General features: G+C 44.8%; 59 protein-coding genes, 1 pseudogene and 3 other annotated features (2 of these 63 running past the window's edge). Of the genes and pseudogenes, 20 read left to right on the top strand and 40 right to left on the bottom strand.

From position 1 onward, the window contains the following. The 7 genes in view from albA to albG are tightly spaced (at most 12 nt apart) and all read left to right on the top strand, a layout consistent with a single transcriptional unit that may run on beyond the window. Positions 1-191, top strand: the final stretch of a protein-coding gene (gene albA, locus BGM23_RS02940) for a subtilosin maturase AlbA (protein WP_024573031.1). It extends 1,156 nt beyond the left edge of the window; only the last 191 of its 1,347 coding nucleotides appear in the window; its start codon lies off the left edge, out of view; the stop codon is at positions 189-191. A gap of 12 nt (positions 192-203) precedes the next feature. Beyond that, positions 204-365: an antilisterial bacteriocin subtilosin biosynthesis protein AlbB gene (gene albB, locus BGM23_RS02935; RefSeq protein WP_003222006.1), complete on the top strand. Its 162-nt coding sequence runs from the start codon at positions 204-206 to the stop codon at positions 363-365. Beyond that, a complete protein-coding gene (locus tag BGM23_RS02930; protein WP_003227564.1) occupies positions 362-1,081 on the top strand; it encodes an ABC transporter ATP-binding protein in 720 nt (239 codons plus the stop codon). Before albB ends, BGM23_RS02930 begins: the two co-directional genes overlap by 4 nt. Further along, positions 1,074-2,384 carry an antilisterial bacteriocin subtilosin biosynthesis protein AlbD gene (gene albD, locus BGM23_RS02925; protein ID WP_029726077.1) on the top strand — a complete coding sequence of 437 codons (1,311 nt, stop codon included), beginning with the start codon at positions 1,074-1,076 and terminating at the stop codon, positions 2,382-2,384. Before BGM23_RS02930 ends, albD begins: the two co-directional genes overlap by 8 nt. Then, entirely contained in the window at positions 2,374-3,534 is a 1,161-nt protein-coding gene (gene albE, locus BGM23_RS02920) for an antilisterial bacteriocin subtilosin biosynthesis protein AlbE (protein ID WP_082359941.1), read from the top strand. Before albD ends, albE begins: the two co-directional genes overlap by 11 nt. Positions 3,535-3,538: 4 nt before the next feature. Further along, positions 3,539-4,819 (top strand): M16 family metallopeptidase, encoded by a 1,281-nt coding sequence (locus tag BGM23_RS02915; RefSeq protein WP_046664000.1) that lies wholly within the window; start codon positions 3,539-3,541, stop codon positions 4,817-4,819. Next, a complete protein-coding gene (gene albG / locus BGM23_RS02910) occupies positions 4,816-5,517 on the top strand; it encodes an antilisterial bacteriocin subtilosin biosynthesis protein AlbG (protein WP_003227556.1) in 702 nt (233 codons plus the stop codon). The genes BGM23_RS02915 and albG overlap by 4 nt, the downstream gene beginning before the upstream one ends. Before the next feature lie 5 nt (positions 5,518-5,522). On the opposite strand, the pseudogene BGM23_RS02905 reads toward albG, so the two are convergent. The 3 genes and pseudogenes from BGM23_RS02905 to BGM23_RS22365 form a co-directional block, all read right to left on the bottom strand. Further along, positions 5,523-6,896, bottom strand: a pseudogene (locus BGM23_RS02905) (YncE family protein). Between the two features lie 38 nt (positions 6,897-6,934). Further along, complete coding sequence (locus BGM23_RS02900; protein ID WP_046664001.1) at positions 6,935-8,290, bottom strand: YncE family protein; 1,356 nt, start codon at positions 8,288-8,290, stop codon at positions 6,935-6,937. Then, positions 8,287-8,487: a hypothetical protein gene (locus BGM23_RS22365; RefSeq protein WP_029726081.1), complete on the bottom strand. Its 201-nt coding sequence runs from the start codon at positions 8,485-8,487 to the stop codon at positions 8,287-8,289. The genes BGM23_RS02900 and BGM23_RS22365 overlap by 4 nt, the downstream gene beginning before the upstream one ends. 32 nt (positions 8,488-8,519) lie before the next feature. On the opposite strand from BGM23_RS22365, the gene rapF reads away from it, so the two are divergent. From rapF to BGM23_RS02855, 8 genes are all read left to right on the top strand, one after another. Next, the gene (gene rapF, locus BGM23_RS02890) at positions 8,520-9,665 is read left to right on the top strand and encodes a response regulator aspartate phosphatase RapF (RefSeq protein WP_015714890.1); all 1,146 of its coding nucleotides are present in this window, start codon (positions 8,520-8,522) and stop codon (positions 9,663-9,665) included. After that, a complete protein-coding gene (phrF, locus tag BGM23_RS02885) occupies positions 9,649-9,768 on the top strand; it encodes a phosphatase RapF inhibitor PhrF (RefSeq protein WP_009968329.1) in 120 nt (39 codons plus the stop codon). The genes rapF and phrF overlap by 17 nt, the downstream gene beginning before the upstream one ends. Before the next feature lie 256 nt (positions 9,769-10,024). Next, entirely contained in the window at positions 10,025-10,504 is a 480-nt protein-coding gene (locus BGM23_RS02880; RefSeq protein ID WP_015714892.1) for a hypothetical protein, read from the top strand. A gap of 148 nt (positions 10,505-10,652) precedes the next feature. Then, on the top strand, positions 10,653-11,441 hold the full coding sequence (locus BGM23_RS02875; protein WP_015714893.1) for a membrane protein: 789 nt from the start codon (positions 10,653-10,655) through the stop codon (positions 11,439-11,441). After that, positions 11,428-12,102 carry a hypothetical protein gene (locus BGM23_RS02870; protein ID WP_015714894.1) on the top strand — a complete coding sequence of 225 codons (675 nt, stop codon included), beginning with the start codon at positions 11,428-11,430 and terminating at the stop codon, positions 12,100-12,102. Before BGM23_RS02875 ends, BGM23_RS02870 begins: the two co-directional genes overlap by 14 nt. Before the next feature lie 9 nt (positions 12,103-12,111). Continuing rightward, positions 12,112-12,909 carry a hypothetical protein gene (locus BGM23_RS02865; RefSeq protein ID WP_231573542.1) on the top strand — a complete coding sequence of 266 codons (798 nt, stop codon included), beginning with the start codon at positions 12,112-12,114 and terminating at the stop codon, positions 12,907-12,909. A gap of 2 nt (positions 12,910-12,911) precedes the next feature. After that, positions 12,912-13,559: an ABC transporter ATP-binding protein gene (locus tag BGM23_RS02860; protein ID WP_015714896.1), complete on the top strand. Its 648-nt coding sequence runs from the start codon at positions 12,912-12,914 to the stop codon at positions 13,557-13,559. Further along, a complete protein-coding gene (locus BGM23_RS02855) occupies positions 13,552-14,112 on the top strand; it encodes a hypothetical protein (RefSeq protein WP_029726083.1) in 561 nt (186 codons plus the stop codon). The genes BGM23_RS02860 and BGM23_RS02855 overlap by 8 nt, the downstream gene beginning before the upstream one ends. Before the next feature lie 48 nt (positions 14,113-14,160). On the opposite strand, the gene speB is transcribed toward BGM23_RS02855, so the two are convergent. Then, complete coding sequence (gene speB, locus BGM23_RS02850) at positions 14,161-15,033, bottom strand: agmatinase (protein WP_003227545.1); 873 nt, start codon at positions 15,031-15,033, stop codon at positions 14,161-14,163. 60 nt (positions 15,034-15,093) lie between these two features. Continuing rightward, positions 15,094-15,924, bottom strand: coding sequence for a spermidine synthase (gene speE, locus BGM23_RS02845; RefSeq protein ID WP_003227543.1), 831 nt, complete (start codon positions 15,922-15,924; stop codon positions 15,094-15,096). A gap of 201 nt (positions 15,925-16,125) precedes the next feature. On the opposite strand from speE, the gene BGM23_RS02840 reads away from it, so the two are divergent. Further along, positions 16,126-18,201: a transglycosylase domain-containing protein gene (locus BGM23_RS02840; RefSeq protein ID WP_046664002.1), complete on the top strand. Its 2,076-nt coding sequence runs from the start codon at positions 16,126-16,128 to the stop codon at positions 18,199-18,201. Between the two features lie 292 nt (positions 18,202-18,493). Here BGM23_RS02840 and BGM23_RS02835 read toward each other — a convergent pair whose 3' ends face one another. Then, positions 18,494-19,012 carry a YwhD family protein gene (locus tag BGM23_RS02835; RefSeq protein WP_015250981.1) on the bottom strand — a complete coding sequence of 173 codons (519 nt, stop codon included), beginning with the start codon at positions 19,010-19,012 and terminating at the stop codon, positions 18,494-18,496. Positions 19,013-19,025: 13 nt separating this feature from the next. Beyond that, on the bottom strand, positions 19,026-19,685 hold the full coding sequence (locus BGM23_RS02830) for a site-2 protease family protein (protein WP_003243167.1): 660 nt from the start codon (positions 19,683-19,685) through the stop codon (positions 19,026-19,028). A 108-nt stretch (positions 19,686-19,793) separates the two neighbouring features. On the opposite strand from BGM23_RS02830, the gene BGM23_RS02825 reads away from it, so the two are divergent. Continuing rightward, positions 19,794-19,982: a 2-hydroxymuconate tautomerase gene (locus BGM23_RS02825; RefSeq protein ID WP_003222038.1), complete on the top strand. Its 189-nt coding sequence runs from the start codon at positions 19,794-19,796 to the stop codon at positions 19,980-19,982. Between the two features lie 42 nt (positions 19,983-20,024). On the opposite strand, the gene BGM23_RS02820 is transcribed toward BGM23_RS02825, so the two are convergent. The 7 genes from BGM23_RS02820 to BGM23_RS02785 all read right to left on the bottom strand — a co-directional run bounded on the left by BGM23_RS02820 (position 20,025) and on the right by BGM23_RS02785 (position 27,531). After that, positions 20,025-20,444, bottom strand: a complete 420-nt coding sequence (locus BGM23_RS02820) for a MarR family transcriptional regulator (RefSeq protein ID WP_003227535.1) — start codon at positions 20,442-20,444, stop codon at positions 20,025-20,027. Between the two features lie 119 nt (positions 20,445-20,563). After that, positions 20,564-22,480, bottom strand: a complete 1,917-nt coding sequence (gene thrS / locus BGM23_RS02815) for a threonine--tRNA ligase (RefSeq protein ID WP_046664003.1) — start codon at positions 22,478-22,480, stop codon at positions 20,564-20,566. A 53-nt stretch (positions 22,481-22,533) separates the two neighbouring features. Next, positions 22,534-22,755 (bottom strand) — a binding site (T-box leader). A gap of 31 nt (positions 22,756-22,786) precedes the next feature. Continuing rightward, positions 22,787-23,008: a binding site (T-box leader), on the bottom strand. Between the two features lie 33 nt (positions 23,009-23,041). Continuing rightward, positions 23,042-23,270, bottom strand: a binding site (T-box leader). 46 nt (positions 23,271-23,316) lie between these two features. Then, positions 23,317-24,726 (bottom strand): MFS transporter, encoded by a 1,410-nt coding sequence (locus BGM23_RS02805; protein WP_046664004.1) that lies wholly within the window; start codon positions 24,724-24,726, stop codon positions 23,317-23,319. Beyond that, a complete protein-coding gene (locus BGM23_RS02800; RefSeq protein WP_046664005.1) occupies positions 24,726-25,196 on the bottom strand; it encodes an Rrf2 family transcriptional regulator in 471 nt (156 codons plus the stop codon). The genes BGM23_RS02805 and BGM23_RS02800 overlap by 1 nt, the downstream gene beginning before the upstream one ends. Positions 25,197-25,307: 111 nt before the next feature. Next, positions 25,308-25,808 carry a YwgA family protein gene (locus BGM23_RS02795; RefSeq protein ID WP_003227524.1) on the bottom strand — a complete coding sequence of 167 codons (501 nt, stop codon included), beginning with the start codon at positions 25,806-25,808 and terminating at the stop codon, positions 25,308-25,310. 35 nt (positions 25,809-25,843) lie between these two features. Then, entirely contained in the window at positions 25,844-27,145 is a 1,302-nt protein-coding gene (locus tag BGM23_RS02790; RefSeq protein ID WP_024571616.1) for an HD domain-containing protein, read from the bottom strand. 161 nt (positions 27,146-27,306) lie between these two features. Continuing rightward, positions 27,307-27,531, bottom strand: a complete 225-nt coding sequence (locus tag BGM23_RS02785) for a YuzB family protein (RefSeq protein WP_003222050.1) — start codon at positions 27,529-27,531, stop codon at positions 27,307-27,309. Positions 27,532-27,745: 214 nt separating this feature from the next. Between BGM23_RS02785 and rsfA the strand changes: the two genes are divergently transcribed. Next, positions 27,746-28,522, top strand: coding sequence for a prespore-specific transcription regulator RsfA (gene rsfA, locus BGM23_RS02780; protein WP_029726231.1), 777 nt, complete (start codon positions 27,746-27,748; stop codon positions 28,520-28,522). Between the two features lie 143 nt (positions 28,523-28,665). On the opposite strand, the gene BGM23_RS02775 is transcribed toward rsfA, so the two are convergent. The 4 genes from BGM23_RS02775 to pta form a co-directional block, all read right to left on the bottom strand. Next, entirely contained in the window at positions 28,666-29,556 is an 891-nt protein-coding gene (locus tag BGM23_RS02775) for a carboxylate/amino acid/amine transporter (RefSeq protein WP_029726230.1), read from the bottom strand. 167 nt (positions 29,557-29,723) lie between these two features. Beyond that, positions 29,724-30,569, bottom strand: a complete 846-nt coding sequence (gene ywfL / locus BGM23_RS02770) for an octanoyl-[GcvH]:protein N-octanoyltransferase (protein ID WP_003227511.1) — start codon at positions 30,567-30,569, stop codon at positions 29,724-29,726. A 48-nt stretch (positions 30,570-30,617) separates the two neighbouring features. Continuing rightward, positions 30,618-31,517, bottom strand: a complete 900-nt coding sequence (gene cysL / locus BGM23_RS02765; protein ID WP_029726229.1) for a cysJI operon transcriptional regulator CysL — start codon at positions 31,515-31,517, stop codon at positions 30,618-30,620. A gap of 146 nt (positions 31,518-31,663) precedes the next feature. Continuing rightward, positions 31,664-32,635, bottom strand: coding sequence for a phosphate acetyltransferase (pta, locus tag BGM23_RS02760; protein ID WP_003235941.1), 972 nt, complete (start codon positions 32,633-32,635; stop codon positions 31,664-31,666). A 269-nt stretch (positions 32,636-32,904) separates the two neighbouring features. Here pta and hemQ point away from each other — a divergent pair, with 269 nt between their 5' ends. Both hemQ and bacG read left to right on the top strand, forming a co-directional pair. Continuing rightward, positions 32,905-33,669 carry a hydrogen peroxide-dependent heme synthase gene (gene hemQ / locus BGM23_RS02755; protein WP_003242896.1) on the top strand — a complete coding sequence of 255 codons (765 nt, stop codon included), beginning with the start codon at positions 32,905-32,907 and terminating at the stop codon, positions 33,667-33,669. 131 nt (positions 33,670-33,800) lie between these two features. Then, on the top strand, positions 33,801-34,580 hold the full coding sequence (bacG, locus tag BGM23_RS02750; protein ID WP_029726228.1) for an NADPH-dependent reductase BacG: 780 nt from the start codon (positions 33,801-33,803) through the stop codon (positions 34,578-34,580). Between the two features lie 14 nt (positions 34,581-34,594). Here the strand turns inward: bacG and bacF are convergent, their stop codons facing one another. The 22 genes from bacF to BGM23_RS02640 form a co-directional block, all read right to left on the bottom strand. After that, a complete protein-coding gene (gene bacF, locus BGM23_RS02745) occupies positions 34,595-35,794 on the bottom strand; it encodes a transaminase BacF (RefSeq protein ID WP_029726227.1) in 1,200 nt (399 codons plus the stop codon). After that, positions 35,795-36,979: a bacilysin exporter BacE gene (gene bacE / locus BGM23_RS02740; RefSeq protein WP_029726226.1), complete on the bottom strand. Its 1,185-nt coding sequence runs from the start codon at positions 36,977-36,979 to the stop codon at positions 35,795-35,797. After that, a complete protein-coding gene (gene bacD, locus BGM23_RS02735; RefSeq protein ID WP_015250972.1) occupies positions 36,976-38,394 on the bottom strand; it encodes an alanine--anticapsin ligase in 1,419 nt (472 codons plus the stop codon). Before bacD ends, bacE begins: the two co-directional genes overlap by 4 nt. Positions 38,395-38,412: 18 nt before the next feature. Beyond that, positions 38,413-39,174: a dihydroanticapsin 7-dehydrogenase gene (gene bacC, locus BGM23_RS02730; protein WP_029726225.1), complete on the bottom strand. Its 762-nt coding sequence runs from the start codon at positions 39,172-39,174 to the stop codon at positions 38,413-38,415. A 2-nt stretch (positions 39,175-39,176) separates the two neighbouring features. Continuing rightward, positions 39,177-39,884, bottom strand: a complete 708-nt coding sequence (gene bacB, locus BGM23_RS02725; protein ID WP_003244300.1) for a 3-((4R)-4-hydroxycyclohexa-1,5-dien-1-yl)-2-oxopropanoate isomerase — start codon at positions 39,882-39,884, stop codon at positions 39,177-39,179. Beyond that, positions 39,874-40,488, bottom strand: a complete 615-nt coding sequence (bacA, locus tag BGM23_RS02720; protein WP_009968341.1) for a prephenate decarboxylase — start codon at positions 40,486-40,488, stop codon at positions 39,874-39,876. The genes bacB and bacA overlap by 11 nt, the downstream gene beginning before the upstream one ends. Positions 40,489-40,639: 151 nt before the next feature. Beyond that, entirely contained in the window at positions 40,640-41,878 is a 1,239-nt protein-coding gene (locus BGM23_RS02715) for an MFS transporter (protein ID WP_003242790.1), read from the bottom strand. Between the two features lie 209 nt (positions 41,879-42,087). Further along, positions 42,088-43,500, bottom strand: coding sequence for an amino acid permease (locus BGM23_RS02710; RefSeq protein WP_029726224.1), 1,413 nt, complete (start codon positions 43,498-43,500; stop codon positions 42,088-42,090). After that, positions 43,500-45,200, bottom strand: a complete 1,701-nt coding sequence (locus BGM23_RS02705; protein WP_046664006.1) for a M20 family metallopeptidase — start codon at positions 45,198-45,200, stop codon at positions 43,500-43,502. The genes BGM23_RS02710 and BGM23_RS02705 overlap by 1 nt, the downstream gene beginning before the upstream one ends. A gap of 73 nt (positions 45,201-45,273) precedes the next feature. Then, on the bottom strand, positions 45,274-46,821 hold the full coding sequence (gene pruA, locus BGM23_RS02700) for an L-glutamate gamma-semialdehyde dehydrogenase (protein WP_029726222.1): 1,548 nt from the start codon (positions 46,819-46,821) through the stop codon (positions 45,274-45,276). A 226-nt stretch (positions 46,822-47,047) separates the two neighbouring features. Beyond that, positions 47,048-48,322, bottom strand: coding sequence for a glutamate dehydrogenase (gene rocG, locus BGM23_RS02695; RefSeq protein ID WP_003227482.1), 1,275 nt, complete (start codon positions 48,320-48,322; stop codon positions 47,048-47,050). A gap of 175 nt (positions 48,323-48,497) precedes the next feature. Continuing rightward, positions 48,498-48,962 (bottom strand): biofilm surface layer hydrophobin BslB, encoded by a 465-nt coding sequence (bslB, locus tag BGM23_RS02690; RefSeq protein WP_029726220.1) that lies wholly within the window; start codon positions 48,960-48,962, stop codon positions 48,498-48,500. 323 nt (positions 48,963-49,285) lie between these two features. After that, entirely contained in the window at positions 49,286-49,741 is a 456-nt protein-coding gene (locus BGM23_RS02685) for a dTDP-4-dehydrorhamnose 3,5-epimerase family protein (protein ID WP_003242881.1), read from the bottom strand. Further along, entirely contained in the window at positions 49,734-50,585 is an 852-nt protein-coding gene (gene rfbD / locus BGM23_RS02680; RefSeq protein WP_015250965.1) for a dTDP-4-dehydrorhamnose reductase, read from the bottom strand. The genes BGM23_RS02685 and rfbD overlap by 8 nt, the downstream gene beginning before the upstream one ends. Before the next feature lie 13 nt (positions 50,586-50,598). Continuing rightward, complete coding sequence (gene rfbB / locus BGM23_RS02675) at positions 50,599-51,546, bottom strand: dTDP-glucose 4,6-dehydratase (RefSeq protein WP_029726219.1); 948 nt, start codon at positions 51,544-51,546, stop codon at positions 50,599-50,601. Beyond that, positions 51,546-52,286 (bottom strand): sugar phosphate nucleotidyltransferase, encoded by a 741-nt coding sequence (locus BGM23_RS02670; protein WP_014478328.1) that lies wholly within the window; start codon positions 52,284-52,286, stop codon positions 51,546-51,548. Before BGM23_RS02670 ends, rfbB begins: the two co-directional genes overlap by 1 nt. A 24-nt stretch (positions 52,287-52,310) precedes the next feature. Then, a complete protein-coding gene (locus BGM23_RS02665; RefSeq protein WP_029726217.1) occupies positions 52,311-53,330 on the bottom strand; it encodes a PseG/SpsG family protein in 1,020 nt (339 codons plus the stop codon). 2 nt (positions 53,331-53,332) lie between these two features. Then, on the bottom strand, positions 53,333-54,055 hold the full coding sequence (locus tag BGM23_RS02660) for a glycosyltransferase family protein (RefSeq protein ID WP_029726216.1): 723 nt from the start codon (positions 54,053-54,055) through the stop codon (positions 53,333-53,335). Beyond that, on the bottom strand, positions 54,048-55,169 hold the full coding sequence (locus BGM23_RS02655) for an N-acetylneuraminate synthase family protein (RefSeq protein ID WP_029726215.1): 1,122 nt from the start codon (positions 55,167-55,169) through the stop codon (positions 54,048-54,050). The genes BGM23_RS02660 and BGM23_RS02655 overlap by 8 nt, the downstream gene beginning before the upstream one ends. Further along, entirely contained in the window at positions 55,169-56,038 is an 870-nt protein-coding gene (locus BGM23_RS02650) for a GNAT family N-acetyltransferase (protein WP_029726214.1), read from the bottom strand. Before BGM23_RS02650 ends, BGM23_RS02655 begins: the two co-directional genes overlap by 1 nt. Further along, positions 56,039-57,208, bottom strand: a complete 1,170-nt coding sequence (locus BGM23_RS02645) for a DegT/DnrJ/EryC1/StrS family aminotransferase (protein WP_014481249.1) — start codon at positions 57,206-57,208, stop codon at positions 56,039-56,041. It lies immediately after the preceding gene. Positions 57,209-57,228: 20 nt separating this feature from the next. Further along, a protein-coding gene (locus BGM23_RS02640; protein WP_029726213.1) for a CDP-glycerol glycerophosphotransferase family protein crosses the window boundary here: on the bottom strand, positions 57,229-57,671 show its final stretch. The gene runs 982 nt beyond the window's last position; only the last 443 of its 1,425 coding nucleotides appear in the window; the start codon falls outside the window, past its right edge; its stop codon occupies positions 57,229-57,231.

Genomic DNA, 57,671 nt, shown 5'->3' with positions numbered 1-57,671 from the left:
CTCTCGTCCATAAACTGTGGCAAGCGCAGGCGCCGCGGTTCAGCGAACATTGCATGAAAGACAAATGCCCGTTCAGCGGCTATTGCGGAGGCTGTTACTTAAAAGGGCTGAACTCTAACAAATATCACCGGAAAAACATTTGCTCTTGGGCGAAAAATGAACAATTAGAAGACGTGGTCCAGCTTATTTAGGAGGGAAACGATTTGTCACCAGCACAAAGAAGAATTTTACTGTATATCCTTTCATTTATCTTTGTCATCGGCGCAGTCGTCTATTTTGTCAAAAGCGATTATCTGTTTACGCTGATTTTCATTGCCATTGCCATTCTGTTCGGGATGCGCGCGCGGAAGGCTGACTCGCGATGAGCATTTTGGATATACACGATGTATCCGTTTGGTATGAACGGGACAACGTCATCTTAGAACAAGTAGATTTACATTTAGAAAAAGGCGCCGTTTACGGGTTGCTTGGGGTAAACGGCGCCGGAAAAACGACACTGATTAATACGCTGACAGGCGTGAACCGCAATTTCAGCGGGCGCTTTACACTGTGTGGAATTGAAGCGGAGGCCGGCATGCCGCAGAAAACATCAGATCAGCTGAAGACTCACCGTTACTTCGCCGCCGATTATCCGCTGCTATTTACAGAAATTACGGCGAAGGACTATGTGTCTTTCGTCCATTCGCTTTATCAAAAGGATTTTTCAGAGCAGCAGTTTGCCAGTTTGGCCGAGGCCTTTCATTTTTCGAAATACATCAACAGGAGAATTTCAGAGCTGTCCTTGGGGAACAGGCAAAAGGTTGTATTGATGACAGGCTTATTGCTGCGCGCTCCCCTGTTTATTTTGGATGAGCCGCTCGTCGGTTTGGATGTGGAATCGATAGAGGTCTTTTATCAGAAAATGCGCGAGTACTGTGAAGCAGGCGGGACCATTTTGTTTTCTTCTCATCTGCTCGATGTCGTGCAAAGATTTTGTGATTACGCGGCTATTCTTCACAACAAACAGATCCAAAAGGTCATTCCGATTGGAGAGGAGACCGATCTGCGGCGGGAATTTTTCGAGGTGATCGGCCATGAATAACATAATCCCCATCATGTCTTTGCTGTTCAAACAGCTTTACAGCCGGCAAGGGAAAAAGGACGCCATCCGCATTGCCGCAGGCCTTGTCATTCTGGCCGTGTTTGAAATCGGGCTGATCCGCCAGGCCGGCATTGATGAATCGGTGTTGCGCAAAACGTATATCATACTCGCGCTTCTCTTAATGAACGCATATATGGTGTTTCTTTCTGTGACATCTCAATGGAAGGAATCTTATATGAAACTGAGCTGCCTGCTGCCGATTTCTTCACGGAGCTTTTGGCTCGCCCAGAGTGTCGTTTTGTTTGTCGATACCTGTTTGAGAAGAACTTTATTCTTTTTTATTTTACCGCTGTTCTTATTTGGAAACGGAACGCTGTCAGGGGCGCAAACATTGTTTTGGCTCGGCAGGTTTTCGTTTTTTACCGTTTACTCCATTATTTTCGGAGTTGTGCTAAGCAACCACTTCGTCAAAAAGAAGAACTTGATGTTTCTGCTGCATGCGGCGATATTCGCCTGTGTATGTATCAGCGCCGCTTTGATGCCGGCCGCCACGCTTCCGCTTTGCGCGGTGCATATGCTGTGGGCGGTGATCATTGACTTTCCTGTCTTTCTGCAGGCGCCTCCGCAGCAGAGCAAGATGCATTCATTTATGCGGCGATCTGAATTTTCGTTTTACAAAAGAGAATGGAACCGATTTATCTCTTCTAAAGCGATGCTGTTAAATTACGCGGTCATGGCGGCGTTCAGCGGCTTCTTTTCGTTCCAGATGATGAACACCGGCATCTTCAATCAGCAAGTGGTTTATATCGTGATTTCCGCGCTTTTGCTCATCTGCTCGCCGATCGCCCTTTTGTATTCGATTGAAAAAAATGACCGGATGCTGCTTATCACGCTTCCGATCAAGCGGAAAACGATGTTTTGGGCGAAATATCGCTTTTATTCAGGCCTATTGGCAGGCGGATTTCTCCTTGTCGTGATGATTGTGGGTTTCATCAGCGGCCGTCCGATTTCAGTTCTCACTTTTTTGCAGTGCATTGAGTTGCTGCTGGCGGGAGCTTTTATCAGGTTAACTGCGGATGAAAAAAGGCCCTCCTTCAGCTGGCAGACGGAGCAGCAGCTATGGAGCGGTTTCTCAAAATATCGGTCTTATCTGTTTTGTCTTCCCCTATTCTTAGCCACATTAGCCGGCACCGCTGTATCCTTGGCGGTCATTCCGTTAGCCGGTCTGGTCATAGTCTATTACCTGCAAAAACAGGATGGTGGTTTCTTTGATACAAGCAAAAGAGAACGGCTTGGAAGTTAACCTGCTGAAGACTCATCAATTTTCAACTATTTCAATCGCCGCGAGCTTTCTGAAACCAATCGAAAGCGCGGCGGAACCTGAGGAAGAAACGATTTATTTTTACGGCGCCGCCGCATACCTGAAGGAGCAAATCATTGACGCTTTCGGTTGTGCTGCCGGCAGCCGTTTCATGTACTCAGCGAATCTCTTTTTTGATCAGCAGCTGAAAACCTGCGGGACCCGTTTGATTCACCCATTATATAACGGGAATCTTCATGTTGACGCCCTGCTGAAAACTTTTGCAGACTTGTCTTTCCCTTCTTCTCTTTCATTCGAAGCAGTTGAAAAGGCCAGGAATGAGCTGCTGCTGAGAATCGAAAAGAAATTCACTGATCCTTTCTCCTACTCGGCGGCGCGCTTGGCTGAGGAGGTCTTCGGAAACCCGATGTACGGCACAGGCATGTTTGGCCGGAGAGACAGGATAAAGGCGATTCATCCTAAACGGTTTCTCGACGCAACGGACTTTATCGTTGATTTAGTGTCCCAGCAAAAACAGCTGAACATATTGGGACAAGTACATGCATGTGATGTTCGGGGACATGCCCCGCAAACGTCCGCTATAACGTCCGGAAGAATACCCGTAAACCGGCATGTGTTTGAAACAGAGACACGCAGCGCTGCAGGTCCTTCCGTCTTGACACTCGGATTTGACTGCGGAGAGATGAAAGATGCCAGCGATTATATCAAAATACAGCTAATAGACGGATTACTGGGAAAGTACGGCCATTCCGCTTTATTCAAGCACTTCAGAGAGAAGGATCTGGCAGTCTATCACGTTATCACCCGTTACGATGTCATGAACAATTTGCTGCTTGTTTCAATATGTACAGATCAGCTTCATGAGAAAGACATTCCCCCGCGCGTTTTGGAAGCTGTCGCAGCTTTTCATACAGATGAGCGGGAAATAGAACAGGCAAAGCAGTTTTTACGCAATGAATTGCTGCTGCAATTCGATTCTCCCGAAGGTCTATTGGCCTATATGGGGGTCCTGCGCCGCTTCTCCTGCACGAAAGAAGCCTTGCTGGATGGCATCTCAGCGGTTACATGCCGCGATGTATTGCAATTCATAGCGACCATCAATTATATCGGAGCTCATGTAGTAAGGGGATGAAGAGATGGAAAAGAAAGCCTTTTTTCAACAGCTGGATGAACGAACCGATATCAGATACACAGACAGCGGACTAAAAATATTCAGATTGAAATTCCCCCACGCCCACCTGCGGCTGTGCAATGTAAAAATCGATTTTGGAAGCCGGGATGTATGTATACGGGCAGAATCCGGTGATACACTGCTTCCGTATGGCACAGCGCATTTTTTAGAGCATCTTCTCTTCTGGCACAACGGCCGCAATCTGTACAGTGATTTTTTTGCGCATGGCGCGCTTTTAAACGCATTCACTACCTACACCGATACCAATTTCATGTTTACCTCATTACCGGATCGGCTCAGACAAACGATCCCCATCCTGCTTGATGCTTTATGGAACCACTCATTTGACAAGAAGATTGTCGCTCAGGAAAAAGCTGTGATTACAAGCGAAATTCAAACAGCACACCTTAACCATCAGCTCTCATATCATTATCAGCTGATCAGCATGCTTTCTCCCTCCTCACCAGCTGCCGTTTTCCCCGCAGGCAGAATCGAAGATATTGAGGCGCTGGACATCAGTGATTTACAAAAAGCCTATAAGGCTGCCTACCAAGCCCATCGGATGACGCTGTTTTTGATTGGGGGCTCAGAAAATACAGAAACGCTTTTGCCTCCTCACCTCCAGCTGGAAAAACGTCCGGATTATCATGCTGAAAGAAAAATCATCCCGGCATGCCCTCCAGCCCTCTCACAAAAAATGGTGCTGGGTGATGAGGAGCGGATGGAAGATACATGGACCGGATTACAGATCGGCGCACTTCCCGGGCAAAACGATCTGTTGGCGATAAAGCTTTATTGGGATATCGCGGCTCGTATTCTATTTCAATTAGATTCACCGTTTTTTCAAGAGATTCAGCAAACGTACCGCCTGGAAATCGATCGTTTGTCAGCCGAGACTTATATCTATGAGGATGGCGGTTTCTTGATCCTTCACAGTCAAGGGACCCATTCTTCAGCTTATATCGATGTGGCTTCATACTATGTCACACAGAAGAAAGAACAGGTTGCCGCCTGGCTTCAATACGGCAAGGACTCTTTGACAGACGCGATCATTTATGACAGCGATTATGTGCGTAAATGCTTCGAGTGGGCAGCCGAGTGTGACAGGTGCGATTGCTCGTTTCTTGACATGTACCACATCATTCAAGATATGGATGCGCAGGTTTTCTTGTCTCTCATTGATGCAATGGCATCTTCTAACAAAGCGATCATTCATGTTTCTCAGAAAGAGGCGATCAGACAATGATAAAAAACACTGTCTTTACCCTTTTATTGCTGCTTATAGGTATGGCGGCTTATTCCTTCGGCTGGGTTCAGGTCGTGGCCGAAGCCGCCGCCCAATATGTACAGATGATCAACAATGACGCTGTGCGGCTCGGGCTGCTGGCTTGTACCGCTGCCCTCCTGATGCTGCCTGCTTTTCTCTATCTTCATTATGTCACCCAATCCGTGAAAAACATGACAGCAGCTTTTCAGAAACTCACACAGTCTCATCAAAGCTGCTGTGACTTTCAGCAACACAACTTGTGCAGCCGATATGCAGAAGACGTCAAATCGCTGCGTGACAGCTATAAAAACGTCCGCCAAACATACGTGATGGCTGCCGTGTTGTGCCAAGTCTTCATATTCGGCTGCATGTTCGAAATCGTTAAAGCCGTCCCTTTCCGCCTTCACACGCCCCCTGCCTTTTCAATGGGACTTGCGATGCTACTGATCCTGTATTTATTGTTTTGCATGCGAACGTATTTGCGGCAGCTTTTCCGGCACGGCAGCCTGTTCAGAAAAGTGTTTGCGGGAGTGCTGGCAGCAGCCGGGATTTGGTGGATGCTCAGTTTCTCTATAAGTGAACTGCTGTTTCTGATTATCCTGGCTGCCATTCAGCAAATCGGATCATTTATTTATAAACGATTCTCTTATCGCAGCACCGCTTCTCTTGATCTATAAAATAGCTACATCGCAATCGCAGACGGACCCGCGCCAACCGGAATCACCGTCACGGCTGTATAATCACTTGTGCAGTACACGGTCACAGCATTGTCGTTGGGCTGTGCCGCATAAATATACTGTTTGTCCGGCGTTACGGCGAGGTCAAAAGCGCCGGGGAGAGACACGTTTGCAATGATCCTCTGTCTGGCCGTATTAACTACATATAAGTTATTAATGAGAAACGGTTCACTATATGGCTCTAGAAAATAAGCTCTAGTACTATCGAGAGAAAATACAATCGTCCTCAGCGTTTCAAATAAACGGCTGAAGTCCCCTCCCCTGCTTAATGGTGACAAACTAATCTCCGTTACACCTTTCGGCCACAGCTCACCATTCAATACGTACGCAAAATTTCCAGCGTAAGGAGTTGCAATTAAACTGGGAAATTCAAATGTATCTATGATACTTTCTACCAACTGCCCAGTATTTACATCATATTTATCAACCGACCAACTGCTTCCATTAGCGGTATAGACATACTGTCCATTCGGATCAAGAGCAAAGTCTAAAGCGCCGGGTATCGGAATGACATCAATGACCGATTGAGAGGCCGTGTTAATCACATATATAGATCCGGCGGCCATCACGTATGCGAACTCATCTGTTGGATCAAATTCGATTTTTCTCGGCCCTCCTCCAACAGTAATGGTATTTATGATAGTTAATGTTTTATTATCAATCACTGAAACAAGGTTGGTATTTCCATGGAGGATATACGTGAATGCTTTATCGAAAGTAACGCCTAGATTAGTTGGCACAGCAGAAAACGGGATTGTTTTTACAACAGTGTTTAAATCTGCATCAATGACCGAAACCGTGCTGTCTCCAGTATTGGCAGTAAACACATATGATTGAGGGTCTGGTGATGGCGGTAAAACAAGTGTCCCGGTCACCGTAAGCGGACTGCCGTAGAACGGTACAATGAGCAGATCTTCCACTGTTATTTGACTGAAATCAGGACAGCGGCCAGACTGTGCTGCATAATAAACAACTTGATCAATCTCTTCGGTATGAATCACAGAAACCGCCCCATTGCCTTGTCCATATTGATTTCGTACAGGCGACACACTGACAAGAAGCGTAATGGTCCCTTGTACTCTCACAGCATATCGAACACCGATATCTTCTGGTTCCGGCCCAGTCTGGATTAAGCAAGGCTCACTGATACAGGACAAATTGTCTGTACTCCATGTAACAGCCGCTGACGCTTAGGCCGTATCAACCTTGAAGCCCTCAGGGAAATCTATCGGCACTTGAAACGGCGCTTCCCGGCTAATTTCCTCATCACAAAAACAGAAACAATTTTCCTGTAAAGCAGAAAGATCATTCTTTTTCATGATTTCACGTCCTTTTAGAAATGCACAACATGCAGCGGTTAAATCGTAATGGCACCCGGTGAAACCCCAAGAGATATCACAGTTTCCTCAGAATAATCATCTGTGTTGTAAACAATGATGCTCTGCTCTATAAAACGAGTTGCATACAGAAAATCGCCATTCGGGGTAAACGCATAGTCTGTTGCTGATTGCGGAAGATTTCCAATTACACCTGCTCCATTCGGACTGACAGAATATAAATTGCCAGTGAAGCTGTCATGTAAATACACCTCTGATCCACTCGTAAACATTACATATAGCCCGTCAGGCTCCAGCTCTTGGGTATCCCTGATCGTAAACGTATTTAAATCAATAACCGTCAAATAATTGAATAAGAATTCTTGTTCTAATACATACGCATACCGCTCCGTAGAATCTGTTTCTATGGATGATACGATAAGCTCTCGTTCAATCGTTCCTAAGACTTCACCGGTAGATAAGTCCACTTTTTGCACTAACCCAAAATTAAGAACATAGGCGAATAACCCATTGGGATCGATTGCAACATCATATCCTTCCACAGGAATCGACCTATCCACAGTTAACGTATCAATTCCAATCACATAAACCACAGTACCGGTGAAAACATAAGCAAACTCATGATTAGGGATAAAACTAATCAATCGAGGCGGCTGATCCAGCAATATAGTTGCTGTCACTGTTAATGTGTCATAATCGATGACAGAAATCACATTATTGTTGGGATGTAAGACAAACACAGCGCTTTTATCTGGCGTAATTTCAATACCTGCCGGATTGTACGGAAGAGCAATCGTTGTCACAACAGTATCGGTGTTTGTATCAATCACAGAAACTGATTGATCATTTGGATTCGCTGTAAACGCGTAGACGGGTTCCGGCTCCGGTACAAGCACAATTGTCCCCGTCACCGATAAAGGACTGCCGTAAAACGGCGGAACAACAACAAGGTTCTCAATCGTGATGTCACTGATATCCGGGCAATCATCCGATTCATCGGAATAATAGACGACTTGATCGATTTCTGCATTGTGAATGACGGAAACAGCCCCGTCCCCTTGTCCATATTGATTTCGGACAGGTGAGACACTGACGAGTAGCGTAACGGTTCCCTGCAGGCGCACTGCAAATTGAACACCGACCTCATCAGGCTCAGGCCCCGTTTGAATTAAGCAACGGTCACTGACACAAGAAAGGCTGTCTGCATTCCACGTCACGTTTGCAACAGCTTCAGCCGGATCAACGACAAACCCTTCAGGTAATTCAATCGGTGCTTGAAACATGGCTTCTCGGCTTGCTTCTCCCTCACAAAAACATAAGCACTCTTCTTGTTCTGCTCCTGCTTTTTCTTTAAAGGAAAGCTTGTTTTTTCTCATTCCTTCACTTCCTTTTCAGACATACACTGCTCACGCAGATATAACAGAATATGGAAGGGTAACGTGTTTGCTTGTACAAATTGCTGAGGGTAAACGCTTCTTTTTGAAAATATATCTCCAAACATGCGGTGTAACGAAAGAAAAAATTGCGGTTTTTTTGCGCTTCTCACAAGAATGTTGATGATAAAATATGACATATATAGAATTATGAAGGGAGGGATTTACAAACGTGACAGGTGTCATATCTTCTTCTTCCATCGGAGAAAAGATTAACGAATGGTATATGTACATACGCCGATTCAGCATACCCGATGCAGAATATTTGCGACGAGAAATCAAGCAAGAGCTGGATCAAATGGAAGAAGATCAAGACCTTAATTTGTACTATTCACTGATGGAGTTTCGGCACAACCTGATGCTTGAGTACCTTGAACCGTTAGAAAAAATGAGGATTGAGGAACAGCCGAGACTGTCTGATCTGCTGCTTGAGATTGATAAAAAACAGGCTCGTTTAACTGGTCTGCTTGAGTACTATTTTAATTTCTTCAGAGGCATGTATGAGCTGGACCAGCGGGAATATCTGTCGGCTATTAAATTTTTCAAAAAGGCCGAAAGCAAGCTGATATTCGTTAAGGATCGGATAGAGAAAGCTGAGTTTTTCTTTAAGATGTCTGAATCTTATTACTATATGAAACAAACGTATTTTTCAATGGACTATGCACGGCAAGCATATGAAATATACAAAGAAAATGAAGCTTATAATATAAGATTGCTGCAGTGTCATTCTTTATTTGCCACCAATTTTTTAGATTTAAAACAGTATGAGGATGCCGTCTCACATTTTCAAAAAGCTTATTCTATGGCAGAAGCTGAAAAGCAGCCCCAATTAATGGGAAGAACTTTGTACAATATCGGGCTTTGTAAAAACAGCCAAAGCCAATATGAGGATGCCATAACTTATTTCAAAAGAGCAATAGCTGTTTTTGAAGAATCAAATATTCTTCCTTCCTTACCTCAAGCGTATTTTTTAATTACACAGATCCATTATAAATTAGGAAAAATGGATAAAGCTCATGAATATCATAGTAAGGGAATGGCTTATTCACAAAAGGCCGGAGATGTAATATATTTATCAGAGTTTGAATTTTTAAAATCTTTATACTTATCAGGCCCGGATGAAGAAGCAATTCAAGGATTTTTTGATTTTCTCGAAAGTAAAATGTTGTATGCTGATCTTGAAGATTTCGCTATTGATGTGGCAAAATATTATCATGAACGTAAAAATTTTCAAAAAGCTTCTGCTTATTTTTTGAAGGTGGAACAAGTAAGGCAACTTATTCAAGGAGGAGTGAGTTTGTATGAAATTGAAGTCTAAACTATTACTCTCTTGTCTGGCTCTAAGCACTGTGTTCGTGGCAACAACTATTGCAAATGCACCTACACACCAAATTGAAGTTGCACAACGAGGAATGATTTAATGAATACAACCGGTTTTCATCGGTTGTTTTTTTTTGTTAAATACACAATCGGGACAAAAGTTTTATTTTTTGAATCTCTAAATATTATTACTTACTAATTTAAATTGGTTACCTCACCCACAAACATAGGAAACAAGATAATTTTCATTATATGAAAAAATAAAAATATGTTTACTTTTCCTTTTTTTTGAACTAATATATATATGACTTAAGTTCAGTATCACTTCAATTGGAGTTTAAAAATGGAGGATTTATTTTGAAAGTTCAATTCAAAAAAAGGATTAGTTTACTCATCATCATGTTTGGGATCGCAGTTTCCTCACTGGGTGTTACACAGGCGGTTCATGCAAAAGCAAATACGAGCGATTCAAGGGTGCATTTTACTTTCAGATGGTACAGCCCTTACGACTATACAACTGCTCGAAGAAAACAAAATAGAAGCTACATGTATATGCATCTCCTAAAGAAAGATGATGGAGGTAAATTTAATGTATGGGCAGAGGCAGATAAAAACGTTCACTCTGGCGGGCGCGACTGGCACAATGTATCCGGTGGTGGAACTCACGAAGGAACAGTACACCCGGGTCATACATACTTATTTTCCAACACTGCTGTTGAAGATTACGGGAGAAATGTACCCGTAAGGTTTGGCGGTTACAGCCGCAGCAGTGATTCCTTCTCAACTGATTGGAGTCCTGACAGCGTAAAACCTAAGGGAAATTACACAATCTATTAATAGCTTTCTCAAAACAAAGCGATCTTACATTAAACATGTAAGATCGCTTTTTAAGGTAAAAATAATATCCACTCTTCAAGATTGTTTATTAAAATAAAACTATCCAAAACTCACACAGAGTTTTAATAAAAAAACAGGAGCCTCGCACATGATTTCTTTCTTTTTAAAGCGTTTATTGAAAAATAAAGAGATTTATTTTTCTTTATTCATTAGTATCGTTCTTATGATCGTCAGTTATCTAGGTATACTCTTCTTTCATCAGAAGATCAATCTTCCTTATGAAATCCATAACTCACCGTTTTTATCGAATATTGCAGAAGGAAATACAACCTCAGCTCAGACTGTCTGGATTCTCATTCTTCCGTTATTAGCATCACTTCCAATGTCCGGTATGTACCGTGAAGATAAAAATACTGGATTTTTTATGAATGTTATAACAAAAACAACTAAAAAGAAATACTTTACAGTATTATTCGGATTGAATGTTGTGATTTCTTTTTTGGTTATTTTTTTACCGTTATTATTAAACCTTTACTTGCTGATGATGACATATCCTTCAGTAAATCCGGACGGAATTGTCAATTATATGGACCCAATCGTTTTGGGCGGAACTGATTTAGCAAACCTTTATTATGAAAACTCGCTGATTTATACTCTCATTTTATTTATACTAAATGGTTTGTACGGTGCCATTCTCTCTTCCATTGGATTAGCTTTATCATTTTTTATTAAAAAGAAATATTTTGTTTATATCATACCTTTCTTAATTAATTTGATAGGCTTTACTTTACTCAACAACCATTACAATCCAATGAAATATATTGTTAACGATGGAGGGTTTTTGAGTGTAGATAAGTTTATTTATTTGAACCTTAGCGTGTTCATTGTAACTACTTTACTTTATATGTGGGGAAAAAAACGCCGTGTTTTATTATAATACTCTAAAATCAACATTAAGAATGAAGTGGCCGGGTATCACCGTCGCATTACTGCTGCAGTTAATTGCTGTTTATTTCTTTTTTCATCAAGAAAATGGTAGTGATGATAGTTTTGTACTGGAAAATATTTTTTCCTATTGGCATCTCGTTTCTATTTTATGCCCTGCTGCCGTTGTATTTTCTGTTTTGATCTCATCCGATTACTTTTCAATTTATACTGTAATCCGAGTAAACAATGCACCTTATCTAACAATGATATACCTTTTAAAAACACTTTTATTTTCAGCAGTATACGGGATTATCATTATGGGTGAATTATATACTTTATGTGTATTCAATGATACGGGACTATTGTATGTGACCCCGATATCTTTCATCACTCATGTCTTTGCATTTATTTTCATTTGTTATGTTGTTTCATTTATTTTACTGTATTTGAATCAAATCATTGTAGTTTTTCTATTCATTCTTTTATTTTTAATTGATTACCTTGCATGTAATGGTATGCTCTTTTTAAATGGTTTTGTACTGGAATTAAGTGATTCGGCTGAATTATTATTGATTAGATTAGGGATTATGTTGTTATTATTCGGGATTTCTATAGAATCTATAAAGCGACGCAATTATTTACAGCAGGTTGAGGAGAAAGGAGCAAACTGATTGTCTTTTATGAATATGCTGAAACGTGATATTGTCATGCGTTTCAATGAAAGTAAGATTACATACTTTGTCATTAGCTTAGCTGTTGCCCTCCTTCTTTTATGCTTCCTCTGGAATAGCAATAAGACGGGACAGCTAGAACATCAAAGTTTTTCCGACAGCCTGACCACACTATTTCATTCGATGAATTTCTTTGATCTACATATCTTATATACACAGCATAGATTATCTATCCCTCTACAATGGATTAGTTTTCAAGTGCTGCCTTTGTTGATTGTGGGTAATTTTATGTTTAGTGACATTCAAATTTCTGGAGCTTATATCCTTCCAAAACTCCCCAAAAAAGGAGTATATATATTCAGCAAACTTCTGTCACTGTTTGTTCTGATTGTATCTATTTGGTGTGTATGGCTTTTTATATACATTATGTTATTTACCTCATTTAATGGCTTTACAGCAGAACTGAACAGCAAGGTAATATTATTTATGTTAATTCAAATCTTAGTTTCGTTTATGTATGCAGTTTTGCTAGAAACTTTAACTTTCATGATATCTTTTATATCAGCATTTATTATTATTGTTGCTTATATTGTAATATCTATTTTTTTTCACAGCTCTTTATTCATCGCTTCATTTGCTATGGCTGGAAAGTGGGCTTTTATTGATTATTCGCGCATGAACATTAACTACTCAGATGGTCGTTTTTTTCATGCCTCTGACTTTTTATTAATTGCACTTATTTTCTGTGCAGCTTGTACTTTTATTAGCCTAGTTTTTATTAAAAAAACAGATATTTTAGGAGAGTAAATATGACGTCGTATATCGAGTGTAAAAATATAGTAAAAAAATTAAAGGGAAATCATGTATTAGATGATATCAGTTTTTCAATTAAAGAAAACGAATTTGTCGTGTTAAGAGGCCATAATGGATCTGGAAAGACAATGATTTTAAGAGCCATCGCCGGACTGCTAACATTAACAAAAGGCGAAGTTTCTGTTAACGGCCTCGTGATCGGAAAAGATATTGACTTCTCTGAACATACAGGTCTGTTAATTGAATATCCGAGCTTCATCCCTGTCTATTCGGGATTTCAAAATCTGAAATTCCTTGCTTCTATCAAGAAAAAAGTATCTGATGAAGAAATCAAAGAAGTAATAAGAAAAGTTGGGTTAGACCCCGAAGATAAGCGTAAAGTCAAACGCTATTCTTTAGGGATGAAGCAACGCTTAGGAATTGCTCAAGCAATAATGGAAAAACCCAAATTACTTCTTTTAGATGAACCGACAAATGCCTTAGACAAAAAAGGGATTAATCTTATACTGGATATCCTAAAAACCGAAAAAGAAAACGGCACAACGATTGTAGTGGCTAGTCATGATGATACGCTATGTGAAAATAGTGTTGTCGACAGAATTATTGATATTAGTGAAGGTAAACTGGAGGATACAGATGAATAAACGTTGGATTTTCTTTATTGTTTTATTAATAATAGTAACATTCAGCTGTGTTCGTTTCTATACAGTGAATGCCCAAAATGATAAATATTCTCCAAAAAATATTAATATTGCCGCAAACCAAACAATCGATACAGGAAAAGGAATAAAATTTCATATTTTAAAACCATTAAAGCCGGTCAAGTCATTTGATAAAGATACAAATTCCATAAAATATATATACATTTTGCCTTTTAATGCTGAAAATACTTCTAATCATAAAATTACTCTAGAAGATCTTTCACCGGACGGAAAAAACTTTTTATTTTTTGGTCAGTATCAATATAATAAACAATTGATGCCTTATAATTATGATTTGCCGGATAAGTATCAATTCAATACAGAGATTCCACCAGGGAAAACAGTACTAGGATATGTAGGATTAAGTTTGTATCCCGACGAAAAAGCAAATTATAAAAATTTCAATCCTGAATCATCAAAAGTATCTGCTTATTATACTGTAATAGACGACGAATCTAATAAAAGAATTTCTTATAAAATGACTTTAAATAATTAAAAGATAAAAAAGGGCCTGGATGTAATTCAGGCCCTTTTTTATTAAAAACTATTTCACAAACCCAAGCAGCATTTCACGGATGATTTTGCTGGCTGTGTTTGCCGTTTGCTCTGAGTGGTCATACACCGGTGCGACTTCCACTAAATCAGCGCCCTTTACGTTTACCTCTGAACGCGCAATTTCATGGACGGATGCAAGCAGTTCTTTAGACGTGATGCCGCCGGCGTCAACCGTTCCTGTACCCGGTGCGTGTGCAGGGTCTAATACGTCAATGTCAATTGTGACATAAACCGGACGGCCCGCCAGCTTCGGAAGCACCTCTTTCAGCGGTTCAAGCACCTCAAATTTTGAGATGTGCATGCCGTTTTCCTTTGCCCATTCAAACTCTTCTTTCATGCCGGAACGGATTCCGAATGAATACACATTGTGCGGTCCGATCAATTCTGCCGCCTTACGGATCGGCGTGGAGTGAGAAAGCGGTTCTCCCTCATAATCAACACGAAGATCTGTATGTGCGTCAAAATGGATGATCGCAAGGTCTGGGTATTTCTTGTACATCGCTTTAATGACAGGCCATGACACGAGGTGCTCCCCGCCCATACCCATTGGGAACTTCCCTTTTTCTAAAATGCTGTCCACGTACTCTTCAATCATATCCAGGCTTCGCTGCGGATTTCCGAACGGCAGCGGAATGTCGCCGGCGTCAAAGAAGTTCAAGTCAGCCAGATCGCGGTCTAAATATGGGCTGTATTCCTCAAGGCCGATTGACACCTCACGGATTCTGCTTGGACCAAAGCGTGAGCCCGGGCGATAGCTGACTGTCCAGTCCATCGGCATGCCGTAAAGAATGGCGTCCGCTTCTTCCCACTCGGGACGGCTCGCGATAAATACTTTTCCTGAATAAGCTTCATCAAATCTCATCTATAATACCCTCGCTTTCCTGTAAAAAAGCGCAAGATTCGCTCCTGCGCCATACCTTCATTATTTAATCAGGTCACTCACAAATTTCGGCAGAACAAACGCCGCTTTATGAATATCTTTTGTGTAATATTTCGTCTCAATATCGAAGAAACGGCTGTCTTCCACTGCAAGCGGATCATATTTTTTCGAGCCAATTGTAAATGTCCACAAACCGCTTGGATATGTCGGAATGTTCGCCGTATACAGCTTCGTAATCGGGAAGATTTCCTTCACGTCGCGCTGTACATTTGTGATTAATTCCGGTGTAAACCATGGGTTGTCCGTCTGCGCAACGAAAATACCGTCTTCTTTCAGCGCTTTTGCGATTCCTGCGTAGAATCCTTTTGTAAACAGGTTTACAGCCGGTCCGACTGGTTCAGTTGAATCTACCATGATGACGTCGTATTGATTTTCAGATTTTGCAATGTGCATAAATCCGTCATCTACCTGCACGTCAACGCGCGGATCATCCAGTTTGCCTGCGATAGAAGGAAGGAACTTTTTAGAGTATTCGATAACCTTGCCGTCAATATCTACAAGTGTCGCTTTTTTCACGCTTGGGTGCTTCAGGATTTCTCTGATAACGCCGCCGTCACCGCCGCCGACTACGAGAACGTGCTCCGGATTTGGGTGCGTAAATAATGGCACATGCGCCACCATTTCGTGATAAACGAATTCGTCTTTTTCAGATGTCATCACCATGCCGTCCAAAAACAGCATGTTGCCGAACTCTTCTGTTTCCACCATTTCTAAATGCTGAAACTCCGTTTGTTCTGTATGTAACGTCTTGTTAACCTTCATCGTAATGCCAAAGTTTTTCGTCTGCTTCTCTGTGTACCAAAGTTCGCTCAATTGTCATCTCCCTTTCGAGGCTGTATTCATTTATTGTAAGCGTCTAATCAGCTTTTATTCTCGGTTGAAATCTCATTTTCACCTAAGGAAAAAGTATAGAGGATGGCGGGGAAAAAGTAAAGATGCGTCCTGTTCTGCGATGTTTAAAAACGATCTTTTTTTCTCATAATAGTAGAAACATAAAAAAAGGGGGAACCCGTTGTGGATGCAATGACAAATAAACGGCTGAGACTGACGCTGAAAACCGTTCGCGCCTTTATCTTTTTAGGGGCTTTTGCGGCCTTGGCGGCAGCTGCCGTGTTTATGACTGTCATTTTGATAGCCAAATACCAGGGCGCTCCCTCGGTGCAAGTGCCGCAATCCACGATTTTGTATGCGAGTGACGGCTCAAAGCTCGGGGAAACGAACTACGGCGAAAAGCGCTATTGGGTCCCCTTAAAGGACATGAATCCGACGATCGTAAAAGCGACAGTGGCGATTGAAGACCAGAATTTCTACGATCATCACGGCTTTGATTATAAACGCATGGCCGGCGCGGCGCTTGCTGACCTGAAAGCATTTGCCAAAGTTCAGGGTGCAAGCACCATCACCCAGCAATATGCCAGAAATTTATACCTTGAACACGACAAAACGTGGAAACGGAAATGGAATGAGGCGTTCTACACGATCCGTCTGGAACAAAACTATTCTAAGGACGAGATATTAGAAGGCTATTTAAATACGATTTACTACGGCCACGGCGCCTACGGCATTGAAGCAGCTTCCCGCCTGTATTTCGGCAAGCATGCCAAAAACCTGACGGATGCGGAGGCGGTGCTTTTGGCAGGAATCCCGAAAGGCCCTTCCGGCTATTCACCGTATGTCAATGAGACGAAGGCCAAGGAACGCCAGAAAACGATTGTGCGGATGATGGAAAAGCAGCAGATGATCAGCCAAAAGAAAGCGGATGAATTGATCAAGGAACCTCTTTCCTATCAGCCTTTGAATAAACAAGTTTCCAAGAGAAAGGCTCCTTATTTCTACGACAATGCGATGAGAGAGCTGGAAAAAAAGCTCGGCATGACACGGGAGCAAATTGAAACGAGCGGGTTAAACGTCTATACAACGGTAGATAAACGGATGCAGCGCATCGCCGAGGAGACCATTACCGAAACGGTTAACGGGGGATCTGACATTCAAGTCGGGTTTTCAGCCATTGATCCCCGCACCGGAAACGTTCTCGCCCTTGTCGGCGGCAGGGATTATCAAAAAAGCCCGTTTGACCGGACGACACAGGCGAAGCGCCAGCCTGCTTCGACGATCAAGCCGTTGCTGTACTATAAAGCGATTCAGAGCGGATTTACGCCAGTCACTTTGATGAAAAGCGAAGAAACCGAGTTTCAAATTGATGCAAAGGGAGAAACCTATTCTCCAAGCAACTATAACGGATACTATGCCAACAAGCCGATTACGCTTCTGCAGGCGCTGGCGCTTTCCGACAATATTTACGCTGTGAAAACGCATCTTTTTCTCGGCACGAACAAACTTGTAAAGACGGCAAAGGAATTCGGCATTACCGCCCATCTTCAAGCACTGCCGTCCCTGGCACTCGGCACCGAACCCGTACGTCCGATTGAGATGGTCAACGCCTATGCCATGCTCGCAAATGGCGGAAAGAAAATCGAACCGACTTTTATTTCAAGGGTAACGGACGCAGCCGGCCACGTGCTGTACGAAAACCCGAATCAGCATAAACAAGTGCTTGATGAAAAAGCCGCTTTTGTCACAGCGAGTATGATGACAGGCATGTTTGATACCGATTTAAATGGATATACGTCGGTAACGGGGCGAACGATAGCCAACCGCCTGACAAGAACGTATGCCGGAAAATCAGGAACCACCAGCGCAGACAGCTGGATGATCGGCTTCAATCCGAAGCTGGCCGCAGGTGTTTGGACCGGCTATGACAAAAACAGCACCATCGACTCGGTCGAAGAAAAAAGCTATGCTAAAACCATTTGGGCGGACTTCATGGAGGACGCGCTCAAAGGCGAACCAGAAACCGCGTTCAAGCCGCCAAAAGGCGTAACCGGTGTGTACATTGATCCGGAAACAGGCTACTCATCAGGTCCCGGCTGTGCCGCTAAGCATTACACATATTTTGTGAAAGGCACAGAACCAGCAAACATGTGCTACGGGGCAGAACCAGCAAAACAAACAAAAGACCGGCTTCCATCCAAAGAAAAGCCCGCTTCCGAGAAAAAGTGGTGGGACAAATGGCTGGGGCGACATCATTGAAAATAACCCGGCTCCTCGGAGGCCGGGTTATTCGTATGGTTCCTTCATAATCGATGGAAGAATGTTAAACAATCGAGCTGAACAATCAGTTTTGGGATAAAGTGGTGAAATTCTCATTTCTTCGACGCCAGCTTTCATCTCCCAGTCGCCGACTCATATCCCCCTAAAAATGAAAAACCCCGAGTCTTGTTTCGGCTCGGGATTTTCCATGTCCTATTTCTGTATCACCAGTTTACTCAATGTTTACAAAAAATATCTCAAATACTTTAAAAGTTCACAGAAAATTCACAAATTAATTATCTTCCGGAAGCAGGCTTGTTTTTAATTCATCTGATGAACGGTCCCATAGGCCCTGATCATGCTTTTTCAGAAATTCGCCTAGTACACGCTTCGAGCTGTCGTCCATTTTATCAACGATGATTTTCCGTTTCATGGATTTATCCATCAAATTCACATGCTCAGGCAGCGACTTGTAGCCTCTTCTGATGCTTCTGTCGACCGTCATTTCACAGGCTGTCACACCAGCGTAATAAGGCCCCTCTTCTTTTCTGTCAATCGTTACCCACACAAGCCAGTATGGTTTTCCGTTCGGCACTTCTTCTTTATTCGGGAGAAATTTAATTCCTTTTTCAACGGTGCTGCGGGCATGCATGGCGCCGATGTCTACGAACGCTTCTTTTTCCTCTACATCAACGAATACGGGAGAAATGTTATCAAGGCTGAGTGCCCCTACGCCAAAACCGCCGTGTCCGTCTGTCGGATCACTTTTGATAATATTAAACCCGATTGATTTTTTCTTTTTTTCTTCCATGAAGTTCTACCTCCTACAAAAGCGGTTGAAATATCGCTGAAAACAGCTTTAAAATCGAATCTCTTCCTGCATTGAGCATCGGCCACAGCACGTAAGATCCTAGCGGTGTCACAAACAGCACCAAAAATACGATAAAGCCGTAGCTCTCCGCCTGCGTCATTTTGGCACGCACGCCCGGCGGAACGAGATCTTCTATAATTCGATAGCCATCGAGCGGAGGAAGCGGCAGCAGATTAAATAAAAACAAGACAAGATTCAGCTGTATCCAAATAGAAAAAAACTGATCCAGCCCCGTGCTGAACGCCGCAAGCATTTCCATTCCGTACGCATGCATCAACACTAACAAAAAGAAACCAATAAACGCAAGAATCAGGTTACTGACGGGCCCGGCTATAGATACGAGCACACCGGCAAGCCGGGGTTTCTTAAAGAAGCGGCGATTCACGGGAATGGGGCGCGCCCACCCGAATCCGGCCACCAGAATCAAAATGGTTCCGAACGGATCAAGGTGTTTAATGGGATTCAGCGTCAGTCTTCCTTGTTTTTTCGCCGTATCGTCACCGAATTTGTATGCGACATAAGCGTGGGCAAGCTCGTGCATCGTAAACGACACAATTAGCGTGATGACGAGGTATGGCATTAAAGATAACGGATAATATAAAAAACGGTCCAAGTGAGATATCCCTCTTTCTCAAAATGCAAGAATTTACTTTATTCAGTATACTATAAGAAGCCTCTTTTTCTAAAGAGAGGAAACGAGATAAAGGAGGATTCAGCACCCATGCCATACGTAACTGTCAAAATGCTCGAAGGCCGTACAGACGAGCAAAAACGCAATCTTGTCGAGAAAGTAACAGAAGCCGTAAAGGAAACAACCGGTGCTTCTGAAGAAAAAATTGTTGTCTTTATAGAAGAAATGAGAAAAGACCATTATGCCGTCGCAGGCAAACGCCTGAGCGATATGGAATAATCTCTATAAAGCCGGCGCTTCGCGCACCGGCTTTTATTATCCCTATTGAGCCAGCTTCGCAATAATCGCCAAGAACGTCTCTTTCTCTTCGGCTGTTAAACGTTCAAACATGCCGTCAATCAGCTGCTGGCGGTTTTCGATCATTTGTTCAGCCGCTCCCCGGCCCGATTCAGAAAGCGTAATCCATACAGTGCGGCGGTCATTGTTATTTCTGGATCTCTCAATAAACCCTTCCTGCTCTAAATGATTCAGAGCTGTGGTCGTGGCAGAGGGAGACAGTGTGACCTCCTTCAAAATATCCTTTATGGTGCAGCTCCCATGTCTGTATATGATCCGCAGAATAAACCCTCTTACATTATTCACGTGTTTCGGAACGGTGGCTTCATCTAATTGCTTCGTGCTTTTCAAATATTTTGTAAGTGCGTGATCCAGCAAATTTGCTTCCAGTTTGTCATGGTCCATGTCAATTTCCCCATTTCGAGATGCATTCATAACATACGAACGATATGATTTACTTATTATTTTACTGATTCCGAATAGGGAAAGTCAAAAAAGCAAAATGTGAATTCACAGCTTTTATCCTACATGCCTCGATTTTCCACCTGTTTGACAAGTTTATCTTTAAAAGTTTGGAAAGGAACGTGTTCACTCTGCTGATGTCCGAATTGGCGGACGTTTACCGCATTCTCCTGCTCCTCATGATCTCCAAGCACCAGCACGTACGGGATTTTCTGCACCTGCGATTCTCTGATTTTATAGCCGAGCTTCTCATTGCGCTCATCAATGCCGGCTCTTATCCCCGCCTGCTTCAGCTCCGCCTGCACCTTTCTGCAATAGTCTAAGTGAACGTGCGAAACCGGTATGATTTGAACCTGGACCGGTGCGAGCCAGACTGGGAAAGCCCCGCCGTAATGCTCGATCAAAATACCGAAGAAACGGTCGATCGAGCCGAAAACCGCTCTGTGGATGACAACGGGACGAACCTTCTCATTGAGTTCGTTGATATATGTTAAATCAAATTTTTCCGGCATTTGAAAATCAAGCTGAATTGTCGCACATTGGTGGCTCCGTTTCAGGGCATCTTTTATGTGGAAATCAATTTTCGGCCCGTAAAACGCCCCATCACCTTCATTGATCTCATAAGAGAGGCCAAGCTCCTCAAGGACGCGTGCTAAGGCACGTTCCGACGCTTCCCAAAGGCTGTCATCGCCTAATGAATCCTCCGGGCGAGTCGAAAGCTCAACTGAATACTCGAAACCAAATGTCCGATATACCTCATCAATCAGCCGAATCGCTTCTTTGATCTCACTCTCAATCTGATCCTCCCGAACGAAAATATGGGCGTCATCCTGACAGAACGTCCGAACGCGAAGCATTCCGTTTAAAGCGCCGCTGTATTCATGGCGGTGCACCTGTCCGAATTCCGCCATGCGAATTGGCAGATCCCGATAAGAATACAGGCTGTTTTTAAAAATGAGCATGTGGCCGGGGCAATTCATCGGCTTCATTGCGAACCTTGTATCATCCACTTCTGAAAAGTACATATTGTCGCGATAATGGTCCCAATGGCCTGACTGCTCCCATAACCGCTGATTCATCATAAACGGCGTACGCACCTCATCGTAGCCGGCATTTGTTTGCAGCTCACGCGAGAAGCGCTCCAGCTCATTGCGGACAATCTGCCCTTTCGGCAAATAAAACGGCATCCCCGGCGCTTCTTCAGAAAACATAAACAGCCCTAACTGTTTGCCGAGCTTGCGATGGTCTCGTTTTGCCGCTTCTTCCAGCATATGCAGGTGCGCATCCAAATCTTTTTTCTTTTGAAACGCAACCCCGTACACCCGCTGCAGGACTTCATTTTTACTGTCTCCGCGCCAATAAGCGCCTGATACTCTTGTCAGTTTGAACGCCTTGATCATCCCTGTAGAAGGAAGATGCGGCCCGCGGCACAGGTCAACGAATTCCCCTTGCTGGTACAGTGTGATATCCTCCCCACGCGGAATATCCTTTAAAATCTCAAGCTTGAGCCGCTCGTCTTTTTGTGCAAACAGCTCTTCAGCTTCTTCGTAAGAAACCTCTATACGTTTGATTTCAAGATTCTCATTTATTATGTTTTTCATTTCTTTTTCGATGGCCTCTAAGTCTCCTGATGCCAAGCTTTTCCCCAGCTTCATGTCATAGTAGAAGCCGTCTAAAATCACAGGCCCTACCCCCAATGACACTTCGCCGTACAGCCGTTTTACTGCTTGGGCCAGCACGTGCGCTGTTGTGTGGCGAAGCACCTGCAAGCCTTCTTGTGAATCGAGTGTGACAATCGAAAGCTCAGCATCTTCCTCCAGCTTAAAGCTGAGATCAACAAGCTTGCCGTTGACCTGACCTGCGGCAGCCTTCTTTTGCAGACTGGAACTGATAGAACCAGCCGCTTCTTTGATTGTGATGCCTTTCGGATATTCCTGGTTCTGTCCGTCCGGAAGCTGAATGTGCACATGTTTACTCATTTTAGAACACTCCTTATTCATTGTTGTATATAAAAAAACACACCCGTCCCGCAGATAGGGACGAGTGTGTGATTAACCCGTGGTTCCACCCAAGTTCCCGACAAATACGATATTGTCGGCTCGGTGCTGTAACGCAGCATAGACGGCATTGGTTACTTCAGTTCCCCAATGCTGCTCCAAGGCGGTAAATGATATTCCTAAGCTGGGAAGCTCTCACCTTTCCTTCCCTCTCTGAAAACCGTAACTATCATTCATGTCCTTTTCATCGCATGTATTCAATTCATAAAAAAACACACCCGTCCCGCAGATAGGGACGAGTGTGTGATTAACCCGTGGTTCCACCCAAGTTCCCGACAAATACTATGTTGTCGGCTCGGTGCTATAACGCAGCATAAACGGCATTGGATACTTCAGTTCCCCAATGCTGCTCCAAGGCGGTAAATGATATTCCTAAGCTGGGAAGCTCTCACCTTTCCTTCCCTCTCTGAAAACCGTAACTATCATTCGTGTCCTTTTCAACGCATTTATGTAGTTCATATAAAAAAACACACCCATCCCTCTAAAAGGGACGAATGTGTTGATCATCCGTGGTTCCACCCAAATTCCCGATCAATTACACATGGTGATCGGCTTAAAGATGCTGTAACGCAGCATGACGGTATCAGATACTTGTTTTCCCCGATACGGCTCAAAGGCGGTAAGCTGCTTTCCCTGCGTTAGGAAGATCTCAGCTGTCCTTCCCTCTCTGGAAACCGTAAAAAGCATCTCGTGTCCTTATCAGTGCCTGTTGTTTCAATAATTTTTTATATCTTACTATATATTCCCACAAAGCGCAATCAGTGATTTACATTTTTTTCTGACGCAGCAGTTCCGTTATGGGCAGCCAGAAACAGCCATACAAGCAATGCAGCGAGGCTGTATGCCGCCCCCATCATCAAAAATGTAAACCCGGCACCGGCATACCAAGTGGCGGACAGATGAATGATCACCCCGGTTATCGCTACGCCGACCAAGGCTCCGATTTGCCGGTTTGCATTTAACGCCGCACCGGCGATATTCGCATGTCTTTGCCCGGCAGCCTGCATGATCACAGTTGTCATGGCAGGAACTGTAATACCGGTACAGAGGTTCATAACAGACATCAACACCGCCAGCTGCCAATAAGGAAAATCCGGAGAAATCAGCACAAACAACAGCAATGCAATGATACAGCTGACCGCCATTGATACAAACATAAGCTGACCGGCTTCAAACCGATTCGCCAGACGGGCAAACAGCAGATTGCCGATCACGAAGACCGCCATCATCGGCAGCAGCTCCACTCCAGCCATAAAGGAACTTGCCCCTCCTGCTTCCTGCAAAAAAAGGCTGAGCATAAACATGCCGCCAAAAAGGGCGAAATTCAGCAAAAACCCGATAAATTGGGCAGCTGAGAAGCGGCCGTTTTTGTATAAGGACGCCGGTAGGATGGGTGCTTTTGCAGAAATTTCCCGCAGCAAAAACAGCACAAATGCCAAAATCGCTGCAGTAAATGCTACAAGAATCACTGGCGAGCGCCAGCCCGCTGAAGGCCCCTGTATCAAAGCATAGGAAAGAAACCCGAGAGCCATCATGCCAAGCAGATGCCCGGTGATGTTCACGCGGCCGTTTTTTCCCGGGACGCGGCTTAGGATTCGGTAAGCTGAAATGAGCGCAGCAGCCCCTATTGGCACATTGATCAGAAAAATACTCTGCCAGCCCGCCAACTGTACCAGCACTCCCCCGATAAAGGGCCCAAGGCCTGAAGCGGCGGAAACAAGCGCGGCCCACAGTCCAAACATTCTCGCCCGCGCCCGCTCATCAGGGTAAGAGGCAGCCAAAAGGCTGAGTGAGCTTGGCATAAACAATGCTGCCCCAATTCCCTGTATGAGACGTCCGGCAATCAGCATCTGCCCATTTATAGATGCAGCGCATAGACAGGAGGCCAGAACAAAAACGGCTAGACCCAAGATATAGATCGTCTTCGAGCCGAAACGGTCAGCCAAGGCTCCGCCCGCCAGCAGAAGCGACGCAAAAGTAAGAATGTACCCGTCCACAACCCACGTTACACCTGAAAGTGACATTGAAAGAGTGTTTTTCATATCAGCCATCGCCACATTCACAACGGTCACATCAAGAGTTGCCATGAGGAAACCAAGTGCGAGCACGATCAGCACGGATATGCCTGTTGATGATGTTGATTCTTGTATAGACCCGCTATTTTTCATTACAATTGCCCTTTCACTTGCTTGATTACCCAATCATCTATTCTTTCAAGATCATACAATTCCCCGACTCTGTCCATGACATGCTGCAAAGATTCTTCTCTCATAAGATTGGACCATTTATCCTCGATTTCCCCCATGACTGTCTCCAGCACACAGTGACTTTCACCCTCAAATACAGATTGCAGCAGGCCTTTCCCCTGATACATCGAACCTCTGCCTTCGACCGCTTGATAAACATCATAAAGCGTAATGTCAGCCAAAGGCTTCGTCAGGGTAAAACCGCCCTTCGTCCCTGGCAAGGATTCTGCCAAACCTGCTTGAACCAATGTTCTCATCAGCTTCTTCAAATAAGACGGAGACACGCGCAATCGCTGGCTTATTGCCTCTGACGTCAAAGAAGCCTGTACAGGCAGCCGTGACAGTAAAAGCAGCACAGAAACCGCCTGCTCCATTCCTGATTTCATTTTCATCCTATTCACTCCTGATTCATTATGGATAACTATTATCCATAATGAATCTCTTAGCAGCTTTTGTCAATAAAAAAAGCAAAAGAAACGATTCATTTCTTTTGCTTGGTATGGTTAACAAATCTGCTTCAGTTCCTCTATGTATTGAAGCGCTTCGTCATATTCTTCATTTGTATATTTTTGCTTGCTTTTGATGGTAAAGACTTTTTCTTTCTTTTCCTCATCCTCAAGCCCGTCAAAGTAAAGGATCGTGGAAACCAGCTCTAAAAACCGTGATGAACGGCTGTTTACACTATCGATATAGCCTTTCATATCCGGCATGTCCAGATCAGCATGGTCTAAAAATGCGGAGCCTGTCTCAGTCAGCGAATACCGGTATTGAAAGTAGCCGCCCTTTTTTTCCTTCACCTCATGCAGAAATCCAAGGTTGCACAGCTCTTCAATCTGGAGCGTCAGTTCCTCCGAATACGGTCCATAAAAGTGAAAATCATATTTCTCATAGAAAGGAAACTGCATTTTCTTGGCGATATAAATCATTTTCTGCAGCTTCTTTCGCCCGATGATTTCTCCAGAATCCGAGAACACCTTCATCAGTTTTGCATGTTCTTTCAACAAATTCCCGACATCTCCTTTTTCCTTCTTTCCAATTTCTATGTCAGTCCCAGCAGCTGCCGGATTTTCATTTTCGCTTCCGGATGTTCAGAGCCGTCACAAATCAAGTCCTTTGGATAGTACAGCTTGTGGTCCGTCCGCCGTTTACCTGAGATGGATTCCACAATAGCCGACTGCCTGGACAGCTCTTTAATTTGGCCGTTTTGCGTCAAGAGATGGATCGGCAGACGCTCCTCTTCCTCTCCCGGTCGGTAAAAATCGTATGGCAGATCTGATGAAGAATCAACGACCAAATAATAGCTCGGATCGATTCCCGCCTCTTTGAACAATGAAGTCAGCTCAAAATAAGCCGACATTTCTTCATTCGGATTGAATTCAACGTATTGGAACAGCTGGCGGTTAATGAATCTGCGGCACAAGTCGGATAAAATCGCGTCTTCTTCATCCTCCCAGGCCTGGAAGTAATACAAAATAATAGATTCATCCAGCTTTACATAATCCTCCAGTGTCAATTTCCCTTCAAAAATAGAATAGAAATGAACCGGAGCGTGAGTGAAGACATAGCCTTCATCGTGCAGCTGCTTCGCCCTGTGAAGAATCTTCGTTAAAATGACCTCTGCACTTCTGGTCACAGGATGGAAGTAGACCTGCCAGTACATTTGGTAACGGCTCATGATATAGTCTTCGACAGCGTGCATTCCGCTTTCTTTAATGACGATCTGATCCTCGCGCGGCCGCATCACCCGAAGAATCCGCTCCATATCAAAATGGCCGTAGCTGACGCCCGTATAATATGCGTCGCGCTGCAGGTAATCCATGCGGTCTGCGTCAATCTGACTCGAAATCAGGCTGACCACTTGCTTGTTTTTATATGTTTTGGCAATGACTTCAGCAACATCCTGAGGGAAACCCGGGCTCACCTTTCTGAGCACCTGATTAACCTCCGTGTCTCCCAAAATGATACCTCTTGTAAAATCCTCGTGGTCAAGGTGAAAGACCTTTTCAAATGAATGCGAGAACGGCCCGTGCCCGAGGTCATGAAGCAGCGCCGCGGCCAAACAGAGTTCGCGCTCACTGTCATCCCATTCAGGGCGGCCTTTAAAGACGTCATCAACCATTCTTCTGACAATTTCATAGACACCGAGAGAATGGTTGAACCGGCTGTGCTCAGCCCCATGGAACGTCAAATAGGTCGTTCCGAGCTGCTTAATTCTGCGGAGACGCTGAAATTCACGGGTTCCGATCAAATCCCATATCAGCTTGTCCCGAACATGAACATAGCGGTGCACCGGATCTTTAAACACTTTTTCTTCTGATAATTTTCCATTTGGATACGCCATCGTCATTCCCTCTTTTTTTTAGCCGTGTTTCTATTATATCGACTCTATTCTTTGAAAACATCCTTGAATTTGCCCGGCGATTTGTTCCATCTTCATGAAAAACACATCTTGTGAAGCAAAAAAGCCTGACCTGAGGGCCGAGGCTAAGAAAAAATATGTTTTTACTTTTTTATTTTCTTTTTTACTTTGTCAATCAGCTCATCCTCTGTCGGAGCTGACAGCGGGCGATTGTTCACAAAAGCAAATGATTTTTTCCGTCCGGGCCCGCAATAAGATTGGCATCCTACCTCAACCTTTGCGTCCGGGTCCACTTCTTTCAAACGCGGCAGCAATGTTTTGATATTAGTGGCTTGGCAATCATCACACACTCGAAATTCATTAGCCATGACGTACGCTTCCCTTCATTTCTATGTTCATCTATGTGAATAACCTAAAATCACGTTTCAAAAAAAATCACATCACTCTTCATTTTACAAGGATTCGACTGTTCCTGCAAGCCGCTCCATCCTTCGTATCTCCTATTCTTTCAGCCAATTTGTATAAATATTTTCCAACCTGGACATTCTAATACCATGAAAAGAAAAATGGGAGTTGAGATAAATGACAAAACAGCGACAAGACGCTTGGTCAGAGGAAAACGATCTGCTTTTAGCCGAAACAGTGCTTCGGCATGTGAGGGAGGGCAGCACTCAGCTGAACGCCTTTGAAGAAGTCGGCGATAAATTAAACCGGACATCCGCAGCCTGCGGATTCAGATGGAACGCAGTGGTCCGCCATCAATATGAAAAAGCGCTTCAGCTTGCGAAGAAACAACGAAAACAGCGGATGAGAGCGCTCGGAAACGGGCAGCCCGCGAAAAAAAGATTATTATATCAGCCTCCTGCCGTTGATCCTGAAATCATTCAAGAAACCGCTGCAGAAGAGCCGGTTAAAACGGAAACACCTTCTGTCGAAAATGAGCAACCTTTAATGTCTGGCGAACATATGCCTTTTGTTGATGAAAGCTTTAAGGAAGAGTTAGCTAGTCTATCACACTTATTGTCTCCTCAAACGCCTGCAGCTGCGCCTGAGATGACGATGAATGATGTGATCCGCTTCCTGCAGAATTACAAAGGCAATAACGAGCAATCATCAGCATTAAAAATGGAAAACGAGCGTTTAAAGAAAGAAAATCAGGAATTGCAAAACAAAACAGAGCAGCTAGAGGCAGAAGTTCAAAAGCTTGAAAAAGACCAAAAAACGATCCAAGAAGATTATGAAACCTTGGTGAAAATTATGAACAGAGCCAGAAAGCTAGTTTTATTTGAAGAAGATGAACATGCCTCTCCGTCCTTCAAAATGGACCGGAACGGCAATTTAGAAAAATTAGCGGAATGACATAGAAAAATCCCAAAACGGGCAGCTGTTTTGGGATTTTCGCCATGTGCAAAATCCCCTTTTCTATTGAGAAAAGAGAATTTCCTCATTTTGCAGCCGGATCAGCTATTCTTGTAAAATGAGGCCAAGCTTATGTGAATCTATTAAGACATGTGAGCTGCCTCGGCCGTTTTTTGTTTCCGAGGCGCAGCAGAAATGACCAAAAGCCCCAGCATCATAAGCGCAATGCCCAGCCACGAGGAAGGCGAAAGCATTTCCCCTATGAAAAACACGCCAAGCAATGAAGCCGTCAGCGGTTCAGCTAAAGACAGCGTGACCGCCGCCGAGGCCGGAACCCCGGTAAGCCCTTTCGCAAACAAAAAGTATGCGGCACATGTTGCAATTAACCCGATGTAAAGGCTTGTTCCCAGTCCTCTAGGGGTCAATATCCACGAGATATCTAACTGCCATAATAGCGGCGTCAGCAAGATGGCGCTGATCATGAATACAACGGCGGAGGTCGCTCGCGGAGGCTGGGTTTTCATCATCGCTTTACTGATGAGCGTATAGCCTGCAAAAGAAGCACCCGCTCCAAGCGCCATAAGAACACCAGCCACATCAATCCGAACATTGGAACTGTCGGAAAACAGAAGCCAGCAACCCGCTAAAGCCAGCACAGTCGCAATCCACCAGGAGTTTCGCGGGCGTTTCTTCAATACAGCCCATTCGAGGGTCCCGGCAATGATAGGCGCACTGCCGATGGCAATCACAGTTCCCACTGCAATTCCCGTTTCTTTAACCGCTGTGAAAAACAGCGGCTGGTAACACGCCATACAAACAGCGGCTAAAAATACGAGCGGCCATGACCAATTTTTCACGTGAAGCTCCCGGCTGACCCAAACCGCAAGCAGCATGGCGCTTCCTCCTATTAATAACCTGAACGCTCCAAATGCCAGCGGTGTGGCGCTTTCTGGAGCCAATGCCTGAACGGTTCCCGTGGTCCCCCAGAAAAAAGCCGCAATCAATACAAAAAGGCTGTAAATATTCCCTTTCATCTGCCTCTCCCCTTTAATATGGATGCTGATGTCATTTTATCGTTTTTCTTTTTGCCGTGGTTATCTGTATGTAAGAAGGATTTATCTGAAAATAAGATTATTGGGGTAAAATGCCGCTTGTCATAAAAAATGCATGCCGGCATATACAGCCGGCATGCGAAGAACGTTCACCCAAATACCTTTGCATTCCGCTCAGCCATCCGGACGAGATTTTTCTCAAATTCCATTTCCTCATCAATGGACAGTCCGGCAGAGTAAAGATGAGTGCTTAACGCTTTTAATTCCGTCAATAAAGCGAACATTAAGTCTTGTACGGAGATGTCTTTTTGCAGAAGCTCACTTAAGGACGCCATCGTTTCCGGACGTATTTCCGGATAGACGCCTTTTTTATCGTTTTGTTTGTCTTTCAGCGCCGCTTGATAGAATCGTCTGATCAAGTCGGCCCTTTCACTGCCGCTTTTATCCGCACAGAGATAAATTTGAACAGCGACTCCGCCGCGAACGCGTCTCTGAGAGATGCCGGCGAACTTTTTGCCATTTATACTGAGGTCATAGCTGCCGGGACAATAAGACCCTTCAATTTCATAGGCTTCGATCTTTGCGTTGTACGGTCTCAGCATTCGTCTCATCAGCTCGACCATCGCTTCATATCCTTTGTCTATATCGATGCCTTTCTTTTCGTCCTCGAATATGAGAGAGATATTTAAAACACCGTCATCCAATACGACGGCAAGACCGCCGGAATTGCGTACGATCACACGGTATCCTTCACTCTCCAGCAAGGAGATGCCATCCTGCAAAAACGGGAGGCGTGTATCCTGTATTCCAAGGACAATTGTATCGTGGTGCACCCATGAGCGCGCTGTCGCCGGCGACACGCCTTTTCCGACGGACATGCACAGCGTATCATCCATTGCGAAGGATTGCTTCGCATCAAATAAAGGGCCGAGACTGGATTGGTCAATGACTCTCCATTTCGGCTGCATCAGTAAATCAATCGGTTGGTTTGCCATCTATGTAAAACCCTTTCATGTTAGGCTTATTGAACGAAAACTATTATATCATTTCAGCAGGTGTGATTGATAATTGCTTTTCAGCATCGTAATAAAAATTTCTTTATTTTTTGTATTCTCCATGAGAGGAGAATAAATGTAAGACAGCTTGCGTTTTAACGAGAAATCTTTAATATGCAGAATTGAGATTTCGCGGTGGATCAAATCCTTATGCAGTACGCTTCTGGATAGAACCGAAAGTCCCATGCCGTTGATCACCGCTTCCTTTACACCTTGATTGCTGCTGATGGTGAACATTGATTTCGGCCGAAGTCCATTTGAACTGAGTACATGATCAAGATATTCTCTCGTCCCGGAGCCTTTCTCTCTTGTCACCCACGCTTCGTTCTGCAAATCGCTGATCGAAATCTCTTTCCGCCCGGCGAGCGGATGCTGATTTGGAGCGGCAATGCACATTTCATCCTCCATGAACGGTTCAATTTCCAGCTCATTCTCGTTTGTATGTCCTTCAATCAGCCCGATATCAGCCTGAAGCATCCGCACACGCTCGCTGACCTCCTCTGTATTGCCAATCATGACATCTAGATTCAGCTCTGGATACAGCTTTTGCAGCTGGGCCAATAGCGGCGGAAGAATATACTCACCGATTGTAAAGCTTGCAGCTATTTTCAATTCACCCTTCACATAGTGATGATGCGCATAGATTTCAGCCTTGGCTTGTTCGTAGAGAAACACCATTTGCTTTGCTCTTTGATATAAAATGTCTCCTGTCGGCGTTGTCGTAAAGTGTTTTGGCGACCTGTTCAGAAGAGCCGTTTGAAATTCTTTCTCAAGATTTTTGATATGCAGACTGACGCTGGGCTGGGAGATCATCAGCTTTTCCGCCGCTTTTGTGAAGTTTTTTTCTTCTACCACCGCTATAAACGTTTTCAGCACGTCGTAATACAAAAACCCCACCCCTGTCATTAATGAAATATATGGTTATGATTAGTTTTCTTTATTGTACTCATATCATCCGTCTTGGTAAAGAAGGGCTATACAGAAGCGCAAAAAAGGCAGCCCTCGGTCGAGAGCTGCCATTGTCTTCAATTTTATTACAGTGCTTGCGCCGCTGTAATTAATGCGAGATTGTAAACATCTTCAGCGTTACATCCTCTTGAAAGGTCGTTTACAGGCATATTTAAACCTTGCAGGATTGGTCCTACCGCTTCAAAGTTGCCCAAACGCTGAGCGATTTTATAGCCGATGTTTCCTGCTTCAAGACTTGGGAATACGAATACGTTAGCGTCCCCTTTGATCTCGGAATCCGGCGCTTTTTTCTCAGCTACAGATGGAACAAATGCAGCATCAAATTGGAATTCGCCGTCAAGTGTCAGTTCAGGCGCTTTTTCTTTCGCGATTTTCACTGCATCCGCTACTTTTTCTGTTTCATCAGATTTTGCTGAGCCTTTTGTAGAGAAGCTGAGCATTGCCACGCGAGGCTCAATGTCGAACATTTTTGCCGTATTGGCACTTTCGATCGCAATCTCGGCAAGGTCTTGGCTGTCAGGCGCAATGTTGATCGCGCAATCTGCGAATACGTATTGCTCTTCTCCGCGAGCCATGATGAACACGCCTGAAGTCTTTTTCACGCCTTCTTTTGTTTTGATGATTTGAAGAGCCGGGCGGACAGTGTCAGCTGTCGAGTGAGCAGCTCCGCTTACAAGTCCATCTGCAAGGCCTTTATACACCAGCATTGTACCGAAGTAGTTCTCGTCTAATAACGCTTTGCGGGCCTGTTCTTCTGTCGCTTTGCCTTTGCGGCGTTCTACGAATGCTTGTACAAGGTCTTCCATGCCTTCATATGTATGAGGATCATAAATCTTAACGCCGTCCAGCGTAAGGTTCAATTCTTTTGCTTTTGCTTGGATCTCATTTTCATTGCCGATCACAATCGGATTCAGCACTTTGTTTCCTGCAAGCTTGCTGACCGCTTCTAAAATACGCTCGTCTAAGCCTTCAGGAAATACAATTTTAACGTCTTTTCCAGCTACTTTTTCTTGCACTGTTGAAAATAAATCTGCCACAATAAAACCTCCTCAAAAAGTTACAAAAACGCTTTCTTTTACTAGCATACTCTTCTTCCAATCAAATTCAAACAGCCAACTTTCATTATAGCGCTTTCATAAAAAAATCTTATTTTTCTAACTAATTTAAGTGACTCAATCTTCCCTTATAGGTTCTTCTATTTTGATGGAGTTATACGGAAGGGATGTTCAAGGTTTCTCCACAGTAGAATCGGATAAACTATGGTATAGTGAAGGCAATCATGAAAAGATAATGGGAGTGAAGATAAATGAGTGAACAGCAAATGACGAATGAAGCGGCAAAAACGCTTGACGGCTGGTATGCGCTTCATGATTTCCGCACAATGGATTGGGCTTCCTGGAAGCTGCTGTCCAGTGATGAGCGCCAATCTATCATACATGAATTCACCGGGTTGCTTGAAAAATGGGGCGTAGCCCAAAAAGAAGGAAAAGGATCGCAAACTCTTTACAGCATCGTCGGCCAAAAAGCTGATTTTATGCTGATGATCCTTCGTCCTACAATGGAAGAATTAAATCAAATTGAGCTTGAATTCAACAAATCAAGACTTGCTGAGTTCACCATTCCGGCATACTCCTACGTATCAGTGGTAGAGCTGAGCAACTACTTGGCAAGCGGTGACGGCGATCCTTATGAAAATCCCCATGTGCGTGCGCGCCTTTACCCTGAACTGCCGGAATCAAAATATGTATGCTTCTATCCAATGGATAAAAGAAGATCCGGCAACGACAACTGGTATATGCTTTCAATGGAAGAACGCAGAAACTTGATGAGAAGCCACGGTTTAATCGGCCGCAGCTATGCGGGCAAAGTCAAACAGATCATCACCGGCTCTGTCGGCTTTGACGATTACGAGTGGGGCGTTACATTATTCAGCGATGATGTCCTTCAATTCAAGAAGTTAGTGTATGAAATGCGTTTTGACGAAGTCAGCGCTCGCTATGGCGAATTTGGTTCATTCTTTGTCGGCAATCACCTTTCGCTTGATACACTTCCTCAATTCCTATATGTATAATATCCCCTCCCGCCCATCCGGCGGGAGTTTTTCAATCCTCCTTTATCAGAATTTAAATAAAATTTGCTATTTTCTTCGTTTTTTCTTACGATGTAGATAATAATCCAATTTTTTCAAAGGGGTGCAGTTATTTGTCAAAACGAACCGCATTTGTTATGGGAGCCAGTCAAGGGATCGGGAAAGCAATCGCTCTGAAATTAGCAGACCAGCATTTTTCCCTCGTCATTAATTCGCGAAATTTGGATAATATTGAATCTGTCAAAGAAGACATTTTGGCCAAGCATCCTGAGGCGAGCGTCATTGTCCTTGCGGGGGATATGTCTGACCGGCATACGAGAGCGGGCATTTTTCAGGAAATCGAATCTCAATGCGGACGGCTTGATGTTCTGATTAATAATATCCCGGGCGGCGCGCCTGATACATTTGATAACTGCAATATAGACGATATGACGGCCACGTTCACTCAAAAGACCGTTGCCTATATTGACGCTATCAAGCGTGCTTCCTCACTGATGAAACAAAACGAGTTTGGCAGAATCATCAACATTGTCGGAAATCTGTGGAAAGAACCCGGCGCCAACATGTTCACAAACAGTATGATGAATGCCGCTTTAATTAACGCCAGTAAAAATATTTCCATCCAGCTTGCTCCTCACAACATTACTGTCAACTGTCTGAATCCTGGTTTTATCGCTACAGACCGTTATCATCAATTTGTGGAAAATGTGATGAAAAAGAACAGCATATCCAAACAGAAAGCAGAAGAACAGATTGCTTCCGGGATTCCGATGAAACGGGTCGGATCAGCCGAAGAAACCGCAGCGCTCGCCGCGTTTCTTGCCTCTGAGGAAGCCTCCTACATCACGGGACAGCAAATTTCCGCTGATGGCGGCAGCATGAAAAGCATATAAAAACATCCCGCTTTTTAGCGGGATGTTTCTTGTAATGACCCGAACGGCAGGTTCAGCTTTTGAATCCGCATGACAAATTCCCTCAGATCCTCCTGCTTCGACACCATTGAGATTCTGACATGCCTTTTTCCGTTGCTTCCAAAAATTTCGCCCGGTGTGACTACGACATGGGCATGCTCCAGCAAATAATCGGAAAATTGGTGAGATGTCTCAAACGTATTCGGAATTTCAGCCCATACGTAAAAGGTTCCTTTTGGCTTTTCCATCTTCCAGCCCAGTTCCTTTTCACAAAGCGCCGTAAAAAAGTCAATTCGTTCCTTATAAATTCGTTTCAACGATTCCGTATGCTCCGGATCTCCAGAAAGCGCCGCACTCGCTGCCTGCTGCAGCCCGCCGAACATGCCGACAAATACATGATCCTGAAATTCATTGACGGCCTGAATGATCCTTTCGTTCCCAACCGCAAACGCCATTCTCCAGCCGGCCATGTTAAATGTTTTTGAAAATGAATAAAGCTCTGCTCCGACAATTTTGGCATCCTCTGCCTCAAGAAAACTGGCCGGTTTTTGATCGAATTCAAACGCTCCGTATGCAAAATCATGAATCAAATGGATGTTATGCTCTTTCGCAAAAGCAGCAGCTTTTGCATAAAAAGCCGCATCAGCCACAGCTCCAGTGGGGTTGTTCGGATAGTTTAAAAACATAAGCTTCGCTTTTTCCAGCACGGCTGGATCAATCTTTTCAAAATCCGGCAGATAGCCATTTTCTTCATACAGCGGCATTTCGTAAAGCTCAGCTCGCGCCATCGTAATCCCTGATAAATATTCAGGATAGCCTGGATTCGGGACTAAAGCGATGTCTCCCGGATTGAGCAGGCATTGTGTCAGCACATACAATCCGGCTTTCCCGCCTCCGAAAAGCGCGACTTCCGTTTCAGGATTGATTGTCACTCCGTATTCCCTTTTATAGAAAGCAGCGATCGCTTCCTTTAAAAAAGGATAGCCCCTGAAAGGGCCGTATCCATGAAACGAAGGATTCAGAGAAGCCTCCCGCAAAGCCTCCACAATATGCGGCGGAGTGGGAAGGTCAGGGTTCCCCTGTCCGAGATTAATGATATGGGCTCCCGTTTTTTCCATTTCCTTTACCTTTTGAAAAACGAGAGAAAACTCCTGCCTTGGAAGTGTCTTGATGACATCGGACGGTGTTATTTCCATCTAAAAGACTCCTTTTTGCTCCGTTTTGTTATCCCGTTCTAAAAACGATTTGTTGACGAGCTTCGTATGCAGAAACAAACCGCATACGATCACGACAATCAGCCCCATAATGACCGGAGCGCTTAGGATGTTAATGAACATTGAACCAATAGAAATGCATAATCCGATAGACGCTTCGGCCACTGAAAAAATGCGCCCTTGAATCTGGTTTGCCGCATTTTCCTGAACCTTCACTTTTGCAAGCACTTCCCCGTATTCCATCGCGATGAAAAAGAGGATCGCCGCGATGACAGAAACAGCGAAAATCGGCGTGAATAAAAACAGCGCCAGTGAGACAATGGATAAAACGGTAAAGTACGTCAGGCCTCTATTGTTGTTAAAGCCCCATTTGCTGACAAGCACCGCTCCGATAAAGCCGCCGAAGCCGATGCAGAACGTGAGAATAAAGTTGCCGATTTCCCCGTCACCCAGAAAGCGGCTGACAATCGGAAAATAGCTGTACACAACTCCCCACAGCAAAGCCATTGTAATCATCGTAAACATGGCGTTTAATACGAATGCATTGGTTTTGATTTCCTTGAGTCCTTCCTTAAAAGACTGAAAGGCCTCTTTAATGTTTTCAGATTGAATCGGCACAAATTGTAGCTTGATACGGCTGATAAAAAATGCCGAAACCAGGTATGTCACACCGTTAAAGGCAACAGCCAGCTCTACAGATCCACCTAACAGAAAGAGCCCTCCGGCAGCCGCCCCGACGATAATGGAGATGGTTGTCGCTTTTGCAAATAACGTGTTGATGCTTTTAATATCTGATTCCAAGGACGACATGACAGCGAGACGGGCGGGATTAAAAAACACGCCGCTTCCATAAGAAATAAACAGCAGGGCCAGAAAAATCAGCGGATACTCGCCTTTTGGAAGAAATGTGAGCCCCAAAAAGATGATGCCTCTGATGATATCCGTCCATAGCATGATCTTAATTCTGTCTAACCGGTCGACCAGAACCCCCAAAAACGGCTGAAACACCATCGGAATGCTTCTGACCACGATGACCCCGGACGTCACCCAATAATCGTGATAATATGTAGACAAAATGAGCAGGGCAGGGAGAACACAATAGTCTCCCATGAACGATAGCGCCTGCCCGTAAAGCAAGTATTTAGAGTTGGGTTTCAGCTGTTTCATACTGGCAGCACATACTTTGCCGTCAGCTTCGCATGCTGCTGAATTTGTCTGATTGATTCAGCCACATCCTGTGAATTACTGCCTTTCAGTTCAAATGCAGCAATGGAATTGAAAGCTTCAAACAATGTCAAATCAACTGAAGTGCCTGGTGCTGCGGCCGAAAAAGAAACGATTTCAGTATCCCCTTTTAAAAGCCCGTCCGGAATATCGATCGCTTCAATGACCAAATCCTCAGCGGTTTCTGGAATCTGGCCATTTTGTTTGAAATGCTGCGGGTACAAATGGCAGTCGGCGACATAGTAAGGCTCTTGATCCAATAATCCGTCCGGCAGATCGGCATCTTTTCCGAAACAGAGGACATCTAATAATAATTGCGCCATATCAAGGCCGAAAACCTTTTTAATGTTAGGGATCATATTCCAGCCGGCAAATCTGGCTGCCGATTCAATTAAACCCGGTTCTCTGTTTTTCATTAGCTTGACCTCTGTATGTGTTGCGCAATTTTGCAGGCCAAGCCCTTCATTTGCCTTTTTGGCAGCTTCGACAATTTTCTTTTTTGCCTCTTCATCCAGAATGGACGGCGTAATGTGGGATGTCTCTGTAAACCCGATTTGCGGCGTTTTATCATGAATGGCGATCGGGAAATACTCACCGTCAGCCATGATGCCTTCTATACTGATATAGTCGGAGTACCCTTCTGTTTGATACCAGTCTCCGTACTCACCCTGTAAAAATTCTTCAGCGATAAACGGCGCTTCAAACGTAACCGCCTTTGGCACGTTAATTGATTTCAGATAGTCATTGACTCTGTTAAATTCATCTTCTGCCGTCTCAGTGTCCGTAATCAGCGTTACACCGATAGAACTCGCTAAGTATGTAGGCTTTAAGATAAGAGGTGTGCCGATCTCTTCAAGAGCAGCACGGAAATCTTCAAGAGTTGTGACTCGTTTGTTTTTGATCGATTTGACTCCGGCCTTATTAAAAGCGTCCCTCATTTTATTTTTATCTCTGGCATTTTCGGCTGCCTGCACGCCGGCACCTCTCAAGCCCAGACGTTCACAGGCTTTCGCCATCGGAGCAATGAATAATTCATTGTTTGTTGTGATGGCATCCGCCCCAAACATTTCGGCAACCTTGACGATTTGCTCGACGACCTCTTCCTCAGGCTTGTTATGATCCTCATGCGCCCAATAAATGGAGTCAGGATGCTCAAAATCAGCTAAACTCTTAAAATAGTCTTTATCTTTTACGACCGCGACCGAGTATTTTTCAATCAATGCTGCATGGGAGGCTGTAATTGCAAAAGGTCTTGGAATAAAGCTGACCAGGTTATATTTTTCAGCAGCGCTTTTATAAAACATGTGCGGCGGGCAGCCTCCAAGATCAGCGATGACCAATACTGTTTTTCTCTCCATATGTAAAACACTCCTTCTCTATTGTGCGGTGTATCCTCCGTCTGCGGTGATGGCGCTTCCGGTCATATAGCTTGATAAATCCGAGGCTAAAAACAGCATCACATTTGCGATTTCTTCAGGTTTCCCAAGCCTCTGCAGCGGATTTACCTTCGCTTTTTCTTTTTTAATCTCTTCAAGTGTGCCTTCATTATTTTCAAGGAATGATTTTTCATTCAGCGGTGTGTCGATGATCCCCGGGCATACGCAGTTCACCCGAATTTGATGTTTCGCATAATCAACGGCCATTGATTTAGTCAGCTGCAAAACCCCGCCTTTGCTGGCGTTATAAGCAGGAATATCAGGCCATGCCACGAGTCCGCCGACAGAGCACGTATTAATGATGTTGCCCTTGCCGGCGGCCAGCATATGCTTGAGTGCATGTTTGCTCATTAAAAACATGCCGGTCAAATTGACTTGCACCACCTTGTTCCAATCGCTGAGCTCCATCTCGTGAATAGGCGCCACGATTTCGATGCCTGCATTATTAATCAAGACATCGAGCCCGCCAAATGTATGAACCGCCGATTCAACTGCGTGCTGGCAGGCAGCTTCGTCTGTGATGTCCGTTTGCACAAAGTGCAGCCTGTCATTATTTTCTTTTCGTACCATTGCTTCTCCCTGCGCTTCGTCAATATCCGCCACAACCACATTGGCCTGCTGGCCCAAAAAAGCCTGAACCGCAGCATAACCAATGCCTGATGCGCCTCCTGTTATGAGGACGGTTTTATCGGTGAGGTTCATGATCATTCATCCGCCTTCATTTTTTTTGCTTTTGCTCTGTTGTAGCGCGGCGGGAAGAAGATATTAATCGATTTTGATTCTTTTTCCGAACGGTTGATGGCACCGTGATCTTCGCGAGGCTCACAGAAATAGGCTGTGCCGAATTTCATCTCGACTGTGCAGCCTTCGACCGTCATGTCATAGCCGCCGCCGATGCAGATGCCGATTTGTTCATTCCGATGTTTATGGAAAGGCATTTCTCCGCCATTTCCAGGGATTTTGGCAAGCATAATTTCTACCCAATCCTCAACAAAGAACGTGACTTCCATGCCCGGCAACAGGTCTCTTGTTTTGAAAATATCCAAAAAGTAGTCCTCAGGACTTGTATATGTTTCATCAGCTTTCAGCCGCTTGATATCAATAGCAATCACTTCTTGGTCTGTGTCGTTTCTTGCCCCGTGAGGCACATGCGGCGGCGCGATATAGGCAGATTCCAAGGCTGTCATTTTTCTTGTCACATCTCCGACAGTCATCATCAGCTCGCCAGAAACGACCATGCCGATTTGGACCTCCTTATGCTGATGGGGTTCAACATTGGTATGCGGCGGGACGTAAGACATTAATACTTCAGTATCCCCTCGTACGGTTGAATACTGCCTCACTCCGTTTTCCCATTCAATTAATTTCGGTGTCGGGAAATAAAGCTCCTGCATATCTTCTTTAGTTTTCATCATCAACGTCTCCTTTTCCAAATAATGACCAGCTCATTGGAATGCTTTTGAATGTTTTTACAAAGGTTAGCCCGTACTTTTGCCGTGCAAGCTCATTGGTTAAGGCAATGTCATACAAACCTTCTTTTACTTTTCTTGCGGCTTGACTGGTTGAATTGACTAGTTTGAAACGAACATCTTTGCGGGTAAAATATTTTATTAAATTAATAGGTGAGGGATGTGAAACAATAACAGATGTATCAAGCATATCGTCTCTGAATTCAAAATCAGGACGAACAGCCAGGCCGTACATCGGTGTATCGCACCTGAAGATCTGCAATAGCTGCAAATCCGGCCTCATGTAGAAATGCTTAATGCCATCGTAAGCATGTGGGACGATGGTATATTCCAGCGGGCTTTGGAGCGTCCTTTCGATGCATGATTCAAAAGTATCATGCAAGGACAATTTACTGTTCAGCCCTTGTAGAAGAGTAAAATTGGAAATGAAATGCTTTGCTGCGTACTCACTGCTTGTCCCCTCAGGGCCGAGCGTGTTGACTGTAATGAGTTTGGATAGTGAATCAGTTCTTTTTTTTGTCTGAATGCTATTATCCAATATAATCATGAGCACCAACCAATCTTTTAAAATTTTAAGTAAATTTTATCCAGCGGAAATTGAACTGTCAATGTTTTTTGAAAATATTGATAATTATTCCCATACAAACAAAAAAACCCTTTAAAAAGGGTTTTTAATTATAGGAATTTAGAAACTTTGTTTATTGAGATAAGGACTGATCGGCCTTCTGCTCAAGTTTGCCGTACTTTTTATATGCGAATACACTGAGCACAAATCCGAGGACTGTGATGGCTGCGCAAATCAATCCGACAGCTGCATAGCCGTATGCCACATAGACGGGTCCCATTAAAGCAGAACCTAATGTCACGGCCAGATTCGAGGCGAGGCTGTAAAACACCATGACTTTTCCGCGATGACGCTCTGAGCAGTCACTCAAAATGGTGCTGAGCAGCGTCACCGTCAAACTTTGCATTAATCCCCAAATAAATAGGCTGGCGATTAACAGAAACATAGACGCCGGCGCATATGGTAAACACGCCAGCAGAACGCTGATGACCCCCAGCGCAATCAAAAGGGAGCGCATTTTTCCGATGCGGTCGGCTATCTTTCCTGTAATCACACTCATGGAAAACCCGATTCCATAAATCATGATAAATAAGCCCGCAGCCGTGTTTCCTCCGGTAAAAACGTCCTGAAGATAGGTGCCTAAAAAGGAATACATACCGTAAAAACCAATCATATTACAAAAGGTTATCGTGATATAAACAGGTACACGAGGGACTTTCAGCGCATCCCGGAATGTTCCTGCCGGCTCTTCTATTTCTTCCTTGCCGCTGTTTTTATGTTGGGCATGGCGGCGCATTTCAAGGAGAATCAGCAGGACAACTAAAACGCCCATCAAGGCGAAAATCCAAAACGTCCATCTCCAATGCAGGACGCCGCCGATAAATGATCCGAGCGGCACTCCGAAAATCAGCGCCAGCGACCAGCTTGAAACGATCAGTCCCATCACCTTGCCCCGGTATGTATAAGGGACACGATCACCGACAACTGCGTAAGCGGTCGGAACAAACGCTCCCGCAGCCAATCCCGAAAGCGCCCGGCCTAAAAAGAAGAAAAAAATATTTTGAGCTAAAGCGCATATCACCGTTCCTATGATAAAAATCATAAGCCCGGCCAATAAGCTCAGTTCTCTGGAGTATTTATCGCCTAATGGAACCAAAAGCGGCGCACCGATAAAAATCATAACGCCGTAAATACTAATAGATAACGCAAGGACGCTGACATCTGAGCTGAAGGCTTTTGCTAAATCCGGCAGCAGCGGTGAGATCACAAGCTCTTCAGATCCGGCTGCAAAAACCCCCATCGTTAAAGCCAGTGCCAACAATAACGGAAAATGATGTTTTGTTTTGATGTCATTGTTTTGATTGCTGTTCATTCTTTCTCAAACACCTCTTCCATAATCTTCTTATCATAAAGTTGTATTATAGTTTAGCATTGTTTTTTCACTATTTACAATTCGAACGAAATATTTATAAGTTTTATTATTTTCATTTAAATCCCATTATACATTTCTATATTCCATTCTAAAAATACATGAGGATGTAACACGTAAAAAAAGCTCTCCGGCCTCCCGGAGAGCTTTTTCTATTGCGCCTCTGTCTGCTTTTTTTCAATCGGTTCATGATTTATACGCTTTTTGATGCTTAGATGATAGTATGCATAACAGAAAATAATGATCGGCACACCGCAGTATAAGCCAATTCTTTGATCCGGAATGAAAATAAGGCTGATCAACACGCAGCCATATAAACAAAATCCGAGAATCGGGACTAGCGGATAAAGCGGCGTTCTGAACTCCAGATCATTCACATTTCCGCCTTCTGCCAGGAAACGTCTGCGAAAGAAAAATTGCGACGCACAAATGGACATCCATGCGACAACTGTGACCATGCCCGAGATTGAGATACACCATAAATACACTGTTTCTGCGGCCATGACACTTGTCAGCAGCGAACAGCCTGAAATGCCTAGCGTAATCAGCAGAGCATTCATCGGCACGCCTTGTTTTGTCAGTCTGGTGAGAAAGGATGGACCCATTTGATTTGATGAAAGTGACCACATCATACGCGACGCCGCATACAATCCCGAATTAGCAACAGATAAAATGGCTGTTAAGATGACAAAGTTCATGATATCTGCCGAAAATGGGATGCCGATTTGATCGAGTACCGCTACAAATGGGCTTTCAATCACCCCCGCCGTTTTGTACGGAAGGATGGCAACCAAGACGAACATAGCGAGCACAAAGAAAAACAGCGTGCGCCAAATAACATTTCGAATGGACTTTGGCAGTGTTTTTTCCGGGCTTTCACTTTCCCCTGCCGCAATGCCGACAAGCTCCGTTCCTTGGAACGAGAAGTTTACCATGACCAGCGTAAACATAACGGCCAGCACCCCATTAGGGAAAAGCCCTCTATCAGTCATAAAGTTAGACAAAAAGGGTGTTTCCTGTCCGCCTTTAAAGTCAATCAAGCCAAACACAGCGGATCCGCCAATCACAATAAATAATATGATCGCCGCCACTTTGATGCTTGAAAACCAAAATTCCATTTCCGCAAAGCTTCTGACAGAGAGCGCATTAATCAAAAAGATGACGATGCCGAACACAAGGCACCATATCCAGATCGGAACGGAGGGCAGCCACCTTTGCATCAAAATGCCTGCTGACGTCAGCTCTAACCCCACTGTATTCGCCCAGCTGAACCAATACAGCCAGCCAATCATAAAGCCTGTCGACGGTCCCAGAAATTTAGTGGCGTAGGCCTGAAACGATCCGGCCACCGGCATGGCAACAGCCAATTCTCCTAAACAAAGCATGACGAGATACATTAAAAATCCGCCGATGATATAAGCGGCAATGGCGCCGAGCGGTCCCGCCTGGCTAATGGTAAAGCCAGAGCCTAGAAACAGCCCAGTGCCAATCACCCCTCCCAAAGCAATCATAAACAAATGCCTGCTTTTCATGCTGCGCTGCAATTCATTTTTATGATTCTGCATCATCCTTCCCCCTTTGGTTCTTTTGCCGTGATGGTCATCCGGTAGCTCTGCAAAAGGTGAACGGTGGTTTGCTGTATGAGGAGAGGCAATACATGAAATGTGTACGGTTTATAGACTCGTTCTGTCCATTTATGGCCGTCTTTTCCGTACACACCCATATTAATGGATGGAATATTCAGCTTGCGTATATCTTTGAACGGAATGGTCCCAATCATATTCCACCCAGGAAAGTTCCTGATAAAAGAATCAATTTCGCCATCGGTTTCGTGCAGTGATAAAAAACTGCCGTCTGCCAAGTAGGGGAAAAACTTTTTGAAGACAAATGTTTCGCCTGTCGATTCAGCGGTTTTGTCAGCCGCTTCTTTAATCACATGCTGCAAAAGCTGATCTCTTGCGCTATCTTCTTTCAAATAGTTATGCGGCAGGTAAGGAGGTGCGTAAAATAGAATGACTTTTGCGCCTTGATCGGGGTCAAGCTTTTGAAGCTCTTCGATTGCCTGAAAGCATCTCATGCGAAGTTCAAGGTGCTCGTTGGCTTTGAATGTCTGCTCGATACACTGCTCGGGATCTATTCCCCGGTTTCTCAGCTTTTCTAAGTATTGCTCCAGGCTATACACTTGAATGTCCCATGATAAATGTTTCTTTGGCAGGTTGGCTCTTTTTGCATATTCTTCATAATAATCTGATAATTTTTGTTCTATCTCTCGGCATGGTTCCTCAGTGACTTCAATAAGCAAATCCATCATTTCTTTTGCTGTTCTTTCATAAATAAAACAATTGAAATACAAGCTGGTGCTGACAGCCGTTTGCACATTATAGGATTCCTTGTTATCACGCTGATACAAACAGGATGGTGGCAGAACCAACTCCCCTTCAACCTTTTCTGCCAGATGGATGTTATTGTGGAGACGGCTTGTGATTTCAGATGAAATGAAATTTGGGTCAATCCCTGCCAGTGTATCGCCAACATGGACTTCACGCCCGTAAATGTAAAAGCAAGGCAGCAGTTTTCCCGCGGCTCCGGTATAGATATATCTTGTCTGATCACCATCGTAAAGCGGGGTAATAAAATCCGTATTAATAGCGGCCAAATAGTGAAGCTGTTTTTCTTTTTTTAACCGGTTCAGCTCTGAAATGCTGGCGAGAATGCCCGAATGCTGGCTCTCCTCATCGGGATTGGCCATAAACAATACATTTCCCGGCAACGTCTCAAGGTTCTCCGAAAAATGCAGGAGATTGGCTAAATGCACGGCGATGCCGCTTTGCATATCGACAGATCCTCTTCCGAACATCCAATCGCCTGATTTGGCATCCCGCTGAACATCCTGATCGAACTCATAGCGGCTGAAATACTCGGCCAATTTCTCACAATCAAAAGCGATATCCTTTAAAGGGCCGAAATCTTCAATTCCAACTGTATCCAGATGGGCATGGTAAATGACTGTATTTCGGCTTTCTCCATGTCCTTTAATAAACGCAAAAATATTTTTGCGATTGTATGGGTCATTGGGAATGGCCTGTTCCCACACATGACTGGGGTTTTGCTGAAAATAAGGATAGCTCGTGATCACTTCTTTGATGAAATCTGCTTTTGTCCCTTCTCCAACGGTGCCGTTCACGCTGCTGAGGCTGACCAGAGATGCTGTCAGCGCCTCCACTCTTTCAGCCGGATTCATGTGACTGATTTTTGTATACTGCATAAATTGTCCTCCTGATCAAAAAGTTGAAATCGTGCGATCCGCTAAAGAATCGCACGATTTTATTTCTCTCAAATCAAAAAGCTTCGGACGTTGTTTTGGCTTGCATATGAAGAATTAAGTAATCGGGACCGCCTGCTTTTGAGTCTGTTCCTGACATATTAAAACCGCCGAACGGCTGATAGCCGACAATTGCTCCGGTACATCCCCTGTTAAAATATAGGTTTCCGACATGGAAATCCTCGCGCGCCCGTTCAATGTGCGCACGGTTTTTCGTCAGAAGCGCACCTGTTAATCCGTATTCCGTGTTATTGGCAATCTCCAGCATATGATCGAAATCACGCGCTTTGCAAATCGCAACAACCGGGCCGAAAATTTCTTCCTGCATCAAGCGGGCGTTTTCATCAACATCTGCAAAGATCGTCGGCTGAATAAAGTAGCCTTTTGAATCATCGCCTTCTCCGCCGGCCAATAGCTTGCCTTCAGATTTGCCGATTTCAATGTATTTCATCACTTTGTTGTAGGATGCTTCATGAATCACGGGACCCATATACGTATCAGGATCTTCTGGATTGCCGACAGTCAGCGTTTTGGTCAGCGCCACAGCTTTTTCCACCACATCATCATACACATCCTGATGGATGACCGCGCGGGAGCCCGCAGAACACTTCTGTCCTGAATATCCAAATGCTGAGTACACGATAGAGGATGCAGCAAGGTCAAGATCAGCGTCCTTGTCGACAAGCACTGTGTCTTTTCCGCCCATCTCAGCAATTACCCGTTTGAGCCATTTTTGGCCCGGCTGCACTTTGGCGGCTCGCTCATAAATCCGGCAGCCGACTGCACGGGAACCTGTAAATGAGACAAACCGTGTTTTCGGATGCTCAACTAAGAAGTCACCGATCTCCGCTCCATCTCCCGGAATGTAATTCAGAACGCCGTTTGGCAGACCCGCTTCCTCCATGACCTCGACAAATTTTGCTGCCACTACCGGGGCTGCGTCAGCCGGTTTTAAGAGAATCGTATTTCCTGTCACAATCGCTGCCGCCGCTGTTCCCGCCATAATCGCGAGCGGGAAGTTAAATGGAGAAATGACGATGCCGACACCAAGCGCTTCGTAATGATATTGATTGAACTCGCCAGCACGGCTCTTCACCGGAGCCCCTTCCTTGAGCTTTAACATTTGGCGCGCATAGAACTCTAAAAAGTCTATCGCTTCAGCCGTGTCCGCATCCGCTTCCTTCCACGGTTTTCCCGCTTCCTTCACAAGATAGCTTGAAAATTCATGCTTTCTTCTGCGCAAAATAGCCGCTGCCTTAAAGAGAATATTCGCGCGGTGCTCCGGTCTTTGTTTTTTCCAGGAATCAAATGCCTGCAATGCGGCTTGCATCGCTTTTTCAGCAAGCACTTGATCCGCTGTAGACGCGTACCCAATGATCTCTTCTTTATTTGCCGGGTTAATGGAAATGATTTTGCGGTCCGTTTCAATTTTTTCTCCATTTATGACAAGCGGATAATGCTTGCCGAGCTGAGTGTTTACAAAGGCCAATGACTCCCCAAATGCAGTTTTATTCTTTGCTTCCGTAAAATCGGTAAATGGTTCGTGCGCGTATGTGACTGTCATATGTAGTCCCCCTCGTGTTATGAAATATATCTTCGCATATGAATAAAAATGCAAGAATCATGCCATTTTCTTGTCTTTTGCTGAAAAAACTTGTTGAATCGAACAGAAATTTGTCTAACAGGTGATCACCTTTCTCTTTTTCCGATCTTGAACGCAAATTTATTTTGCGATTTTTGCTCTTTACGCAAAAAACAAATGCAAAATTATTTTGCGGAGGCTTCTCAAATTACACCCATCCGCGGAAACGCGATGCTTCTGCCGATTTTCTGATGCCCGTCATGTAAGCCGCCAAACGCATATCCACTTTATGTGTTGCCGCTGTCTGATAAATTGTTTCGAACGAGCTGACCATGACGCTTCTCAATTTTTCTGCAACCTCTTCTTCCGACCAATAATATCCTTGGTTGTTTTGCACCCATTCAAAATAAGAAACCGTGACGCCGCCGGCACTCGCCAGGATATCCGGCACAAGCAGCACGCCTCTTTCATTCAGGATCTTAGTGGCATCAATGGTTGTCGGGCCGTTCGCCGCTTCAACGACGATTGACGCCTGAATGTTATGTGCGTTTTTGGCTGTGATTTGATTGGAGATCGCAGCAGGCACTAAAATATCGCAATCCTTTTCAAGCAGCTCCTCATTTGTGATGACGTCAGTAAATAAGTTGGTGACCATACCGAAGCTGTCCCGTTTATCGAGCAAATAAGGAATATCAAGGCCGTCCGGGTTGTAGAGCCCGCCATTGGCATCAGAAATCCCGATCACCTTCGCGCCCGCATCGTGCATGAATTTGGCCAGGAAGCTACCCGCGTTTCCAAAGCCCTGTATGATGATGCGCGCGTTTTGCAGCTTGATCCCTTTTTTCTTCACCGCCTCTTCAATACAAATCGTGACGCCCTGTGCCGTCGCCGTTTCCCGTCCTTGCGATCCTCCCAAAACAAGCGGTTTACCTGTAATAAAGCCCGGAGAATCGAATTCCCGCAGCCGGCTGTACTCATCCATCATCCACGCCATAATCTGCGAATTTGTGTATACATCTGGAGCTGGAATATCCTTTGTCGGACCGACGATCTGGCTGATGGCACGGACATATCCCCTGCTCAGCCTTTCCAGTTCTCCAAATGACATTGTCCGCGGATCACAAATAATACCGCCCTTCCCGCCGCCGTAAGGAAGATTGGCAATCCCGCATTTGAGCGTCATCCAAATGGATAATGCCTTTACTTCCTCTTCATTAACTTCTGGATGGAAGCGAACGCCCCCCTTTGTCGGACCGACAGCATCATTGTGCTGTGACCGGTAGCCTGTGAACACTTTGACGCTCCCATTGTCCATTTTGACCGGAATGCGGACAGTGAGCATTCTCTGCGGCTCTTTCATGAGTTCATACATATCTCCCGGATAACCCAGCTTCCGAAGGGCTTCCTTAATGATTGTTTGGGTAGACAGAAATAAGTTAAGAGCTTCTTTTTCTTCATCTTTCGAGACTTGCTTTGCTGACATCTTTTTCACCTCATTGTTTTTTTGGCCGGCCGTAATGTAAGCGCTTTAAAAAATCGGCCCGCCAATTCCTTTCTTCATTGGATTCACCCTTATCATCATGCAAGATCCGTACCAGCTTTTGAATCCACAAAAAAGAGACTGAAAACATCTCAGTCTCTGACTACAAATCTATCGATTAACGGGGATCAATCACCAGCTGCGTTTCAGCATAAAAACTGCCGATTCCCAAACCGTTTACTACATCGCCTTTAATCGTGTAAGTGCCTGCGCGCGGAAGGGTTTTGCGCACCATGACGAGGTCAAATTCGGATGCGCCTAACAAATCAAGCGTAAGCGGGAGTCTGACTGTTTTTCCATCGTTTAAAATCTGTGTTTCTTTCAGTGTTCTTCCATTCACTGAATCTCTTGTCGTAGCATGAAACCCGTCAGGAAATTGAAATTCTACCGCTCCGAGAGAAAGCACCGCATTTGGTTTATATGTCACTTCAATATCAGAAGTGGTCCACTCTTTTGTGCTGTTAATTGTTTTTGCCTCGATTGATGCAGACTGTGCATGAGCTTGGCCCGAAGGAAGTAAGATTGATAGTAAAACAGCTGAACAGATGAATAATGAAGATACGAATGAAGTTCTTTTTAGCATGACATTTCCCCCTAATTGATTGTTGAAATTTGGCCAGAGCGTCCTCTGCAGAAAAAGCGCTTTTTCATAATTCGCGAATTACCAGTTCTTTTTCTTAAAAATTAATCTATCATCATTTTCCATGGAAGTAAATGTTTTTTAAGGAATATTAACACTTGGAATTCAATGAGAATTCCTTCCTGTTTATACAAGGTTCAAATGGACGATTCCCCTCTCTTTTTCTAGTAACATCTGCCTGACATTTTCTATCTTTTATCCTATTTTAAAAAAGGGCAAAAAAAGTCGAAGATGCCTCTGCTCTTCGATTGATCACGTTCCTATTTTTATCTGAATTCAGTGTTCCAGTTAAAACCGATCGTCTCATCATCCCACGGAATTCTTTTTTCATCAGGCTGATCCGGGTTATACGACATGGTGGTAAAATAGATAATTGTCAGCGGCGTCTCTCCCAGCACTCTATATCCGTGAGCCACCCCTTTTGGGATTAATAACAGCATCGGGTTGTCTTCGCCCATATAATAGACGTCCGTTTCTCCTTTTGTCTTTGAATCCTCTCGAAGATCGTATAGGACAACCTGAGCGTGGCCGGTTGGGAAGAACCAGAGATCATCCTGCTTCTCATGATAATGAAATGCCTTAATCACACCCGGATAGCTTTTCGACCAAGAGGCCTGCCCAAAATGCTCAAGGAGGTTCTCATCGTCCCGGACCAGCTCAGCAAAAAAGCCTCTGTCATCGCTATGCTTCATCAATTTTTTCACCTTGACTCCATCAATCACACGCACTGCTCCTTTCCTGCAAATACTCTCGTAACGCTTCCCGCCAGTGGCGGGGGCGGATGCCGGCTTCTTCAATAGCCCGATGGCTCAGCACAGAGTATGCCGGACGGGGCGTTTTGTTCCCGTATTCCTCTGTCGTTACAGGCAAAATGGCTGTTTCCAGCCCGCTTTCTTCCATAATTGCCGTCGCAAACTCATACCAGCTGCATATGCCTGAATTGCTGACATGATAGATGCCCGGCGGATGGCTGAACAGTTTGATGACCGCTTCTGCTAAATCCTTCGTATAAGTCGGCGAACCAATTTGATCGCTGACAACCCGAAGCTCTTGTTTCGTTTCAGCAAGCTTCAGCATGGTTTCAACGAAATTACTGCCGCCATGTCCGTACACCCACGATGTTCTGATGATCGTGCTGTCTTTTGTCGTTAATCGTATCAGTTCTTCTCCGAGCCTTTTGCTTTTGCCATAAATGGTTTTCGGATCGAGGGGATCGTCTTCCCTATATGGCTGGGTTCCTTTCCCATTGAATACATAGTCCGTGCTGATATGAACATATTGAGCTCCGATGCGGGTTGACTCAAGCGCTGTATAATAAGCGCCGATTCCGTTAATCAAGTACGCTTTATCAAGCTCTTTCTCGCATTGATCAACCGACGTAAACGCGGCGCTATTGACCACGATATCCGGCTGATAATGGCCAAACGAATGCCGTACTGAGCGCTGGTCAGCAATGTTCATCATCTTCTTTGTTAACGCAATGACCTCATATCCGGCTTGCTTCAGCTGGCGGCATAGTTCCAAGCCAAGCTGTCCTCCCGCCCCAGTCACCAATACCTTTGTCAATCAGATCACCTTCTCATCGGTCATTGTCTGTATACCACTGAATCGTACGCGCAATGCCTTCTTCAAACGTCACTTCCTGCCGCCAGCCCAGTTCATTTTTCAGCTTAGATGCATTGATCGCATAGCGCCGGTCATGCCCTTTTCGGTCTTCCACGTGGGCGAACAATTCCTCACAGCCCAGATGCTTCAAAATGGCACTCGCCAGCTCTTTATTCGTGCGTTCATTTCCGCCGCCGATGTTATACACCTCGCCGTCGGTCCCTTTTTCTAAAATCAGCTTGATCGCGCGGCAATGATCCTCCGCAAACAGCCAGTCTCGGATCTGGAGTCCATCGCCATACAGCGGAACAGGCAGGCCCTGCTTCGCATGACGGATAATCGTCGGAATCATTTTTTCGCTGTGCTGATAAGGTCCGTAATTGTTGCTGCATCGTGTAATGATGGCCGGAAGCTTGTGGGTTTTCACATAAGACAACACGAGCAAATCAGAGCTTGCTTTGCTGGCTGAGTATGGGTTATTAGGAGAAAGCGGCGTCGTTTCTGTAAACGCGGGATCATCCGCTTTTAAATCCCCGTATACCTCATCTGTTGAAATATGAATCAGCTTCTTGGCTTTTCCTTTCAAGACCGCTTCCGCCAATCGGTATGTCCCCATGACATTTGTGGTGATAAACGGCTCCGCTTGGGAAATGCTTCTGTCCACATGCGATTCTGCTGCGAAGTGAATGACGCCGTCGTAGGTCTCGTCAAACGCCCGGTCGATATCCTCCTGAACGCTGATGTCCCCTTTTACAAAGCGAAAACGGCTGTTTTGCTGTAATTTTTCCATTTCCTCCGGGTGGCTGGCGTACGTCAGTTTATCTAAAACGGTAATGCGCGCATCCGTTTCCCTCAGCATGAGCTTTGTAAACGTGAGCCCGATGAAGCCGGCCCCGCCTGTAATTAAATATGATTTTGCCATCACTTTTCGTCCTGTCCTTTCCGTAGAGCCTGGTGTACAAGCTGGGAAGCGAGATAAAGCGATTCGTGAGTTCCGGCATCTACCCACCAGCCTGATAACACATCATACGTAAGCTGGCTGTTTTCGATGTATAGATTATTCACATCGGTGATTTCCAGCTCGCCGCGCTTTGATGGTGATATTTGTTCAATATATGAAAACACCTCTGCATCATACATATAAATGCCGGTAACACAAAGGTTGGTCGGTGGCTGTTCGGGCTTTTCGATGATGGAACGAATCCGCTTGTTTTTCTCATCAATCTCAGCAATCCCGAAACGTTCCGGGTCATCAACTTCTTTCAGAAGCACTTTTGCTCCTTTCCCCTGCTGTTCAAAGCGTTCTGTATAAGGCTTTAATGAATCTTCAAATATATTATCACCTAATAATAAAATGAAAGACTCTTTTTTCGTAAAGCGCTTTGCATAAGACAGCCCATCCGAAATGCCCGATGCTGCCGGCTGTACTTGATAAGTGATAGTAACGCCAAGCTCTTCCCCGTTCCCAAGCAGTTTGTAAAATTGCGGCATATGCTCCTTTTGGCTGATGAGTAAAATGTCTTTTATTCCGGCTTCCTCCAGCTTCATAATCGACCAGTATATCATCGGATACGGGCCTACAGGAAGCAAATGCTTGTTGACGGCTTTCGTTAAGGGCATAAGGCGTGAGCCGTTTCCTCCGGCTAAAATAACACCTTTCACATTAACACTTCCTTACATGCATTTTTATATCTCTTGTTCATATAATTCTTGAAGAATAGCTGTTACCCGCATAATGCCTTTGCCATCCACGAGCGGCCTTCCTCCCTTGTGCAAAGAAAGGCGAAGAGGATAGCTGTTCATAATGCGCGACATCTGATAGATGAGTGTTTCATCCGGTACAAGCTCACCTAAGCCAAGATCAAGAGCGGCGCCTTGGTCAGCAAATGTTTTGGCTGTAGCCGTTTGATGCTCAACCTGAGAAAGAACAAGGCACGGCACGCCGATGCAAATGGCTTCATATAGAGAGATGCCGCCAGCGACAATGGCTGCGTCCGCTTGTTTCATCAAACCTGCCATATCATTTGTCTGTTCGATCATCTTGTACTGCGGCTTCTTTTCGATCCGCCTTCGGACTGCCTCTTGATGCGGTGAAGCGCTCCCCATCACAAACATTATGTTTTTGTCTTTTATGTCGGGGACTTGATCAGCGGCAGCCAGCACTTTAAAAATAAGCTGCTTCGGATCACTTCCTCCTAATGCAACAAGGATATTGCGGCAGTCTTTCTTAAGTGTGTAATCCTCTCTTGCGGCCTGAAAGGCGGGGTGAAGAATAAGATAGTCCGGACCTTCATAGATGCGTGTGTTTCCCTGAACGTACACCCTGCTTCTGATGTCACCGTAAATTCCGTTAATGACTGCGTCACTATATTGAATTGATTTACCGTTTTTCTCTTCAAAAAGAACAATTTTCGCATCTGTCTCCGTCTTTATTTTCTTTAACAGCTCTGCAGGCGCGCCTAGAATATCAAACAAAAGCAAATCAAGCTTCTTGCTTTTTATTTCCCGGAGAATAAATTCGTGCTGCTGCAGCTCCGGCTTTACGATGACACGCCAATGCTCTTCATGAAGAAACGCTTCAGACTCCTGATTCGTATAAAACGTAATCAAGCATCGCTGTTTGAGCCCCTCCGCAAGCCTCTTCATCCGGACAACATGGCCCATTCCCTTTTCATAGCCGCCGTCTGCGAAGATCCCAACATGCATGGCTAGTCAGCCTCTCGTTCGATTGCCGCATCGGGATTCCGGTTCAGAAGGGTGATAAGCTCTGAGGCGGATACATCGGGGCGCTCGCCTGCTTTTTGATAGAGGGCCTTTATCGATTCATAGTCTTCCTTTGTATCAATAGTCAGCCGATATTGAGGGGCGCGAAATCGTTCCGGCGCCTCTAAAAACTGAACACGATAAAGAGCTGGATGATTCCTTATATATAACGTGACATGCTCCTGATATTGATCCTCCAAATCCTGAATACGGCTGATGTCAATTAACAGGTTGGCGTTGACCACTTCGCCGCAAATCCCTAATGGGGCATTCAGGATATACGTATAATCCGACCCTTGATCAAAATGCGCCTTAATCATTACATCGAGCAGCTCCGGATCGACAAACGGATTATCACCCGTTAACCGGATGATGACTGACGGTTTAACAGCTTCTATGACCTTCACAAACCTATCGAGGACACGTTCTTCGCTCCCGCGGAAAACACGAAAGCCTTGTTTGATACAGTGCGCCTCTAATATGTCGTCAGTTTCTTTGTCAGACGTGGCGATGACAAGATTATCCCGATCCTTTTGGTAAAACGCGCTTTTCCGGACACGGTGAACGAGAATGTCAAGTAAACGATTCGATCCGAGCGGCCGAAGCACTTTTCCCGGAAGCCTTGTTGAACCCATTCTTGCCTGAATGATAAAGAGAATATCATTCATGAAACGGGCTGTCCTTCAGTAAAATGTCATCCCAGATAATGCCTGTGTCGGCCGGAATGTCTCTTACAGCCCGAACACCGCTGGTCAGCAGTTCAAAAAATCTCGGGTGCAGCCCCTGCGGCTTTTGTCCGGGCCGAAGCACTGCGATATTGTCTTCACTAAAGGCTTCACCTTTTTGAATCGGAGCTGTTGTAAAAATGCCTCTATATGCAAAATTTCTGATTTCTCCTTCGATGGCGGTCGTTGTTTTGTATGAACTGCCAAGCAGTTTTTCAGAGACCGGCTTTGTGATCCCCTGTTTCAGCTCAGCTTCCGTTTTCCTGATACCATCGACCATTTCTTTCAATTCATCCGGATTTAATGCAAACGAGTGGTCGGCACCCGGCAGATCTTTATCGATCGTAAAATGCTTTTCTATCAGTTTTGCTCCGAGCCGAACCGCGGCACATGGCGCTTCTGTCGGATGCTCGCTATGATCGGAGAAGCCGATTACCGCCTCAGGAAAAGCGGCGGCAAGCATCGGAATGACGCTGAGGTTGCTGTACTCCGGCGGTGCTGGGTATTTCGCCACACAATGCATTATTGCAATTTGATTGTTTCCCTCTGCCCTGATGGTGCGCCAAGCTTCGTGAACATCAGAGATTTCAGCTCCGGCTGTCGAGAAAATCATCGGCCTGTTCAGCCGGGCGACATATTTGAGCAGCGGGAGATGGTTAATTTCATAGGATGCGATTTTAAAAGCGCTCGGCGAGGTAGACTGAAGCAGATCAGCTGACCCCTCGTCACATACCGTACTTAAAAAGATCACCTGCTTTTCGCGGCAGTAATCCAATAGCGGTAAAATCCACTCAGCAGGCATTTCCATAGATTGAACCAAAGAAAAAATAGAGACGTCCTTGCCCGCTGCCGTCTTGTACAAACCAGGATCTTTCTGGTACATCCTATCAGCTTGGAACATTTGAAATTTCACGGCATCCGCTCCCGCTTCCGCCGCGGCGTCTATCAGCGCAAAAGCCTGATCAAGCTTCCCGTCATGATTAATCCCCGCCTCAGCAATAATAAAAACAGGAGCGTCTTTGCCTACAGTTTTATTCGCGATCTGAAACGCTGCCATTATCTCGCCTCCTTGCCCGGCCAAATATGATAATAGTAATACGATTGTTCAGCGGTGAAGCCCATTCGTTCATAAAGGCGGATCGCCCTTACATTGTGAAGCTGCGTCCCCGCTGTTACCGTTCTATGCTTCTGGGTCTCCGGTTGTTCTATGAGATTCGCCAATAAATGAAACGCAATACGTTTCCCTTCAAATCCCGGCTTTACAGCCATCAAATCGAGAATGCACTCATCATCTCTTGATAAGCCCTGAAGATAGCCGATGACCTCGCCATTGTGTTTAGCGACAATATTGACCGCCGCCCTTCCATTCAGATTGTTTCGTGTCCACTCCTGAAATATTTTGTTTGCTGCATCGCGGCTGAGATGAGGATCCTGAAAATATCTGCTTTTTGTAAACGAGTCTCGGGCCAGCTCACATATCGCTTCTGTGTCTCCGGGCTCAGGCGGTCCCAGTTCAAAAAATGGCGGTGTTTTGTCATAAAAAGACGGAGGCATCGCCAGCTTCAGCAAACTCCCGACAAAGTAAGAGGATGGCTGCTGCTGTATCACATGCGCGGCTCCGATATCTTCAGCCGGAACACGGACAAAGATAAAATCCGTTTCATCCATTTGGCGTACAGTATAAAAAGCTTCAAACAGCCTCTTTAGCTGCCCGGTACTATTTGCCGCAAGAAGTTTGACGTTCATGACTTTCTTCTGAAGCACCTTGCTTTCCCACAAAGAATCTTCGTAAAGCAATACGCCTTGGAGCCTGCTGTTTTCAAAAAGGCCGAGGGAAAATTGATACGGAACATCCAGTGTAAGCTTTCTGCTTTGGAGAAATTCCTCAATTGCCTCTTTGGAGACATTTTCTTTTACCGTATACACTTAATCAGCCCCTTTTACGATATCCCGCACAGCTTCAATGACATCATCTACATCGTCGTCAGACATTGATGGATAGAGCGGGAGAGAAAGGGTTCGTTTATAGTAATTCATGGCATTCGGAAAGTCCGCTTCCTTATATCCAAATTGCTTTTGATAATACGGATGAATGTGTACTGGAATAAAATGAACGCTAGTGCCGATATTGTATTTATCCTTTAAAGCCGTAATCATTTCGCTGCGCGTAACCCCGGCCTTTTTTTCATCAACTTGCAGAACATATAGATGCCAGGCGTGCCTGCCGTCATCATGGACAAACGGCGTGATCAGTCCCGGAATCTGCTGAAAAGCGGTTTGATAGCGGCCGGCAATCTCTTCTCTCCGTTTCTGCATATCATCCAGCCGTTTCAGCTGATGAAGTCCGAGGGCCGCCTGCAAATCAAACATATTCATCTTATAGCCGGGCGATTCGACTTCATAGTACCAGCTGCCATTTGAAGAATAACGGTTCCATGCGGCTTTACTCATGCCGTGAAGGCTTAGCACCCGGATCTTATCGGCAAGCTCCTCATCATCAGTCGTCAGCATGCCGCCTTCCCCTGTCGCGAGGTTTTTGGTGGCGTAAAAGCTGAATGCCGTTGCATCCCCGATAGAACCGATCATTCTTTGCTTATAAGTCGTATATACCGCATGTGCCGCATCCTCCAGCACGAATAAACCATGATTTTGGGCAATAGCCAATATTGCATCCATATCGCAGGACTGCCCGCCAAAGTGGACGGGCACAACTGCTTTCGTTCGCGGTGTGACGGCCGCCTCAAGCTTTACCGGGTCAATATTGAGCGTGTTTTGGTCAATATCCGCAAACACAGGCGTCGCTCCCGTATGAATAATCGTATTGGCAGTCGAGCTGAACGTAAGCGGAGAGGTAATGACCTCGTCCCCGGGCCCGATCCCTTTTGCTTTCAAAGCCAAAAATAAAGCTGCGGTACATGAATTTACCGCCACGGCGTGCTTCGCCCCGACAAACGCGGCAAACTCTTTTTCAAACTGCTGAACCTTCGGGCCTTTAGAGAGCCATCCCGATTCAAGCGTTTCTGTAACCTCCTGAATTTCTTCCTTACCGATTAACGGCAATGAGTAAGGGAGAAAATGATTTCTCTTTTGCACCATTTCTTTGCGCTCCTATCATTTTATTCAGTATCTTCCCGCCTGTAATCAACCCCTGTTTTGGCTTTCAGTTCCGCAAATAAAGCATTTGTTGATTCTGCCACCGGATAATTAGCCGCTATGAATGCCAGGCGCGCCTCTTCTGCTTTTTGATGCACGTCGGGACTTCGAAGAACCTCAACCAAGGTGTGCACCAGTTCATCCGGCTGGTCAAACATAAAATCGCCAAGAGACTCATAATACGGATACGAGCGATTTCCGGACGATTTTCCGATCAGCACAGGCTTTTGAAACAGCATGGCTTCAAGACCGACTGTCGAGGTCTGCGTCACTGCGGCATCAGCATACGGCAGCAAATCATAAAGCTCCAGCTCCTTTTTGATGACTCTGCATGCTTTATGTTTTTTCGCCGCCTCGTGATACAGATCAAGCTTGTTTTTTCCGATTTCCCACGGGTGGGGTTTGA

Source organism: Bacillus sp. FJAT-14266 (assembly GCF_001719225.1).
Lineage (GTDB): Bacteria > Bacillota > Bacilli > Bacillales > Bacillaceae > Bacillus > Bacillus subtilis.
The sequence above is the reverse complement of the archived record's forward strand: the minus strand, read 5'-3'. Positions and strand labels throughout refer to the sequence as shown.

Coding starts and splice junctions, on each gene's coding strand:
- BGM23_RS02805 (WP_046664004.1), bottom strand. CDS start 24,726: ATGAAAAATAGCGGGTCTATACAAGAATCAACATCATCAACAGGCATA.
- pruA (WP_029726222.1), bottom strand. CDS start 46,821: ATGACAGTCACATACGCGCACGAACCATTTACCGATTTTACGGAAGCA.
- bacD (WP_015250972.1), bottom strand. CDS start 38,394: ATGGAGAGAAAAACAGTATTGGTCATCGCTGATCTTGGAGGCTGCCCG.
- BGM23_RS02705 (WP_046664006.1), bottom strand. CDS start 45,200: ATGCAGTATACAAAAATCAGTCACATGAATCCGGCTGAAAGAGTGGAG.
- bacF (WP_029726227.1), bottom strand. CDS start 35,794: ATGGAAATAACACCGTCCGATGTCATCAAGACACTTCCAAGGCAGGAG.
- BGM23_RS02865 (WP_231573542.1), top strand. CDS start 12,112: ATGAATATGCTGAAACGTGATATTGTCATGCGTTTCAATGAAAGTAAG.
- BGM23_RS02825 (WP_003222038.1), top strand. CDS start 19,794: ATGCCATACGTAACTGTCAAAATGCTCGAAGGCCGTACAGACGAGCAA.
- bacE (WP_029726226.1), bottom strand. CDS start 36,979: ATGAAACAGCTGAAACCCAACTCTAAATACTTGCTTTACGGGCAGGCG.
- BGM23_RS02900 (WP_046664001.1), bottom strand. CDS start 8,290: ATGAGAAAAAACAAGCTTTCCTTTAAAGAAAAAGCAGGAGCAGAACAA.
- bslB (WP_029726220.1), bottom strand. CDS start 48,962: ATGCTAAAAAGAACTTCATTCGTATCTTCATTATTCATCTGTTCAGCT.
- BGM23_RS02930 (WP_003227564.1), top strand. CDS start 362: ATGAGCATTTTGGATATACACGATGTATCCGTTTGGTATGAACGGGAC.
- bacB (WP_003244300.1), bottom strand. CDS start 39,884: ATGAAAACTAAAGAAGATATGCAGGAGCTTTATTTCCCGACACCGAAA.
- BGM23_RS02860 (WP_015714896.1), top strand. CDS start 12,912: ATGACGTCGTATATCGAGTGTAAAAATATAGTAAAAAAATTAAAGGGA.
- rocG (WP_003227482.1), bottom strand. CDS start 48,322: ATGTCAGCAAAGCAAGTCTCGAAAGATGAAGAAAAAGAAGCTCTTAAC.
- BGM23_RS02835 (WP_015250981.1), bottom strand. CDS start 19,012: ATGGAAGAAAAAAAGAAAAAATCAATCGGGTTTAATATTATCAAAAGT.
- hemQ (WP_003242896.1), top strand. CDS start 32,905: ATGAGTGAACAGCAAATGACGAATGAAGCGGCAAAAACGCTTGACGGC.
- albD (WP_029726077.1), top strand. CDS start 1,074: ATGAATAACATAATCCCCATCATGTCTTTGCTGTTCAAACAGCTTTAC.
- thrS (WP_046664003.1), bottom strand. CDS start 22,480: ATGAGTAAACATGTGCACATTCAGCTTCCGGACGGACAGAACCAGGAA.
- bacC (WP_029726225.1), bottom strand. CDS start 39,174: ATGAACCTCACCGATAAAACCGTCCTCATAACAGGAGGCGCATCAGGC.
- speB (WP_003227545.1), bottom strand. CDS start 15,033: ATGAGATTTGATGAAGCTTATTCAGGAAAAGTATTTATCGCGAGCCGT.
- BGM23_RS02645 (WP_014481249.1), bottom strand. CDS start 57,208: ATGGTGCAAAAGAGAAATCATTTTCTCCCTTACTCATTGCCGTTAATC.
- BGM23_RS02790 (WP_024571616.1), bottom strand. CDS start 27,145: ATGGCGTATCCAAATGGAAAATTATCAGAAGAAAAAGTGTTTAAAGAT.
- rfbB (WP_029726219.1), bottom strand. CDS start 51,546: ATGGCAAAATCATATTTAATTACAGGCGGGGCCGGCTTCATCGGGCTC.
- BGM23_RS02915 (WP_046664000.1), top strand. CDS start 3,539: ATGGAAAAGAAAGCCTTTTTTCAACAGCTGGATGAACGAACCGATATC.
- bacA (WP_009968341.1), bottom strand. CDS start 40,488: ATGATTATATTGGATAATAGCATTCAGACAAAAAAAAGAACTGATTCA.
- BGM23_RS02785 (WP_003222050.1), bottom strand. CDS start 27,531: ATGGCTAATGAATTTCGAGTGTGTGATGATTGCCAAGCCACTAATATC.
- BGM23_RS02775 (WP_029726230.1), bottom strand. CDS start 29,556: ATGAAAGGGAATATTTACAGCCTTTTTGTATTGATTGCGGCTTTTTTC.
- BGM23_RS02655 (WP_029726215.1), bottom strand. CDS start 55,169: ATGGCAGCGTTTCAGATCGCGAATAAAACTGTAGGCAAAGACGCTCCT.
- BGM23_RS02820 (WP_003227535.1), bottom strand. CDS start 20,444: ATGGACCATGACAAACTGGAAGCAAATTTGCTGGATCACGCACTTACA.
- phrF (WP_009968329.1), top strand. CDS start 9,649: ATGAAATTGAAGTCTAAACTATTACTCTCTTGTCTGGCTCTAAGCACT.
- BGM23_RS02665 (WP_029726217.1), bottom strand. CDS start 53,330: ATGCATGTTGGGATCTTCGCAGACGGCGGCTATGAAAAGGGAATGGGC.
- BGM23_RS02875 (WP_015714893.1), top strand. CDS start 10,653: ATGATTTCTTTCTTTTTAAAGCGTTTATTGAAAAATAAAGAGATTTAT.
- ywfL (WP_003227511.1), bottom strand. CDS start 30,569: ATGGCAAACCAACCGATTGATTTACTGATGCAGCCGAAATGGAGAGTC.
- BGM23_RS02855 (WP_029726083.1), top strand. CDS start 13,552: ATGAATAAACGTTGGATTTTCTTTATTGTTTTATTAATAATAGTAACA.
- rsfA (WP_029726231.1), top strand. CDS start 27,746: ATGACAAAACAGCGACAAGACGCTTGGTCAGAGGAAAACGATCTGCTT.
- albG (WP_003227556.1), top strand. CDS start 4,816: ATGATAAAAAACACTGTCTTTACCCTTTTATTGCTGCTTATAGGTATG.
- BGM23_RS22365 (WP_029726081.1), bottom strand. CDS start 8,487: ATGTCATATTTTATCATCAACATTCTTGTGAGAAGCGCAAAAAAACCG.
- BGM23_RS02660 (WP_029726216.1), bottom strand. CDS start 54,055: ATGAATGATATTCTCTTTATCATTCAGGCAAGAATGGGTTCAACAAGG.
- BGM23_RS02800 (WP_046664005.1), bottom strand. CDS start 25,196: ATGAAAATGAAATCAGGAATGGAGCAGGCGGTTTCTGTGCTGCTTTTA.
- BGM23_RS02715 (WP_003242790.1), bottom strand. CDS start 41,878: ATGAACAGCAATCAAAACAATGACATCAAAACAAAACATCATTTTCCG.
- BGM23_RS02710 (WP_029726224.1), bottom strand. CDS start 43,500: ATGCAGAATCATAAAAATGAATTGCAGCGCAGCATGAAAAGCAGGCAT.